Below are 55,653 nucleotides of genomic sequence, written 5' to 3' on the forward strand. Positions count from 1 at the left end.
ACCACGCGTTCCCATCCCGAACACGACCGTTAAGCCCTCCAGCGCCGATGGTACTTGGACCGCAGGGTCCTGGGAGAGTAGGACGTCGCCAAGCACGAGAAGCCTGTCGCAATCATTGCGGCAGGTTTTTTGTTGTCTTGTAAAAGAGTTAGACAATCATATAGTGAAAATGCTGTGCACAACTTATCTACAGCCGTGGATGAGGTGCATAGTATTTTTTTGTGGCGTGTATAAGTCCGTGTTAGCGCGGTTGTTCACATGTGGGTAAGTTTGATCGGCGTTATATGAACATAATGTAAACACGAGTTATGCACATTCGTTCACTTTTTATGCACAGCCTGTTTATAAATAGGACTGATCTAGGCTAGTCGGGTATAATTAGTGCTTTTTCGCATCATGCTAGGTAGTAGCCTTGTGCATAATAGCTTGTGGATGAATAGTCAGAAAATTAAGATTCCATCTCTTGACCTTTCTTAAATTTTGCGTATAATAAAGTTAAAGTCAAAGAAAGTCAAAGTCAGTTGGAGCTGCATATGAATAAGCGTAAGCTTGTGCTCCATGCAGTACCAGGGAGGTTGGTGATATGCGAAACATTTCCGATCTCATTGAACAGTATTTAAAAAATATGCTGCAGGAAAGTACGGAAAGCTCGGTGGAAATACAGCGCAATGAGCTGGCTGAGAAATTTTCGTGCGTCCCTTCCCAGATTAATTACGTGATTAGTACGCGTTTTACGCTGGAGAAGGGTTACATGGTCGAATCGAAGCGTGGAGGCGGAGGTTATGTCCGGATTCAACGGGTAGAGCTGCCAGCTTTGCAGACGATTCAGTTTCATATTCGGCAGACGATTGGAGATTGCGTGGAGCAGAGCGTCGCGGAAGGGCTGATTTATCAGCTTGAAGAAGCGCTGATGGTCACGAAACGCGAGGCGCAGCTGCTGCGTGCAGCAATTGATCGGGAAACCATTGCCGTCAAGCTGCCGCTGCGTGATGAGCTAAGGGCCCGTTTGCTGAGAGCGATGCTTATATCGCTTCTGGTTAAGTAACTTTACCGTGCTTATCGCGCATGGAAAGGGGTGATACGTCTTGATTTGTCAGGAATGCGGCAAGAAGCCGGCAACGCTTCATTTTACGAAGATTGTCGGTGGAGAGAAGACGGAGTTTCACATTTGTGAAGCTTGTGCGCGTGAACGGGGAGAAGGTATTCCGGGAACGGCGAATGGCTTCTCTATCCACAGCTTGCTGTCGGGTCTGCTTGATTTTGATCCATCTGGAACATCGGGTTCAGCAGGGACGAAGCCTTGCCCAGTCATACGCTGTGACGAATGCGGATTTACTTATGCGCAGTTCAGCAAGATCGGACGCTTTGGCTGCAGCGCCTGCTACAAACATTTTTCAGATAAGTTAGATCCGCTGCTTAAAAGGGTACATGGTAGTACGGTGCATACGGGGAAAATTCCGAAACGCTCCGGAGGGCAATTGCAAAATAAACGAGAACTTGATCAGCTCAGACGCGAGTTGTATGATCGTATTGAGCAAGAAGAATTTGAAAGTGCGGCTCAAATCAGGGATCGTATTCGTGAGCTTGAGCGTAAAATAGCAGAGCTGTAAGTCGTGAAGTAAGGAGGATACCTCTTGGAGAGTCGTCGTTTTTCAGAGCAAGCGTTAAGCGATTGGATGAAAGGGGATGGTCCAGAGTCAGATATCGTGATCAGCAGCCGTATACGCATTGCCAGAAATTTGAACCATCACCCGTTTCCGTTGCTCGCTACGAAGGAGCAGTCGCTTGAGGTTATGGAGCAGCTGGCTGCTATAGGGGCATCTGGAAAGCTCGAGCCTATCGGCCAGTTTGATACCATCGTGTTAGCCGATCTTACGGAGCTGGAGAAGCGTGTATTAGTCGAAAAGCATTTGATTAGCCCTAATCTGGCTAATGAATCTCGAGGCGGAGCCTTCATCCTCAGCGATAATGAATCGGTGAGCATTATGATTAATGAAGAAGACCATCTGCGAATTCAATGCCTATATCCGGGTTTTCAAATTCAGGAAGCTTGGACGCTGGCGAATCGGATCGATGATATTTTTGAAGCGGAGACCGAATATGCTTTTGATGAGAAACGCGGTTATTTAACGACTTGCCCGACCAACGTTGGAACAGGCATTCGCGTATCCATTATGGTACATTTGCCGGCTCTCGTGCTATCATCGCAAATCAATCGGATTTTGCAGGCAGTCACGCAGGTAGGACTCGCGGTTCGCGGATTGTATGGCGAGGGCAGTGAAGCGCTTGGCAATGTGTTTCAAATCTCGAACCAAATTACACTCGGTCAATCAGAGTCCGAAATTATTGACAACTTGTACAGCGTAGCCAGACAAATTATTGAGCATGAGAAAGCAGCTCGAATACGGCTTCTTGCTGAGTCTAAGCTGCGCATTGAAGATAGAGTAAAGCGGTCCTATGGGATTTTATCCTATGCGGCTATTATGGATACAAAGGAAGCGGCACAGCGGCTTTCAGATGTAAGGTTGGGCGTTGATCTGGGATTGCTGGATAATATAACGCCTCAAGTCATGAATGAATTAATGATTATGACGCAGCCTGGCTTCTTGCAGCAAGTATTTAAGGAAACGATGAATGCGGAGCAGCGGGATTATCGCCGGGCAGAACTTATTCGCAAGCAGTTGCGAAGTCAAATGGAACATGGGGGTGCGTAACGATGATGTTCGGAAGATTCACGGAACGGGCACAGAAGGTGCTTGCATTGGCGCAGGAGGAAGCGGTTCGTCTTGGACATAACAATATTGGTACAGAGCATATTTTACTTGGACTGATTCGTGAAGGAGAAGGCATCGCCGCGAAAGCGCTGATTGGACTTGGCCTGGGCCTAGAGAAAATCCAGGATGAGGTTGAGGCTTTGATCGGAAGAGGGCAGGAGCAGCCTACTAACATTGCCTATACGCCACGTGCGAAAAAGGTCATTGAGCTCTCTATGGATGAAGCGAGAAAGCTCGGCCATACGTATGTGGGCACGGAGCATATTTTGCTCGGACTCATTCGTGAAGGCGAAGGTGTTGCAGCCCGCGTGCTGAACAATCTCGGCATCAGCCTGAATAAAGCACGCCAGCAAGTGCTGCAATTGCTTGGCAGCAGCGAAGCAATCTCCAGCAACCATGGCGCTCCTTCTAATGTGAGCACGCCAACGCTGGACGGACTTGCCCGCGATTTGACCTCCTTTGCTAAAGAAGGCAATCTCGATCCGGTTATTGGCCGCAGTAAGGAAATCGAGCGCGTTATTCAAGTGCTTAGCCGCCGGACGAAAAACAATCCTGTTCTCATCGGGGAACCCGGCGTTGGTAAAACGGCGATTGCCGAAGGACTGGCACAAAAAATTATTGCAAACGAAATTCCGGAAACGCTGCGCGACAAACGCGTAATGACACTTGATATGGGCTCTGTCGTAGCTGGTACGAAGTATCGCGGCGAGTTTGAGGATCGTCTGAAAAAAATTATGGATGAAATCCGCCAAGCCGGCAATATCATCCTGTTCATCGATGAGCTTCATACGCTGATTGGTGCAGGAGGAGCTGAAGGCGCGATTGATGCTTCGAATATTTTGAAGCCGGCGCTAGCACGTGGCGAGCTGCAATGTATCGGCGCGACTACGCTGGATGAATACCGCAAATACATCGAGAAGGATGCTGCGCTGGAGCGCCGTTTCCAACCGATTACGGTTGATCAGCCTTCGCCAGAAGAAGCGGTACAAATTTTGTACGGCCTGCGCGATCGTTATGAAGCCCATCACCGGGTGAAAATTACCGATGAAGCAATTGTTCAAGCGGTTAAGCTGTCCGACCGCTACATTACGGATCGTTTCCTGCCGGATAAGGCGATCGACCTGATTGATGAAGCGGGCTCGAAAGTTCGCCTCAACTCGTATACGATTCCGCCAAACCTTAAGCAGTTGGAAAACCGTCTGGAGGATATCCGCAAGGAGAAAGACTCCGCTGTTCAAAGTCAGGAGTTTGAGAAAGCGGCTGCGCTTCGCGATACCGAGCAGAAGATGCGCGAAGAGCTGGATATTACGAAAAACCAATGGAAAGAAAAACAAGGACGTACGGATTCCGAAGTGACACCTGAGGATATTGCACAGGTAGTAGCGAGTTGGACCGGCATTCCGGTAAGCAAGCTGGCAGAGGAAGAAACCGAGCGTCTGCTGAAAATGGAATCCATTCTTCACGGTCGTGTCATCGGCCAGGAAGAAGCAGTCAAAGCTGTATCGCGCGCGATGCGCCGTGCTCGTGCTGGCCTGAAGGATCCAAAGCGTCCGATGGGTTCATTCATTTTCCTCGGTCCAACGGGTGTAGGTAAAACCGAGCTTGCTCGTGCGCTTGCAGAAGCGATGTTCGGCGATGAAAATGCGATTATCCGCATCGATATGTCGGAATATATGGAGAAGCATTCGACTTCCCGTCTCGTTGGGGCGCCTCCGGGATATGTTGGTTATGAGGAAGGCGGTCAATTGACCGAGAAAGTACGCCGTAAGCCTTATTCGGTTGTATTGCTCGATGAGATTGAGAAAGCTCACCCAGAAGTATTCAACATTTTGCTGCAGGTGCTGGAAGATGGTCGTCTGACTGATTCTAAAGGCCGTGTAGTCGATTTCCGCAATACGCTGATCATTATGACGTCGAACGTGGGCGCGGATCAAATTAAACGGAATTCTTCGCTGGGCTTCACTGCGGTTCACGACGCTGGTCGTGACTTCATCCAAATGAAGGATAAAGTAATGGCTGAGCTTAAAAAGAGCTTCCGCCCTGAGTTCCTGAATCGGATTGACGAAACAATCGTGTTCCATTCGCTGGAGCAGGAGCATATCGCCGAAATCGTGACTTTGATGTCCGACGATCTGCGCAAACGCCTGCGTGAGCAAGATGTTGACTTCTTGCTGACCGACGCAGCGAAAGCATTTTTGGCGAAGGAAGGCTTTGATCCGCAATATGGTGCGCGTCCACTGCGTCGTGCGATTCAGAAGCATATCGAGGACCGGTTGTCCGAGGAGCTGCTCATGGGCAGCATTCAAAAAGGTGACCGATTCACGATTGATGAGAAAGATGGCGCTTTGACGGTTACAAAAGCGGAGCCTCTTGATTTGGAGAAGGCATCCGAAGAGCCGGCAGCTAAATCATAAAAAAAGTGAGGATGCTGCACAACTGATCACAGCTTATCAGCACAACCGATGAGCTAGATTTATGCAGCTTGGCACAACAAAAGAAAGCTTCCAGAACCCGTGAACATGACGGATTCTGGAAGCTTTTTTATGTGCTCGGCAGATGGATTCTATTCTTTTTTATTTGACAATGAGAATCATTATCGTGTATCTTATAAAGAGTAGGCGATACTTTAACGATAAACTCTTTCATATAAAAAGACAAAGAACGGAATAGATGACGGAAGGCGGTAATAGGGTATGGGTTTGCATGCGGCCAGAATAACGGCTGAAGAGGCGTCATATTTATCAAATGAATATATTAAGCAGTTCGTTAGAGCAGCGCATATGGATTTTGACAAGGTAAAGCAAATGCTGAATGAAGAGCCGGAGCTGCTGCACGCTGCCTGTGACTGGGGCGATGGTGATTGGGAAAATGCGCTAGGCGCAGCCGCTCATGTCGGGCGCAGGGATATTGCACTGTATTTGCTGGAGCGTGGAGCAAGACTTGATTTGTTTGCTGCGGCGATGTTAGGAAAGCTGGAAGTGGTTCATGCGATTTTAAGTGACGACCCCTCGGCGAAAGATGCCATTGGCTCGCATGGTATTCCGCTCATCGTTCATGCCAAGATGGGTGGCGAGGAGTCGCGCAGCGTTTATGCTTATTTGGAAAGCCTTCAGGCTTGATAGGAGGAGTAACATCATGATCGTGGTCACGAACACCATTAAAGTTAAAAAAGGGCACGGGGAAGCCGTAGCCGAGCGATTCCAGCATACGAAGGGAATTGAGCTTTCTCCCGGCTTTATCCGGATGGAAGTGCTGCTTATGGAAAACTTGGTGGACTATGATGAGCTGAGAGTGGGCACTACATGGGAAAATAAAGCGTCGTTTGAAGGCTGGGTCAACAGCGACTCCTTCCGTCAGGCCCATGCACATCGTCAAAAGAAGGCAGGCGAAGGCTGCCACAGCCAGCAAAATGAAGTCATTATGCTCGGTTCTCAGCTTTCAACCCATCGCGTTATTGTGGCGCGGCAAGCGGCTATTCAAGCTTAAAGGATAGCGTATATAGGTTGTCTTTTTCAGAAAGTTCCCTTCTTCCTCATAAGGATGACAGGGAACTTTCTTGCGTATAAGGAAGTAGGGGTTTATACAATCCACATTAAATGGTAAACTTTTAATGATAGTGTTTTTTAGTAAAAGGAGCCGGACATGGCAAAAATAAAAACGAAATTCGTATGCAATGAATGTGGAACAGAGTCGCCAAAGTGGATGGGCAAATGCCCAGGGTGCCAGTCATGGAATTCCATGATTGAAGAGAAGGAAACCGTTGTCAAGACGCAGGGAGTCGGTTTGCGTGTTGCGCAAACGAAAGAAAAGCCACAATCGATCATACATATAGAGAGCGGGAAGGAACCGCGCATTGAAACGAGCTTGAAGGAGCTCAACCGCGTACTTGGCGGAGGCGTTGTGCCGGGCTCCCTTTTGCTGGTAGGGGGCGACCCCGGTATCGGAAAATCCACGCTGCTGCTGCAAACCTCGCATGCACTGGCAACGAAGGGATTGAAGGTTCTCTATATTTCGGGTGAGGAATCGGTGCGGCAAACGAGGCTAAGAGCGGATCGGCTTGGTGCGCTGACGGAATCCTTGTATGTGCTTTGCGAAACGAACATGGATCATATTAACGAGGCGATTGAATCGGTGGACCCCGATTTTCTTGTTATTGACTCTATCCAGACGGTTTATGATCCGGGTGTTCAATCAGCGCCGGGCAGCGTATCCCAGGTTCGGGAATGCACAGCGCATTTCATGCGAGTAGCCAAAATCAAAGGGATTGCAACGGTGCTGGTCGGGCATGTGACGAAGGAAGGCGCCATTGCCGGGCCGCGGATGCTGGAGCATATGGTCGATTGCGTGCTGTATTTTGAAGGTGAGCGTCATCACACCTACAGGCTGCTGCGCGCGGTGAAAAACCGGTTCGGGTCAACGAATGAGATTGGAATTTTCGAGATGGGCGAGGAAGGCTTGCGTGAGGTGCTGAATCCTTCTGAGTTGTTTTTATCTGAGCGTCCGCTTGGCGTAGCAGGTTCTATTGTTGTTGCGAGCATGGAGGGAACCCGTCCTGTATTGGTGGAATTGCAGGCGCTGGTGGCGACGACGAATTTCCCATCACCGAGGCGCATGACGGCTGGGCTTGACCATCATCGCATGGCGTTGATCATTGCTGTGCTTGAGAAGCGAAACGGCATGTTTCTTCAGACGCAGGATGCTTATTTGAATGTAGCAGGCGGCATTAAGCTGGATGAGCCAGCCGTTGATTTAGCAGCAGCGGTATGTCTCGCTTCCAGCTTTCGGGATGCGCCAACGAGACCTTACGACGTTGTGTTCGGAGAAGTTGGTCTGACAGGCGAGGTGCGTGCTGTTTCGCGTGCTGAGCAGCGGGTAAAGGAAGCCGAGAAGCTGGGCTTCAAACGCGTTATTATGCCGGAGAGAAGCTTGAAGGGCTGGAAGCCGCCGGCATCTATTGAGATCATTGGTGTAAACACCGTAGCGGAAGCGCTCTCGGCAGCACTAGGATAGGGGGAAGATGATGAAGGAACAGAGCCAGCTAGAAACGATGAACCAGCTTTTGCAGCTAGTCGCGCCCGGTACCCCGTTCCGTGACGGCTTAGAGAACGTGCTGCGGGCGAAGACGGGGGCATTAATCGTTGTCGGATATAGTCCTGAGGTGATGGAAGTTGTAGATGGAGGTTTTTCCATCAATTGCGACTTCTCGCCCAACTATTTGTATGAGCTTGCGAAGATGGATGGTGCGATTATTTTGAGCGAGGATATGCGGCGGATTTTGTATGCGAACACGCAGCTTATTCCGAATAGCTCCATTCCGTCGATTGAGACGGGAATCCGCCACCGTACTGCGGAGCGGGTAGGCAAGCAGACGGGTAAGCTTGTCGTATCCATTTCGCAGCGCCGAAATATTATTACGCTGTATCAAGGCAATTTGCGGTATGCGCTCAAGGAAATGGGCAACATTTTGACCAAAGCGAATCAGGCGATTCAGACGCTGGAGAAATATAAGGCGGTGCTGGGCCAATCGTTTAAAAATTTGTCCGTACTTGAGTTCGAAGAGTTGGTCACTCTGCAGGAGGTTGCTCATGTCGTGCAGCGTGTAGAAATGGTGCTGCGCGTTAAAATGGAAATTAAGCGTTATGTGACCGAGCTGGGAACGGAAGGACGCCTCATTGCCATGCAGCTGGAAGAACTGGTCGATGGTGTGGATGAGGATGCTTGGTACTTGCTGAAGGATTATGCGAAAGACAATTCAGATGAGAAAATTCGGGAAATCCGGGTGGCGATGAAAAAACTGAGCTCGGATGAGCTGCTCGATGCTTCGCCATTTATCCGCCTTCTAGGCTATCCGCATACCGCGTCTATGGCGGAAGAATCCATTTCACCGCGGGGCTATCGTCTGTTGAACAAAATCCCGCGCTTGCCGCTCATTATTATGAATAATCTGGTCGAGCGCTTCGCAAGACTGCCGCATATTATGATGGCGACAATCGGTGAACTGGATGATGTTGACGGAATTGGAGAAGTCCGGGCGAGGGCAATCAAGGAAGGTTTGAAACGGATCCAGGATCAAATGTTCATTGACAGGCAAATCTAAATCCCATACAATTGATGGAATGTGAACGGCCCGATCATCATACATTTGTGTTTGGTCTTAGGGCATAGTAGAGAAGAGGTGGAACAGATGATTATAAAGTCAATACCGAGCCTTTTCACGGTGGGGAATTTGTTTCTTGGCGTAATCGCCATTATTATGGTGTTTAATGAGAAACCTGAAATTGCAGCGATGATGGTTATTATCGCAATGCTGCTTGATGGCGTAGATGGCAGAGTGGCACGTGCGCTTAATGCACAGAGCGAATTTGGCAAGGAGCTCGATTCGTTATCCGATGTTATTTCCTTCGGAGTAGCTCCAGCGTTCATTATGTATGTAGTCGCTTTTCAGGATTTAAATACAGCAGTGGCTTGGATAATTACCGCGTTATTCCCGATTTGCGGGGCTTTGCGGCTGGCTAGATTTAATGTTGTAACGAAGACGCCAAGCGGTTATTTCATCGGGCTGCCGATTCCAGCAGCTGGTGGTGTTTTGGCAACGCTGGCTCTATTCAAAAATGATATTTCGGTTATTGTGCTGTTAATCAGCACGCTTGCTCTTTCCATTCTTATGGTGAGCACGGTTCGTTACCCGAATTTTAAGAAGTTTGGCATTCCGAAGAGCGCGATTTGGGTCGTGCCGATTATCGTCGTGTTTTCGCTCGTTATCGGTATTTGGTTCAATCAATATTTGTCGAAGCTGATTTTCATCCCTCTTCTGCTATACGCGCTGTGGGGCTTAAAAAAAAACGTTGATCGGCGCATAAAACCGCGCAGACGTAAAAACAAGCATGCGGAGCTAAGCGAGGAGCAGGTGCAATCGGAGACGATTGCCTAGCGTGCAGCTAGCGCAGAAGCATTTTTCATCAATACACAGGAAACAACAAACAAGCTGTAAACCATGTAAGCGTGGTTTACAGCTTGTTTTGTTGTTGAAATGGGCTGTGTCGCCAAAGGACGGCGACAGCCGTTTACGCTTGGCATCTTGCATCATTATGTGGAGGTAGCAATGGCTTTGCAGGCATTCGCTTTACGTTAAATTAAATAGGCCAAGCGTTGAGCATTTGTCATACTCATCAGCGATGACTTCATCCAACTGGATATCCAGCAGATTGCACATCGCGGTCATGTAGAACAGGTTGCGTCCGAGATCGGCCTTAAGCACATCGCGGCAGTGCTCGCATAGCTCACCAGAAAGGTGGCTTTGCAATGTTTCTTTCGCGCTCTTCAGGTTCGGTTCATCGGAATAGTGCTGCTTGCGGGCCGCAAGCTCAATGCAGCCGCAGTCGGTCACGGCTTTCGTTACCGCACGATTGACGGACGTTCCAGCCTGCCCAAACTTTGACATTACATCTAGCAGGCTCCGATGCCTTAGCAGTAACTCGGATACTTGCTGTTGAAATTGATCCAATGTTGGTGCGCTCATCGGTTACACCTCTTTCATCAACTTTAGCAACTTCTGATCTTGTTTCCATTATAAGCTTACTTGGTCCGCATTTCAAAATGAAAAATCATTCACCTTTGACGGTTAGAGTGTTCCCAATTGGAACATAATTGTAATGGAGGTGGATGAATATGGTAAGACGTATCATTCAATTAATTGGAATAATGTTAGGTGCAATGGCAGGACGCGAGCTTCACAGCATGACCAGTTTATCGGGATTATGGGCTGAGCCATCTATTGGGATGCTTGAGCATTCCGGCACTTATTACATGAATGTCGGAATCGGCGCATTGTGCGGGGTCATTCTCGCGACCTTGGCAGCAAATCCGCTCATTCGTTTAATGCAGCGTGGGGCGGAGCAGACTTCGGCCATGCCGGTCAAGGATTTGCTTGCTGGTGCAGCGGGATTGTTCGTAGGGCTGCTGCTATCGGTGCTGCTGTATCCGGCGGTGTCGGACATAGGAGGCATGGGTGTTATGCTGCCGGCCATTATGGCACTGTTCTTTGGCTATCTGGGCGTGCGAATTTCCTGGAACAAGCGGGATGAGCTGACAGAAAAGCTCATTGAGTTGTGGAACCAGCGCAAAGCGGCTCCCGCTATTGATGAGACGAGCGGCTTCGAGGAGCATAAGATTTTGGATACGAGCGTTATTATTGATGGGCGGATCGCCGATATTTGCAAAACCGGCTTTATCGAGGGAACGCTGGTCATTCCCGAATTTGTGCTGGAGGAGCTGCAGCATATTGCCGATTCTTCGGACTTGCTCAAGCGCAACCGCGGCCGCCGGGGGCTGGATATTTTGAACAAAATCCAGAAAGAGCTTGATGTGCGTGTGCTTATCTATGAAGGAGATTTTGAGGAAATCAGCGAGGTGGACAGCAAGCTGGTGAAGCTGGCTAAGGCACTGCATGGCAAAGTGGTGACGAATGATTTTAACCTGAACAAGGTGTGCGAGCTGCAAGGTGTGTCCGTCTTGAACATTAATGATTTGGCGAATGCCGTGAAGCCCGTAGTTTTGCCAGGTGAAGAAATTATTGTGCAGGTCATTAAAGACGGCAAGGAGCATGGACAAGGTGTCGCTTATCTCGATGATGGCACGATGATCGTTGTGGAGGGTGGACGCGAATACATCGGCACGACGATGGAAGTGCTTGTAACGAGCGTGCTGCAAACGTCTGCGGGACGGATGATTTTCGCCAAGCCGAAGCTGTTGGAAAAAGCACAGTAAAAAAGGTATGATAGAGGGGATACAATACCTTCACAGAGATTTGAGGGGAATACGACATGGGGGCAAAATGGGGAGTTGTCGTCGTCGCGGCCGGACGCGGTTCGCGAATGGGGACAAAAGAAAGCAAGCAGTACCTGGAAATGCAGGGCAAGCCGATTGTTGTACATACGCTTGAGCTGTTCGCTTCGCTCGATAACCTTGCAGAAATAATCGTCGTTGTCGGCGCTGATGATGTGGGGCGAGTAGAAGAGCTGGTCAGCCGCTATGGCATCGCCAAGGTGAAGGCGGTTGTCGCAGGAGGCAGCGAAAGGCAGCATTCGGTGTACAGCGGCATTCAGGCGCTTTCGCCTGGTATAGAGTGGGTCATGGTGCATGATGGCGTGCGGCCGCTTGTGACGGCAGCTGCGGTCGGCACCTGCTGCTCCGTGGCGGAGCGTGTGGGTGCAGCCGTGCTGGCCGTGCCTGTGAAGGATACGATTAAACAGGTGGGCGATAACGGCTTGATCGTTTCGACGCCTGACCGCCGAAGCTTGTGGGCGATTCAAACGCCGCAGGCTTTTCGTCGTGAACTGCTTGTGCATGCGCATGAGCAGGCCCAAGAAGAGGGGTTTCTGGGGACGGACGACGCGATGGTTGTCGAGCGAATGGGTGTACCGGTTGCCGTAGCGGAAGGCGATTATACAAATATAAAAATTACGACGCCTGAGGATTTGCCATGGGCGGAGTTTTTGCTCGCGAAGCGGGAGAGAGGGGAAGGCTGACTATGATTCGTGTAGGACAAGGCTTTGACGTTCATCAATTGGTAGAAGGCAGGCCGTGCATTATCGGCGGTGTAACTATTCCATATGAAAAAGGGCTGCTGGGGCATTCCGATGCTGACGTGCTGCTGCATGCGATTAGCGATGCGATTTTGGGCGCATTGGCGCTTGGCGATATTGGGAAGCATTTTCCCGATACGGACCCTGAGTTCAAGGATGCCGATAGCTTGAAGCTGCTTGTACATATATGGGGACTCGTCAAGGAGCGCGGCTATAAGCTTGGCAACATTGACTCGACGATTATTGCGCAGCGTCCCAAGATGCTGCCTTATATTCCGCAGATGGCGGAAATTATCGCAGAAGCCTTGGAGGCGGATGTGTCCCAGGTGAATGTGAAGGCAACGACGACGGAGCAGCTCGGCTTCACTGGGCGCGGCGAAGGAATCGCGGCGCAATCCGTTGTTTGCTTGATTAAAGATGTGATATAATCGCAATAATTTTTTGGCGCTGGGATGGGTGGAACGGAATGAAAGTGGGGCTTCGCTGTAGCCGCTGCGCGGGCAGAATGTTCTTACGATCGCCATTGCCCCTGAATTTAATTGAATTAGACTGCCTAGCCGTATAAATTCAGGGGCAAAAGCGAGCGCTTCGCTTCTCCAGAATCATTCTGCCCACTCCGCTCCTGCTGTCCGCTATTCATTCGAAGTTCTCTCTCCTCCAGCTTGGGGCTGGGAGAGGAAGACAATATTGCTTTCGCTGATGATTTATCTAAAGTATTTATCCAAAGTACGAAGCTAAAGATACAGTAAAAGTAATTTGTTTAAGGTGAGGCGAAGTTTATATTTAAGAAACGCAGCTGGTTTTTTTTGAAAGAAAGCTTAGCAATAGCTGATTTACTGCACTGATGTAAGAAGTATGGTGAAAAAGTCGTAGTGGAGAGAAAAGGGGTTGCTGGAGAAACGGCAGTGTTCGCTTTTACCCTTAAGTTTCAACGGCTGAGCCGCTTAAATTGGAAGAAACTTAAGGGTAATGGCGATCGGAAGCAGGCTCTTTTCGCGCAGCGCAGACTCTTTTTCACCTTACTTCTTTATGAATCAGGCTGTACAAAGGCGCAAGGCTGCAAGCGACTGCGACTAGGGAGGGGCAAGAAAACAATGACACAAGAAATTCGCGTGCGTTATGCACCGTCGCCGACGGGGCATCTGCATATTGGCAATGCAAGAACGGCCTTATTCAATTATTTGTATGCCCGCAATTTGGGTGGAAAGTTTATTATCCGCATCGAAGATACGGATGTGAAGCGCAATATTGCCGGCGGAGAAGAAAGCCAGCTCACTTATTTGAAATGGCTCGGCATTGACTGGGATGAAAGCATCGACGTTGGCGGCGACTACGGTCCATACCGTCAGACGGAGCGTCTTGATATTTATGAAAAGTATTGGCAGGACCTGCTGGATCGCGGCCTCGCTTACCGCTGCTACTGCACCGAGGAGGAGCTGGAGCGTGAGCGCGAGGAGCAGACGTCCCGGGGCGAAACACCGCGTTATTCCGGACTGCACCGCAATCTGACGGATGAGCAGCGCACAGCATTCGAGGCGGAAGGCCGCGTGCCAAGCATACGTTTCCGCGTGCCGGAAGGCCGCACCTATAAATTTGATGACGTCGTAAAAGGCGAAATCAGCTTTGATACGGCGGAGACGGGCGATTTTGTTATTGTGAAAAAAGATGGCATCCCGACCTACAACTTTGCGGTTGCGTTGGATGACCACCTAATGAAAATTAGCCACGTCCTGCGGGGCGAGGACCATATTTCCAATACGCCGCGTCAATTGATGATTTATGAAGCATTTGGCTGGGAACCGCCTCGCTTTGGCCATATGACGCTGATCGTTAACGAAAACCGCAAAAAGCTAAGCAAGCGCGATGAGTCGATCATCCAGTTTATTGAGCAATACGATTCGCTAGGCTATTTGCCAGAGGCGATGTTCAATTTTATTACGCTGCTCGGCTGGTCGCCGGAAGGCGAGCAAGAGATCTTTACGCGTGAGCAATTGGTTGAAGTATTCAATGCTGAGCGTCTCAGCAAAAGCCCTGCCGTATTCGATACGCAAAAGCTGAGCTGGATGAACAATGAATATTTGAAAAAAACAGATCTGGCGCGTGTCGTCGAGATGTGTCTGCCGCATTTGGTTAAGGCTGGCCGCGTGTCTGAGCAACTGGATGAAGCTGGCCGCGCATGGGTGAGCAATCTCGTTGCTTTGTATCAGGACAAGCTGCGTTATGCAGCGGAAATCGTGCCGCATACGGAGCTGTTCTTCCAAGAGGCTGCCCAGGATGAAGAAGAAGCGACGACGGTTCTTGCAGAAGAGCAGGTGCCGATCGTGCTTGCTGCCTTCCTCGCACAAGTTGAAGCAACGCCAGCAGAGGCATTTGATGAAGGCAGCGTGAAGGCTTCCATTAAAACGGTGCAAAAGGATACCGGCTTCAAAGGCAAACAGCTGTTTATGCCAATCCGCGCCGCTTTGACCGGCCAGACACATGGCCCGGACTTGAATCAATCCATCGTGCTGCTTGGCCAAGCCAAAGTCATCGCGAGGCTGAACGAGCGATTGGGCCGCTAGGCTGGCTGTACGGGGAGCATGCCTTGGCGCGAGTATTCGCGCTGGGCGTACTCTTTTTCACCATATGGTTACGCCCGTACACAATGCCTCTTGTCACATAAGGGTGGATTGGGTATACTAGGGCTACTATTAGGAAGTTTACAGTTAACAAGCTATGAACAGGAAAAGTACGTTTTGCTGGATTTGCAGAGAGGACAACCGTCATTGCATCCAGGCCGGGTTACCCGCGGCTATTGGACAATGTAGCTGCAAGTTGTCTAATTCGGCGGGCGGAAAATTGCACCTGGGAGCTTTGTTCCGAGCCATAAGGCCCAGCAGCTGTGTTTTTGAATCGAAGGAGGCTTCGTTCGAGGGCAGCAGGTGAGGCGCTTGTGGGGTAGGCGGCAACGTAGGCCTGCGTTAAAGGCTTTGAGATGGATAGCAACTGAGCTATCTGGCAGCCACAGGTTGAAGCGGGCGAAGGCAGACATGCCAAAGCTTGCTGCGAGCGGCGCAGATAGGTGTTCAGGCTGTTCAAGCAGAGTGGGACCGCGATTGAACACACGCCTCTGCAGCATGCAAATGCTGTGGGGGCTTTTTTATATGGACATTCGGCAGCCAGCAAGGCAGGACTAAGAGGGGCAGCGGCCTGCTGGCTTGAGAGGAGATAAGCTGATGTTTCGCCATATTCGTTCAGATATTGAAGCGGTATTTGAAAATGATCCGGCCGCCAGAAGCCGTTTTGAGGTCGTCTTCACTTATTCCGGCCTGCATGCGATTTGGGCGCATCGGGCGGCGCACTATTTTTTTCGTAACAAATGGTTTACGGTTGCGCGTATCATATCCCAATTCAGTCGTTTTATGACGGGCATCGAAATTCACCCAGGGGCCACTATCGGCGAGCGGCTGTTTATTGACCACGGCATGGGCATTGTCATCGGAGAAACATGCGAGATTGGCAATGATGTCGTCATTTATCAGGGGGTTACGCTTGGCGGTACAGGCAAGGAGAAGGGCAAGCGCCATCCGACCATCGGCAATAATGTTGTCATTGGCTCGGGCTCGAAGGTGCTGGGATCGTTCAAAATTGGCGATAATTCAAATGTAGGCTCGAATGCGGTTGTGCTGCGTGAGGTGCCGGATAATTGTACCGTCGTTGGCAACCCCGGCAGAGTGGTGAAACGGAACGGTGAGCGGGTGAAGGACAGACTGGAGCACAACCAGCTGCCTGACCCAGTCATTGAAATGCTGCGGGATATGCAAAATGAAATTGATCGTTTGAAAACAGAGTTGAAAGAGCTCAGGGAGCCTGTAACTGGAGGGGAATATCGAAAATGACGTTACATCTATATAATACGTTGACCCGTAAGAAGGAAGCTTTTGAATCGCAGGAGCCGGGTAAAGTTAAAATGTACGTATGCGGGCCGACGGTATACGATTATATTCACGTTGGAAATGCAAGGCCGGTTGTTTTCTTCGATGTCGTTCGTCGGTATTTGGAGAGCACAGGCTATGAGGTGAACTATGTCGTCAACTTTACGGACGTGGATGATAAGCTGATCCGTAAAGCGGAGGAGCTGGGATCTACAGTTCCAGAAGTGGCGGAGACATTTATCGCGGCATTCAATGCGGATCTCGAAGCGCTTGCCGTGCATAAGGCAACGCTGAGCCCGCGCGTAACCGAGCATATTACGGAAATCGTCGATTTTATTCAAGGCCTGCTTAACAAAGACATTGCCTATGAGAGTGAAGGCGATATTTACTTCCGTACCGCGAAGTTCGAGGAATACGGTAAGCTGTCGCACCAAAATCTGGAGGAGCTGCAATTCGGCATCCGGATTGAAGTAGGTGACCGCAAGGAGAATCCGCAGGATTTTGTGCTGTGGAAAGGTGCAAAGCCGGGTGAAATTTTCTGGGATACGCCGTGGGGACCGGGCCGTCCGGGCTGGCATATCGAATGCTCGGCAATGGCGCGCAAGTATCTCGGGGACACACTCGATATTCATGGCGGCGGACATGACCTGCAGTTCCCGCATCATGAGTGCGAGGTTGCACAGTCGGAAGCATTGACCGGCAAGCCGCTCGCGAATTATTGGATGCATAACGGCTATATTAACATTGATAATGTGAAAATTTCCAAATCCCTAGGCAATGGTATTTCGGTACACGAACTGGTGAAGCAGGTGAAGCCGCAAGCGATTCGTTATTTTATTTTGTCCGGACATTATCGCAGTCCGCTTAACTTCAACGAAGAAGCGCTGAAGCAAGCGGTAAACAGTGTGGAGCGTATCGCAAACAGCGTGTCCAACTTGCGTCATCGCCTGCAAGTGCTGGAGAGCGAGGAGCAGACGGGAGCTGCGGCGTTCGAGCTTGATGCCCGCTTGGCGGAAATTATGAGCGTGTTTGAGGCGAAAATGGATGATGACTTTAATACGCCGGATGCGATTACCGCGGTCTTTGATCTGGTTGGCGAAGCGAATCAATACTTGAATCGCGCAGATGTGAGCACCGAGGGCGTGCAGGCTTTTCTGGATGTGCTGGAGCAAATGGACGAGGTGCTTGGTCTAATCCCGCCACAGTCCGCCGAAGCGGATCTGCTAGATGAGGAAATTGAACAGCTGATTGTCGATAGAACAGAAGCGCGCCAGTCGAAAAATTGGGCTAGAGCGGACGAAATTCGCGATTTGCTGACAGAGAAAGGCATCGCTCTTGAGGATACGCCGCAAGGCATCCGTTGGCGCCGCCTATGAGTGAGCCGCATAACAGCGAGGCGTTAGCAAGCGACTTATTGTTTTACACGCCTTCGAAAAAAACAAACCTGCTGAATCCCGTTGTGCTCGCCTACGTTGGTGACAGTGTGTTCGAGCTGCTGGTACGCCAATATTTGGTGTCGCTGCCGAATCATAAGCCGCATCACCTGCACCGGGAAGCGACGGGCATCGTCTCTGCAAAAGCGCAGCGGCGGATTTTGCTGGAGCATTGGCAGCCGCTGCTGACGGAGGAAGAGGCAGATGTGGTGCGGCGCGGACGCAATACGAAATCTGGCGCGCCACCTAAAAATGCTGATCCCGCCGATTACCGTCAAGCTACCGCGCTTGAATGTCTCGTTGGGTATTTATATTATGAAGGTCGCATTCAGCGCTTGCATGAGTTATTCGCCTGTGCGATTGCAGCAAGAGAAGAGGGGGAGGAACGGCAGGCACAGCCAGCCGCTCCTTCCCTCGCAGCCAAGAAAACAAAGGAGGGCGAATAATGACTGAGACTACCCCGCAAGATGAAATTATTGCTGGCAAGCATCCCGTACTGGAGGCGCTTCGATCCGGGCGTGAAATTAATAAAATTTGGATCGCCGAAGGCGCCCAGAAGAGCATGACGCAGCCGATTACGGCTGAGGCGAAAAAAAGTGGAATTATCGTACAATTTGTCGATAAAAGGAAGCTCGATGGCATGGCCGAGGGCGTTCAGCATCAAGGCGTTATCGCGCAGGCGGCTGCTTTTCGCTACGCCGAGATTGAAGAGATATTAGAAGCAGCGCGCAGCCGCAACGAGACGCCTTTTATTTTGCTGCTGGATGAAATTGAGGACCCTCATAATTTGGGTTCCATTCTGCGGACAGCAGAATGCACCGGCGTTCATGGCGTTATTATTCCGAAGCGCCGTGCGGTTGGACTGACAGCAACCGTCTCCAAAACGTCGGCGGGAGCAGCGGAATATGTGCCTGTTGCACGCGTGACGAATTTGGCACAAACGATCGATCGGCTGAAGGAAGAAGGCATATGGATAGCGGGTACGGATGTCAGCGCCAAGCAGGAAATTTATTCGATGAAATTCGACATGCCGCTCGCTGTCGTCATCGGCAATGAAGGCAAAGGCATTGGCCGTCTCATCAAAGAAAAATGCGATTTTCTGGTGAAGCTTCCGATGCAGGGCCAGCTTAATTCGCTGAATGCCTCCGTTGCTGCGGGCGTGTTCATGTACGAAGTGGTCAGACAGCGCCGGAGCGTTTAGACATGAAACGGCGTGACGATATTTTGCTGGTGGATGGCTACAACATGATTGGGGCCTGGCCCGTGCTGGAAAAGCTGAAAGCCATCGATCTCGAGGAGGCAAGAGATAAACTGCTTGATATGCTCGCGGATTATCAGGGCTTTACCGGCATGGCGGTCTATATCATTTTCGATGCGCATCAGGTGCCTGGGCTGGGAGCGACCTTCAAGCATCACAAGCTGACAATTGTGTATACGAAGGAGAAGGAAACAGCAGATGAATGCATTGAGCGCATGGTTGTTGAGCTGTATAAAAAAAGACGGCATTTGTATGTCGCTACTTCTGATCTCGTCGAACAGCATGTCGCTTTCGCTCATGGAGCGCTTCGCCTCTCGGCCCGCGAGCTGTTAATTGAAATTGAGCAGAACCGCAAGCAAATTGAGCTTACGCTGATGGAAGAAACGAAGAGCCGCCGCAATACGGTGGACAATAGTCTCAGTCTTGAAATTCGCACGCAGCTGGAAAGGCTTAGGCGAGGCAAGAAATGACGGCTGCACGAAGGCGGCGCCAAATTATTATTTGGATGTATATGTAAATAATTCGACACCCAGAATCGGTTTTGTTATCGATTCGGGGTCTAAATCGGTTGACGTTGTCAGGTTACATAATGTATACTGGCTCTATATTTGCTGGCTATGAATCTAGCGGCGTACGCCTTGCAGGCCGGAGGGATAGTTTGTGAGCATCGACCTCAAAGAATGGAGTACGCTCGAATATGACTGCAGTACGGACGAGGAAATCGTAGAAGCGGTTCGCAATGGCGACAGTCTGGCGCTCGAATATTTGATTAACAAATATAAGAATTTCGTTCGAGCTAAAGCACGCTCTTATTTTCTTATCGGTGCGGACCGGGAAGATATTGTGCAGGAAGGCATGATCGGACTGTATAAGTCTATTCGCGACTTTAAAGGGGACAAGCTCGCAAGCTTTAAAGCATTTGCAGAGCTGTGCATTACGCGGCAGATTATAACGGCGATTAAGACGGCCACCAGGCAGAAGCATATCCCGCTCAATTCCTATGTCTCGCTCGATAAGCCGATTTACGATGAAGATTCCGATCGTACTTTGCTTGATGTCATATGCGGGACCCGGGTATCAGACCCGGAAGAGTTGATCATTAACCAGGAAGAGTTTAACGGTCTGGAAGACAAGATGTCCGAGATTTTGAGTGATCTAGAACGCAAGGTGCTCATGCTTTATTTGGATGGAAGGTCCTATCAGGAAATAGCAGTTGATCTGGATCGTCATGTGAAGTCTATTGATAATGCACTACAGCGCGTGAAGCGGAAGCTCGAACGTTATTTGGAAGTCCGGGACATAAGCGGGTAACAGTGTCATCATACTTATAGCTTAAGTGAGAATGCAGAAGCTGTCCTTTTCTCTGTAATTGTAGAAGAGGATGGCTCATTTCCGTTTTAAATCGGAAAATGCTGCCTATACTTGTAGAAACAGGGCGGACCCGATGCCGCCTTGCTTCCAGCTTTTATACAAGCTCGCATTCTATCTTTTACATTGACATCCAGTATGTCGTGTGATAAAGTGTTCGGGTAGGCCTAAATATGAGGTTTTTTTTCGTGTTGGCCTTCATTTCATCTTGAAGTACTGCATGTTTCAGGGTGAACAGGTATTTAGTAGCAGTTCGGGAGGTGTAATTCAATGCGGGTTATTATCACGTTGGCATGCACAAACTGCAAACAGAGAAACTATGCGAGCAGCAAGAACAAACGCAATCACCCCGACCGCATCGAGTTGAAGAAGTTTTGCAAGTTTTGTAACGAGCAGACTCCTCATCGCGAGACGAGATAGTCAAATGGAGGTGTGACCGTGGCATTTTTGGCTAAAGTGAAGCAAAGCTTCGGAACAACGTTTGGTTTCTTTGCTGACAGCTGGGCAGAACTGAAGAAGGTTCGTTGGCCAAACCGTAAAGAGTTGACAAGCTATTCAATCGTTGTCGTTTTGACGATTACGGCTGTGACGATTTACTTTTGGCTTCTTGACATCGGGATCTCGTCTCTAGTTGAACTGATTGTTTAAGAAGGGTCCAAAGGTGAATTGAAATGGAAAAAAGATGGTATGTCGTACACACTTACGCCGGTTATGAGAACAAAGTAAAAGCCAATTTGGAGCGCCGTTTGGAATCAATGGGCATGGAAGACAAAATCTTCCGCGTACTTGTTCCAATGGAAGAAGAAGTGGTCGAGAAGGACGGCAAGAAAAAAACCGTTCAGCGTAAAGTTTATCCAGGCTACGTTCTCGTAGAAATGGTTCAAACTGACGATTCTTGGTATGTTGTTCGCAATACGCCGGGTGTTACAGGATTCGTAGGATCGACAGGATCAGGCTCGAAACCGATCGCTCTTATGCCAGACGAAGTCGAACAGATTTTGAAGCATATGGGTATGGAGGAACCGAAGCCGAAGATCGAATTCGATCTGAAGGAAACTGTACGGGTCAAGGAAGGTCCGTTCGCGGATTTCGTTGGTACAGTAGAAGAGATTTTGCTGGACAAAGCGAAGCTCAAGGTTCATGTCAACATGTTTGGCAGAGAAACGCCAGTTGAGTTGGATTATACTCAAGTGGAGAAGATCTAGTTCCGGTATTTCTGTAGTACACCAGTTTTCTGGGGTCATGCAGAAACACCAAACTCGTTAGTTGTATGTTGTGGATTACCAGGGTAAGGAGGTGTATAGTCATGGCTAAGAAAGTCATCAAGATGGTCAAACTGCAAGTTCCTGCAGGTAAAGCGAATCCAGCTCCACCTATCGGTCCGGCGCTCGGTCAAGCAGGCGTTAACATTATGGCGTTCTGTAAAGAGTTTAACGCTCGTACAGCAGATCAAGCAGGTTTGATTATTCCGGTTGTTATTTCCGTATTTGAGGATCGTTCATTCACTTTCGAAACTAAAACTCCACCGGCAGCAGTATTGCTCCGCGTAGCAGCAGGTATCGAAAAAGGATCAGGCGAGCCGAACAAGAAGAAAGTAGCTACCGTTAATCGCGCTAAGGTCCGTGAAATCGCGGAACAAAAAATGCCCGACTTGAATGCAGCTTCCGTTGAAGCAGCAATGCTTATGATCGAAGGCACTGCACGCAGCATGGGCGTTACAATCGTTGACTAATTGCGTTTGATCCGTTAGGATAACAAACGAAGGGCTGACTGTTACAAGGATGCCCGACTGTGAAGCTTAGGCTTCACTGTGGGAGGATTTTCCCTAGGAGGATTTTCCGCTATAACCACTTGAGGAGGATATTTACAATGGCTAAACATGGCAAGAAGTATGTAGAAGCTTCCAAGCTGATCGATAGCGAAGCGACTTACGAGTCGTTAGAAGCGATTGAGCTTGTGAAAAAAGCAGCAACAGCTAAATTTGACGAATCCGTTGAAGTTGCTGTACGTCTGGGTGTAGACCCACGTAAACAAGACCAAGCAGTGCGCGGCGTCGTTGTACTTCCGCACGGTACTGGTAAAACTAAACGCGTCCTCGTATTCGCAAAAGGCGATAAAGCGAAGGAAGCGGAAGCTGCTGGCGCTGATTTTGTCGGCGATGCAGACATGATTAACAAAATCCAACAAGGCTGGTTCGATTTCGACGTTTGCGTAGCAACGCCGGATATGATGGCTGAAGTTGGTAAACTTGGTCGTATTCTCGGTGGTAAGGGCCTCATGCCTAACCCTAAAGCCGGCACAGTAACGTTTGACGTTTCTAAAGCCGTGCAAGAGATTAAAGCCGGTAAAATTGAATACCGTCTGGATAAAGCTGGTCAAATCCACGCTCCAATCGGTAAAGTATCCTTTGATGCTGAGAAGCTTGATGCTAACCTTCGCGCTCTTGTAGAAGCTTTGGTTCGTGCTAAACCAGCTGCAGCTAAAGGTGTATACTTGAAAAACATCGCCGTTTCCTCGACAATGGGCCCTGGCGCTCGCGTCTCCGCTGCTAGCTACCGCTAATAGCAAGGAACGGAACTAAATTCGAACACGCATACCGTAGACAGTAGGTGCCGAAAGGCTTAATTTCCTACCGAGGTGTTATGATAAAGCGTTTGTGTGCGGCCTTGGGCCGTACTAACGAACCATCATGGCCTTCGCTACTTATAGCGGAGGCTTTTCTCATGCATCGCGGCAAGAGATCTGACTCGTCAAATAACGGAATGTACAAATAATACAGGAGGTGTACAGTTTGGCAAACGCAAATATCATCCAAGAGAAACAACAAGCGGTTGAAGTTATTACAGCAAAGCTTCGTGATAGCTCCAGCGCAGTCGTTGCCGATTATCGCGGATTGAACGTTGCGCAAGTTACAGAACTTCGCAAACAACTGCGTGAGGCTGGCATCGAGTTTCAAGTTCTGAAAAACTCGCTAGTTCGCCGTGCTACTGAAGCAGCAGGTCTTGCTGAGTTGAATAGCATTCTTACTGGTCCGACAGCTATTGCTTTCGGTAATGAAGATGCAGTTGCTCCAGCAAAAATCCTTAATGATTTTGCTAAAAAGAACGAGGCTTTGAAACTTAAAGGCGGCGTTGTTGAAGGTAAAATTGTTGATATGGATCAAATCAAAGCGCTGGCGGAACTTCCGTCCCGCGATGGATTGCTCTCCATGCTCCTCAGCGTATTGCAAGCCCCAGTGCGCAACTTCGCACTTGCGGTTAAAGCAGTTGGCGAGCAAAAAGAAGCTCAAGCTTAATATTTTTCACACGTATCAAATCTGCTGCTCGTTTAAACTTGCAGCCTAAAAAAACTAAAACCACTTCTGGAGGTATAACCATGTCTAAAGATCAAATCTTGGAAGCCATTAAAGTTATGACCGTTCTTGAACTGAACGATCTTGTTAAAGCAATCGAAGAAGAATTCGGCGTTACTGCTGCTGCTCCTGTAGCTGCTGTAGGCGGCGGCGCAGCTGTTGAAGCTGAGCAAACTGAATTCACTGTTATCCTTAACAACGCTGGTGCTTCCAAAATCAACGTTATCAAAGTCGTTCGCGAAATCACAGGTCTTGGCCTGAAAGAAGCGAAAGATCTGGTTGATAGCGCTCCTAAAGCAATCAAAGAAAACGTTGCTAAAGAAGAAGCAGAAGCAGTTAAAGCTAAGCTTGAAGAAGCTGGCGCAGCTGTAGAAGTTAAGTAATATCTCTTCTTTAGAAGATAGCGGGCCCCTTGAAACGCTACGTTTCAAGGGGTTCGTTCTATGTTTAAATCGATGCATATATAAAGGTTCGACTTTATCAGGTCAGGGGGATTCGCATGTCAGACCATTACTATTCGCCAAGCCCCGGCGTGAAAAATGACCGTCGCATTCATGAAGAACAGCTGCGCGGTATAGCTTTGAAATTTATGACGGATGCTGGCGTTTTTTCGAAAACAGGCGTCGATTACGGCACGCGTGTGCTGCTGAATGCACTGGAGCTGAAGGGCGAACGCAGCGTATTGGATGTTGGGTGCGGATACGGACCGATCGGTCTTACCATTGCACGGCTTGCTCCGGAAAGTCATGTAACAATGATTGATGTGAATGAAAGAGCGGTAGCGCTATCCAAAGAAAATGCGCACAACAACGGCATAAAGAATATAACGGTTTATCAAAGCGACGTGTATGAAGCGGTTCGGCAGTCCGTATTTGATATGATCGTCACTAACCCGCCTATACGGGCCGGGAAAGAGATTGTACATCGTATTTTTGAAGAAGGCTATGAGCTGCTGGCTCCTGGCGGAACGATGTGGATCGTCATTCAGAAAAAGCAGGGCGCCGCATCAGCGGAAGCGAAGCTTGAGTCGTTGTTCAGTGAAGTAATCGAAGTGACGAAAGATAAGGGCTATCGAATTTACAAAGCTGTTAAATGAGTCATTTGATTTCTTGACTTGACTTTCTATATGTGGTAAGATTATAAAATGTCAGCATTAAATTGGGCTAAATCTCTTTAGTCAACTAAAATGTCAAGTGCGAATTTTTAGCGCAAAATGCATATAAAATGCGTAGTTGACGTATAATGTTTACATTTTGGGCAAAATTACTTGATATGGAATCTATACGCTTGCGCTGCGTATGGTTGGCTCGTGGAACATGCTCTTTTTTCGAACTATTCGATAAGGGCTTTTCTTTATTTGAATAAGTAAGCAGTTACGCAGTACGTTTCGTTGCTGTGAGACAGACATGAGGGGTGAGGTTAAGTTGGCAGGACAACTTGTTCAGTATGGTCGGCGCACGCGGAGAAGTTATGCCCGAATCAACGAGGTGCTGGAAGTCCCGAACCTGATTGAAATCCAACAAAAATCGTACGAAAAATTCTTGGAAACGGATTTGATTGAATTATTCCAAGATATTTCGCCGATTCAGGACTTTACGGGCAATCTATCGCTTGAGTTTATCGACTACAGCTTGGGCGAACCGAAATATTCGGTCGATGAATCAAAAGAACGCGATGTGACGTATGCTGCTCCACTACGCGTGAAAGTTCGGCTCTTTAATAAAGAGACTGGCGAAGTGAAGGAACAGGAAGTTTTCATGGGTGACTTCCCGCTGATGACCGAGACCGGCACGTTTATCATTAACGGAGCGGAACGGGTTATTGTCAGCCAATTGGTGCGCTCCCCAAGTGTGTACTTCAGCACGAAGGTTGATAAAAACGGGAAGAAAAACTACACAGCGACCGTTATCCCGAATCGTGGAGCTTGGTTAGAGCTGGAAACGGATGCTAAAGATATTGTCTACGTTCGTATCGACCGCACTCGGAAAATTCCGGTTACGGTACTTTTGCGTTCGTTAGGCTTCGGCACTGACGCGGAAATTTTGGAATTGCTCGGCCATGACGAGTATATTCGCAATACGCTTGATAAAGACAACACGGATTCCACCGAGAAAGCGCTGATTGAAATTTATGAGCGCCTTCGTCCAGGTGAGCCGCCTACGCTTGATAACGCGAAGAGCTTGCTCGTAGCACGCTTCTTTGATCCGAAACGCTATGATCTAGCGAATGTAGGACGTTACAAGATTAATAAAAAGCTTCATATCAAAAACCGTCTGTTCAATCAACGCTTAGCTGAAACGCTTGTCGATCCATCGACGGGTGAAATCATTGCTGAAGCAGGTCAGATGATTGACCGCCGTTTGTTGGATGACATTTTGGAGAAGCTTGAAACAAATGTCGGCTTCAAAACGTATCATGTTGCCAATGGCGTACTTGATGCAGATAGTATTCCACTGCAAGCAATCAGCGTATTCTCGCCACTTGATGAAACTAAAGTCATTAAGGTTATTGCAAACGGGATTATTGATAAAGCAGTGAAGCATGTCACGCCGGCAGATATTATTGCTTCCATTAACTATTTCCTTAACCTACTTCAAGGTGTAGGAAGCACGGATGACATTGACCACTTGGGTAACCGTCGTCTGCGTTCCGTAGGGGAGCTTCTGCAAAACCAATTCCGTATCGGTCTGTCCCGTATGGAAAGAGTAGTGCGTGAACGGATGTCGATCCAGGATGCGAACGCGATTACGCCGCAGGCTTTGATTAACATTCGTCCCGTTATTGCTTCGATTAAAGAGTTCTTCGGATCCTCACAGCTCTCGCAGTTTATGGACCAAACGAATCCGCTTGCTGAACTGACGCACAAACGTCGTCTGTCTGCACTCGGACCCGGCGGTTTGACGCGTGAGCGCGCGGGCTTTGAAGTCCGTGACGTCCATCACTCCCACTATGGGCGGATGTGTCCGATCGAGACGCCAGAGGGACCGAATATCGGTCTGATCAACTCCTTGTCATCTTTTGCCCGCATTAACGAATATGGCTTCATTGAAGCTCCTTATCGTTGGGTAGATGCGAAGACAGGAATTGTAACGGAACAAATTGCTTATTTGACTGCCGATGAGGAAGACAACTATGTAATCGCGCAAGCGAATGCGAAGCTGACTGCAGAAGGCAAGTTCGAAGATAGCAGTGTTATCGTTCGTTATAATAAACAAGCGGATAACATTCTTACGATGCCAAGCGAGCGCGTTGACTACATGGACGTATCTCCTAAGCAGGTTGTATCGGTTGCGACGGCGCTTATTCCGTTCCTGGAGAACGATGACTCCAACCGTGCGCTTATGGGTTCCAACATGCAGCGGCAAGCTGTACCTCTCTTGATCCCGAAAGCGCCGCTTGTCGGTACGGGTATGGAGCATAAGTCGGCTAAAGACTCCGGTGTATGTATTGTCTCCAAATTCGATGGAATTATTGAACGTGTATCTGCCAATGAAATTTGGCTGCGCCGTGTGGAGCAAATTGACGGCAAGTCGGTAACTGGCGATCTCGTTAAACATAAGCTTCACAAGTTTACGCGTTCCAACCAAGGAACATGTATTAACCAGCGTCCTCTTGTTCACAAAGGCGATGTTATCCAAAAAGGCGATATTCTCGCTGATGGCCCGTCGACTGAGCAAGGTGAATTGGCACTGGGCCGCAACGTGGTCGTTGCCTTTATGACATGGGAAGGCTACAACTATGAGGATGCAATTCTTCTTAGTGAAAAGCTTGTTAAAGAAGACGTTTATACCTCGATTCACATTGAGGAATATGAGTCGGAAGCCCGTGATACGAAGCTTGGACCAGAAGAAATTACACGCGACATTCCGAATGTCGGTGAAGAAGCACTGAAAAATCTCGACGAGCGCGGTATTATCCGTGTCGGCGCAGAAATTAGTGCAGGCGATATTCTTGTTGGTAAAGTAACACCTAAAGGTGTAACGGAACTGACAGCTGAAGAGCGTCTTCTTCATGCGATTTTCGGTGAAAAAGCTCGTGAAGTAAGGGATACTTCGCTTCGCGTACCGCATGGTACCGATGGAATCGTTGTGGACGTAAAAGTATTTACCCGCGAGAACGGCGATGAGCTGCCTCCTGGTGTAAATCAACTCGTTCGTGCTTATATCGCTCAAAAACGGAAAATTTCCGAGGGTGATAAAATGGCCGGACGTCACGGTAATAAAGGGGTTATTGCCCGCATTATGCCGGAAGAAGATATGCCTTTCCTGCCGGATGGCACACCAGTAGAAGTTGTTCTCAACCCACTGGGCGTACCTTCCCGTATGAACATCGGCCAAGCGCTTGAAGTTCACTTGGGTCTGGCTTGTAAACGTCTTGGCTTGCATGCTGCGACGCCGGTATTTGACGGCGCGCGGGAGAATGACGTTTTTGATGCAATGGAAGAAGCAGGCATGCAGCGTAATGGTAAGACTGTACTTTATGATGGCCGTACAGGTGAAAACTTTGAACGTGAAGTTACCGTTGGTGTCATGTACATGATCAAACTTGCGCACATGGTTGATGATAAAATCCATGCTCGTTCCACAGGTCCTTACTCGCTTGTTACGCAACAGCCATTGGGTGGTAAAGCTCAATTCGGCGGACAGCGTTTCGGTGAGATGGAAGTATGGGCGCTTGAAGCCTATGGTGCTGCTTACACCTTGCAAGAAATTCTTACCGTCAAATCCGATGATGTTGTTGGTCGTGTGAAGACGTATGAGTCGATTGTCAAGGGCGAGAACGTACCAGAGCCGGGCGTACCAGAGTCATTCAAAGTATTGATCAAAGAGCTTCAAAGTTTGGGTATGGATGTTAAAATCCTGACCGAAAATGAAGAAGAGATCGAGCTAAGAGAGTCGGATGACGATGATGACGCAGCAGGAGATAAGCTGAACCTTAATCTAGAAGGCGCTGAAGCAAGCGCTCTTGAATAAAAACCTAGCCGAGCTGCGTGTACGCTACTAGCGAATACGCAGCCGCTAGTATGCATGAAATAGCCATACATGACGAAGGAGGGTTGCTCCTTGTTGGACGTGAACAACTTCGAGTATATGAAAATTGGGCTTGCCTCGCCTGAGAAAATTCGTTCCTGGTCCCGCGGAGAAGTTAAAAAGCCGGAAACGATCAACTATAGGACGTTAAAACCGGAGAAGGAAGGCCTCTTCTGCGAGAAAATTTTTGGTCCTACCAAAGACTGGGAGTGTCACTGCGGCAAGTACAAGCGCGTTCGCTATAAAGGCGTCGTCTGTGATCGCTGTGGCGTTGAAGTAACACGTGCGAAAGTTCGCCGTGAGCGTATGGGACATATTGAGCTTGCAGCTCCTGTATCTCATATCTGGTATTTCAAAGGGATTCCTAGCCGCATGGGCTTGGCACTGGATATGTCGCCTCGTTCGCTTGAGGAAATCATATACTTTGCATCTTATGTTGTAACCGATCCTGGTGATACGCCGCTGGAGAAAAAACAGCTGCTGTCCGAAAAGGAATACCGCAGCTACCGTGAGAAATATGGCTACGGCTTCCACGCTGGAATGGGTGCTGAGGCAGTCAAAAAACTGCTGCAGGACATTGAAGTGGAGAAAGAGCTTGAACAGCTTAAAGAAGAGCTTCGTACGGCTCAGGGCCAACGCCGTAACCGTGCGATCAAGCGTCTTGAAGTCATTGAAGCATTCCGCAACTCCGGCAATGAGCCGGAATGGATGATTCTCGATGTGCTTCCAGTTATCCCTCCTGAGCTTCGCCCGATGGTTCAACTGGATGGCGGACGTTTTGCGACGTCTGACCTTAATGACCTGTACCGTCGTGTAATCAACCGTAACAACCGTCTGAAGCGTCTGCTTGATCTGGGTGCTCCTGACATTATCGTGCAAAATGAGAAACGTATGCTTCAAGAAGCAGTTGATGCGCTGATTGATAACGGCCGTCGTGGTCGTCCAGTGACTGGACCGGGTAACCGTCCGCTCAAATCGCTCAGCCATATGCTGAAAGGTAAGCAAGGACGTTTCCGTCAAAACTTGCTCGGTAAACGTGTCGATTACTCTGGCCGTTCCGTTATCGTAGTAGGACCTAACCTGAAGATGTTCCAATGCGGACTTCCGAAGGAAATGGCGCTTGAGCTGTTTAAGCCATTCGTTATGAAGGAACTCGTCAACAAAGGACTTGCGCACAATATTAAGAGCGCGAAGCGCAAAGTTGAGCGCGTAAGCCCTGAAGTATGGGATGTTCTTGAAGAAGTAATTAAGGAGCACCCGGTTCTGCTTAACCGTGCCCCGACCCTTCACAGACTCGGTATCCAAGCATTTGAGCCGATTTTGGTTGAAGGTCGCGCCATCAAGCTTCACCCGCTCGTATGTACCGCTTATAACGCGGATTTCGACGGTGACCAAATGGCCGTTCACGTTCCTTTGTCTGCAGAAGCACAAGCGGAAGCTCGCTTGCTTATGCTTGCATCGGGTAACATTTTGAACCCTAAAGACGGCAAGCCAGTCGTTACGCCTTCCCAGGATATGGTTCTCGGCAGTTACTATCTGACGATGGACAACAAGGAAGCGCTTGGTACGGGTTCGGTGTTTGCAACGGTGAATGAAGCGGTATCGGCGTACCAACGCGGTATTGTTTCGCTGCATGCACGTGTCTTTATTCCGGTGAAAGTTTTGAAAAAGACAGTGTTCACCGAAAAACAACAGCAGTCGTTGATGTCAACGACGGTTGGTAAAGTTATTTTCAACGAAATTTTCCCGGAGGATTTCCCTTATATCAACGAGGCTACGAAAACGAACCTGTTGAACGGAACGCCGGATAAATATTTTGTATACGAAAAAGGCAGTGATTTGAAAAAAATCATTGATGAATTGCCGATAGCAGGCGGTGTTGGTAAAGATTATCTCGGTAATATTATTGCTGAGTGCTTCAGAAACTACCATACGACGCTGACGGCTGTCATCCTTGACCGTATCAAGCAGCTTGGCTTCACTTACTCCACGCGTGCAGGTATTACGATCGCCGTATCGGACGTTATCGTGCCGCCGGAGAAAACAGAGCTTCTTAAGAAGTCAGATGATCAGGTTGCTATCGTTATGAATCAGTACCGTCGTGGTCTGATTACGAACGAGGAGCGTTATGACCGGATTATTAGCATTTGGAGCAAATGTAAAGACGAGCTGACGGAAATCTTGATGAAGTCCATGGATCGTTACAACAATATTATGCTCATGGTTGACTCGAAAGCACGGGGTAATAAATCGCAAATCACCCAACTGGGCGGTATGCGTGGACTGATGGCCAATCCATCGGGCCGGATTATCGAGTTGCCAATCAAATCGAACTTCCGCGAAGGTCTGACAGTACTCGAGTACTTCATCTCGACGCATGGAGCGCGGAAAGGTCTCGCGGATACAGCTCTTCGTACAGCTGACTCCGGTTACCTGACTCGTAGGCTCGTTGACGTTGCACAGGATGTTATCGTTCGTGAAGAAGATTGCGGAACCGACAAAGGCTTCTCAGTCAGCAAAATTCAAGACGGTAAAGAGGTTATTGAGGATCTTTACGACCGTATTGAAGGCCGCTACGCTTTCGAGACCGTTCGTCATCCGAAGACTGGCGAAGTTATCGTAAGCCGCAACGATCTGATTGATTCCAACAGAGCCGATGCGATTATTGATGCAGGTATTGAAAAACTGCAAATCCGTTCCGTACTCAGCTGCCGCGCTCGTCATGGCGTATGTAAAACTTGTTATGGCCGCAACCTGGCAACAGGCAAGCATGTTGAGATCGGTGAAGCAGTCGGTATCATTGCTGCTCAATCCATCGGTGAGCCAGGAACACAGCTCACGATGCGTACATTCCATACCGGCGGTGTTGCCGGAGACGATATTACGCAAGGTTTGCCGCGTATCCAGGAGCTTTTCGAGGCGCGTAATCCGAAAGGTCAAGCGATTATCACCGAGCTTGATGGTGTGGTCAAAGAAATTCGTGAAGCGAAGGATCGCCGTGAAATCGAAGTTCAAGGTGAAGCGGAATCCAAAACTTATGCGATCACTTACGGTTCGCGTATCCGTGTTGTAAAAGGTCAGCATCTTGAAGCCGGCGACGAGCTGACAGATGGTTCAATTGACCCTAAAGATATGCTTCGGATTAAAGGTATCCGTGGTGTTCAAAACTATATTTTGCAGGAAGTACAGCGCGTCTACCGGAACCAAGGGGTAGAAATCAATGACAAGCATATTGAAGTCATGGTTAAGCAAATGCTCCGCAAAATCCGTATCGTTGATGCGGGAGAAACGAAGCTTCTGCCAGGCGCATTCGTAGACATTCATGAATATGAGTCTGCCAACCGCGAAGCAATCTTTGCTGATAAAGAGCCAGCAGTAGCGAAACCTGTATTGCTCGGTATTACGAAAGCGTCTCTTGAGACGGATTCGTTCTTGTCGGCAGCTTCTTTCCAAGAAACGACTCGCGTCTTGACTGACGCTGCTATTAAAGGCAAGGTCGATCAGTTGCTTGGTCTGAAGGAAAATGTTATTATCGGTAAGTTGATTCCGGCTGGTACGGGTATGCCGCGTTATCGCAATATCCGTCTGGTAGGTCTTGAGGATGAGCAGGAAACTGTTGTAAACCAAGGCGAACTGGAGTCAGAAGCAGTTACCGTTGACTAAAACTTGAAGCATGCATGCTGCAGCGGCCTCCCCTTGCAAGTGAGGGGAAGCTGCCTGCGTATGCGTATATCGAGATTCTAGCAGCTTTTCAGAAGAGGTAATGACTAACATTTGCGGCTTTTCTGATAAAGCCACTTGACACTCTAGGTGTACAGGTGATACTATATCGAAGTGTGCCTAATTGTGTGATCTTCTACCGCTAAAGGATAGGTGATTCCATGCAGTTTAAAGTTGGCGCGAAACAGACGACGAAGATGCTTGAGCAAGATAAAGCAATCGAAGTCTACATTGCTCAAGATGCAGATCCACGAATGAAAGAGAAGGTACTTCATTTGTGTGAGCGGTCGAGTATCCCGGTCAAATGGGTAGAAACGATGCAAGACCTTGGGAAAACCTGCGGAATTGATGTCGGAGCTGCTATGGCAGCGCTCGTAACCGATGATGAATAAAGGAAAAAAGCATTTTTGCTGGTGCAACTTCAACCTGATGATGGACTGGTAAGAATTTTTATTTGTTCTTTTATGAACCACCTGGATCTGTGGGCTTTAAAATTAGGTGTAATGTCTACCATATTAAATGACATGAATAACGGAAGGGGGTGGCAACATGCCAACAATTAACCAGCTAGTCCGTAAAGGACGCCAAGCTAAAGTCGTAAAATCGAAATCGCCAGCTTTGCAAAAAGGTTTCAACGCCTTGAAACGTGAAGCTACAAACATCAGTGCTCCGCAAAAACGCGGTGTGTGCACTCGTGTAGGTACAATGACTCCGAAAAAACCGAACTCTGCACTTCGTAAATACGCGCGTGTACGTTTGACTAACCGCGTAGAGGTTACAGCTTACATTCCGGGTATCGGACATAACCTGCAAGAGCACAGTGTAGTATTGATCCGTGGCGGACGGGTAAAAGACCTTCCAGGTGTACGTTACCATATCGTTCGCGGCGCTTTGGATACAGCGGGAGTTAACAACCGTAACCAATCTCGTTCGAAATACGGTGCTAAACGTCCTAAAGTTAAGAAATAATAATGGCTTTACCACTAATGAAATTATCATTCAGGAAAGGGGGACTTTCTCATGCCACGCAAAGGTCCTGTAACAAAACGTGATGTGCTTCCGGATCCGGTTTACAATAGCAAACTGGTAACGAGACTCATCAACCGCATTATGATCGACGGTAAACGCGGAACAGCACAAACGCTGTTGTACGATGCCTTCAAACTGATCCAAGAACGCACGGGTAAAGATCCGATGGAAGTGTTCGAAGCAGCTTTGAAAAATATCATGCCAGTACTTGAGGTTAAAGCACGCCGTGTCGGCGGTGCCAACTATCAAGTGCCGATCGAAGTTAAACCTGAGCGCCGTACATCGCTTGGTCTCCGTTGGCTCGTGAACTACTCACGTAACCGCGGTGAGAAAACGATGGTAGAGCGTTTGGCTGCTGAAATTACTGATGCTTCCAATAACACTGGCGCATCCGTTAAGAAGCGCGAAGATACACACAAAATGGCAGAAGCAAATAGAGCGTTTGCTCACTACCGTTGGTAGGATTCGGCTAACGCTGAATCAACAAATAATCTCATTTAATGAGAGGAGACCAGTTCATGGCTAGAGAGTTCTCCTTGAAAAATACACGGAATATCGGGATTATGGCGCATATCGATGCGGGTAAAACTACTACAACTGAGCGTATCTTGTTCTACACAGGCCGGACTCACAAAATCGGAGAGGTGCATGAAGGCGCCGCTACGATGGACTGGATGGAACAAGAGCAAGAGCGCGGTATTACGATTACGTCTGCCGCGACGACTGCTCAATGGGATGGTCACCGCATCAATATCATCGATACCCCGGGACACGTTGACTTCACAGTAGAAGTTGAACGTTCCCTCCGCGTATTGGACGGGGCAGTTGGCGTTTTCAGTGCAAAAGAAGGCGTTGAGCCTCAGTCCGAAACCGTATGGCGTCAAGCTGACCGTTACGGTGTTCCACGGATTGCTTATATCAACAAAATGGACATTATCGGCGCGGATTTCTTGAATGTTATCAAGGATATGCGTTTACGTCTACAAGCAAATGCTGTTGCGATTCAAATTCCGATTGGCGCTGAGAGTGATTTTGTCGGCGTTATCGATATCGTTGAACGCGTAGCATACAAATACAAAGATGATCTCGGAAAAGACCCTGAGAAAATCGAAATTCCTGCTGAGTATGCCGACCAAGTCGAAGAACTCCGTACGGAATTGATCGAGAAAGTTGCCGAGCTGGACGAAGATTTGACGATGAAATATCTGGAAGGCGAAGAAATTACAATTCCAGAAATTAAAGCGGCGCTTCGTAAAGGCGTTTGTGAAGTTAAAATCTTCCCAGTTATCGTTGGCTCCTCGTACCGCAATAAAGGCGTTCAAATGATGTTGGATGCTGTTGTTGACTACCTTCCATCGCCACTTGATGTACCAGCTATCAAAGGTACTCTTGATGACGGTACTGAGGAAATACGTCAATCTTCAGATTCAGAACCGTTCTCGGCTCTGGCATTCAAAATCATGACGGACCCTTATGTTGGTAAATTGACGTTCTTCCGTGTGTACTCCGGCGTCCTAAAATCCGGTTCGTATGTTCTGAATGGTACAAAGAACAAACGTGAGCGTATTGGTCGGATTCTGCAAATGCATGCGAACAGCCGTCAAGAAATTTCCGAGGTTTACTCTGGAGATATCGCTGCTGCAGTTGGTTTGAAAGATACCATTACAGGCGATACGCTTTGCGATGAGAAAAACCCGATTATTCTTGAATCTATGAATTTCCCTGATCCAGTTATCTCGGTAGCTATCGAACCAAAAACGAAAGCTGACCAAGACAAACTAGGTATCGCGATTTCCAAGCTTGCGGAAGAAGATCCTACTTTCCGTGCGCATACGGATGAAGAAACAAACCAAACAATTATCTCTGGTATGGGTGAGCTTCACCTTGAGATTCTAGTTGACCGTATGCTTCGTGAATTTAAGGTTGAGACAAACGTTGGTAAGCCTCAAGTTGCTTATCGTGAGACGTTCCGTCAAGCTGCAAAAGTCGAAGGTAAATTCGTTCGTCAATCCGGTGGTAAAGGTCAATATGGCCATTGCTGGGTTGAATTCGTTCCACAAGAGCCGGGTGACGGTTTCGTGTTCGAGAACAAGGTTGTGGGTGGATCGATTCCTCGTGAATTTATCGCTCCAATCCAAGCTGGTATCGAAGAGTCGATGAAGAACGGCGTTATCGCTGGCTTCCCGCTCGTTGATGTTAAAGCGATTGTTTTCGACGGATCTTATCATGATGTTGACTCCTCGGAGATGGCGTTTAAAATTGCAGGTTCGATGGCGCTTAAAGCTGCCAAAGAAAAATGTAAGCCAGTTCTGCTTGAGCCAATCATGAAAGTTGAAGTTACTGTTCCTGAAGAGTACATGGGCGATGTTATGGGTATGTTGAACTCCCGTCGTGGTCGTATTGAAGGTATGGATACTCGCGCAGGTGCGCAAATTATCCGTGCTAAGGTGCCTCTCTCCGAGATGTTCGGTTATTCCACAACACTTCGTTCCGGTACACAAGGACGCGGCGTATTCTCGATGGAGCTTTCTCACTATGAAGAAGTTCCTAAATCGATTTCTGAAGAGATTATTGCTAAACACAAAGGCGAATAATTTTTGCCTTTGTCTAGGCTGGTCTTTTTTACTCCGGTTGGCATTACAGCTTGCTAAGCAAGCAAGTGCTCAGCCACCATATAAAACCTTTTAAATATTGAGGAGGATTAAGTTCAATGGGAAAAGCTAAATTTGAACGTAACAAACCGCACGTTAATATCGGTACTATTGGTCACGTCGATCACGGTAAAACGACTCTGACTGCAGCAATCACTACTGTACTTTCCAAAAAATACGGCGGTGCTGCTATTGCTTTTGACCAAATCGATAAAGCTCCAGAAGAGCGCGAGCGCGGTATCACGATCTCGACAGCTCACGTTGAGTATGAGACGCCAGCTCGTCACTACGCTCACGTTGACTGCCCAGGTCACGCCGACTATGTAAAAAACATGATCACTGGTGCTGCACAAATGGACGGAGCAATCCTGGTAGTTTCCGCAGCTGATGGTCCTATGCCACAAACTCGTGAGCACATCTTGCTGTCCAAGCAAGTTGGCGTTCCTTACATCGTTGTATTCCTGAACAAATGCGACATGGTTGAAGACGAAGAGCTTCTTGAACTGGTTGAGATGGAAGTTCGCGACCTTCTTTCCGAGTATGAGTTCCCAGGCGACGACACTCCAATCATCCGCGGTGCTGCTCGTGAAGCTCTGCAAAACCCAGAAGGTCCTTGGGCTGACAAAATCATCGAGCTCTTCGAGCAAGTTGATACTTACATCCCAACTCCTGAGCGCGATGTTGCGAAACCTTTCCTTATGCCTGTCGAGGACGTTTTCACAATCACTGGCCGTGGTACAGTAGCAACTGGCCGTGTTGAGCGTGGCGTTATCAAAGTAGGCGACGAGATCGAAATTATCGGTCTTGCTGAAGAGTCCCGCAAATCCGTTGTAACTGGCGTTGAAATGTTCCGTAAATTGCTTGATTCCGCTCAAGCAGGCGACAACGTTGGCGCATTGCTTCGTGGTGTAGACCGTAAAGATATTGAGCGTGGACAAGTATTGGCTAAACCGGGTTCGGTTAAACCACACACTAACTTCACTGCACAAATCTACGTTCTGACTAAAGAAGAGGGTGGCCGTCACAAGCCTTTCTTCACTGGATACCGTCCACAGTTCTACTTCCGTACAACTGACGTTACTGGTATCATCAACCTTCCAGAAGGTACTGAAATGGTTATGCCTGGCGACAACATCACAGTTACTGTTGAGCTTATCGCTCCAATCGCGGTTGAAGAGGGAACTCGTTTCTCCATCCGTGAAGGCGGCCGTACTGTAGGCGCTGGCGCTGTAGCAACTATTCAAAAATAATCGCGTGCGGCTTTAAGCCGCGCACGACTTGAACCTCTCACCTCGGTGAGAGGTTTTTTATTTTCCATGGACAAGTCATTGACGGCGCTGCTGTATCGCCTTTAATATGAAATAAGATGTATACAGCTGCAATAGAAGGAAACCTTATGGGAACTTAGACAAATGCAGCTTATTATGTAGGGGAGGATTTTAGAGATGATGAAGAAAAATATGTGGGTAGGATTAATGCTAGTACTCGTTTTGGTCATTTCGGCATGTGGGGGCAATAAAGGATCGGGTAACACAGGGGAGCAGGCTTCAACTGCACCAAGCAGTTCTGCTGAAGCAACAGACAGTGGAGCGAAAGAAAATTATAAAATTTCGATTTCACAATATGTAGAACATCCGTCGCTAGACGCTACGAGAGAAGGATTTATAGCGGCCTTGAAGGATGCGGGCTTGGTTGAAGGTCAGAATTTGACCATTGATTTTAATACGGCGCAAGCAGATCAAGCGAACAACCAAACGCTGGCTCAAAAGATCGCGGCCGATAAAAGTGATTTGGCGTTAGGTATTGCTACACCATCAGCACAAGCGCTAGTGAAAGAAGTGACTGATCGTCCTGTGCTTTTTGCAGCGGTTACCGATCCGATTGATTCCAAGCTTGTTACAAATCTTGATGCCCCAGGCGGTCTTGTGTCTGGAGCGTCCGATACAAATCCTTCAGCGATTACAGAGCTAATGGATTTTGTAGCTGCTAATTTCCCGAAAGTGAAAAATGTTGGCCTTGTTATTAATGAAGGTGAGCCTAATGCAGTTGTCATGGCAAAAATTGCAGAAGAAGCGCTTGCTAAGCATGACATTAAGCTTGTTCGTGCAGCTGTGAGCAACACATCAGAAGTACAGCAAGCAGTTGCTTCCCTTGTGGGTAAAGTAGACGCACTGTATATTACTTTGGATAATTCAGTAGTGAGCAGTCTGGATACACTAATTAAAACAGCTAATGATAATGATCTTCCGTTTTTTGCGAGTGATCGTGATACGGTTGAGCGCGGCGCTTTTGCAACAATTGGCTTCAAATATTATGACCACGGTTACCAAGTAGGCCAAATGGCTGTGGATATCTTGAAAAATGGCAAAAAGCCGGGCGAAATGAAAGTAACCGTGCCGGACAAGCTGGATCTTATTTTGAACATGAAGGCAGCTAAGGAACAAGGCATTAACGTAACCGATGAGATGAAAAATCAAGTCAAGGATGCCGCTTCCAACATTATTGAATAGTTTGTAACTTAACGGGCATTTTTTTACAATGTAACGGCTATTGTCGCCATTAGACGGCAGTAGCCGTTTACAATTCCCCCGTTTGCCATGAGGAGGTTCCCAATTGCTTAGTTTATTGAAATCGATGCCTGGTGCAATTGAGCTTGGTTTAATTTATGCTTTGATGGCGCTTGGCGTCTACATTACGTATCGTATATTAGATTTTCCGGATTTGACTGTAGAAGGCAGCTTCACTACAGGTGGCGGCATTGCTATGATTTTGATTACGAATGGTGCATCACCCTGGGTAGCTACTATTGCTGCTTTTGCTGGCGGTGCAGTGGCGGGAGCCATTACCGGGCTTTTGCATACAAAAGGTAAAATAAATGGCCTGCTATCCGGCATTATTATGATGATAGCCCTTTATTCCATTAATCTGCGGATCATGGGCAAGCCTAATGTGTCCGTATATGGCATGGATACGATTTTTACGACTAGCAACGTACTTGTTATTGTCGTTATCGTTGTTATTGTGACCAAGCTGCTCCTGGATTTATTTCTGCATACCGATTTAGGGCTAAGCCTGCGCGCAACGGGAGATAATGAGCGGATGATTCGAAGCTTTGGCTCCAACACGGAAACTACTAAAATCATCGGTATATCCCTCTCCAACGCACTCGTTGCTTTATCAGGCGGTTTATTCGCACAGCAGTCCACTGCTGCTGATATTTCCATGGGGATCGGCGTTATCGTCGTCGGTTTGGCTTCCGTTATTATTGGCGAGGCTATTTTTGGAGCTCGTAAAGTTTTTTGGGCCACGCTGGCTGTCGTTCTTGGTTCCATTGTGTATCGAATCATTATTACGATTGCCTACCGGGTCGAGTGGCTCAAAGCTTCTGACTTAAAGCTGATTACTGCGGTAATCGTTATTGTTGCCCTTGTTGTTCCAACCATTCAGAAATCGTTTAAGCAGAAAAAAATGGCCCGCAAACGCTCGGCGGAGCTGCTTACTGATCCTGTACAACGTGGAGGTGGGCAGTAATGCTGAACATTTCAAAGGTGTCCAAGCTTTTTAATCCAGGAACTGTTGATGAAAAGACAGCTTTAATTAACATTAATCTTCATCTGAAGCCGGGCGATTTTGTTACGGTCATTGGAAGTAATGGAGCAGGCAAGTCTACTTTGATGAATATTATATCGGGTGTCATGCGCCCAGATGCCGGCGATGTTGAAATTGCTGGGGATAAAATGACACTGCTTCCCGAGTATAAACGCAGCAAATGGATCGGCAGAGTATTTCAAGATCCAATGGCGGGCACAGCGCCGCGCATGACGATTGAGGAAAATCTGGCGATGGCTTATAAAAGAGGCAAGCCGCGTGGGCTCATGCTAGGAGTGACGCCGGCCAAGCGCGCTTTTTTCAAGGAGCAGCTTTCAAGGCTCGGCATTGGGCTTGAGAACCGCCTGGGCGCAAAGGTTGGCCTTCTATCAGGTGGAGAGCGGCAAGCGCTTAGCCTCCTGATGGCGACCTTTACAAAGCCTCAAATATTGCTGCTTGATGAGCACACGGCCGCGCTTGATCCTGCTCGCGCAGAGCTGATTACAGCGCTCACGGATTCGCTTGTACACGAAATGAAGCTGACGACGCTGATGGTGACGCATAATATGGAGCAGGCAATCCGTCTAGGCAACCGGCTTATTATGATGGACAAGGGCCGAATCATTCTTGATGTTAACGAGCAGCGCAAGAAGGAGCTGACTGTAGCGCAGCTGCTCAACGAATTCGAGCAAATTAGCGGCAAGAAACTGGCCGACGATCGGATTGTGCTAGGCTAGCAACAGGCATAGGGTGGATGTTTGATCGGAGCAATACATGATTAATAAAGCATAGAAGATCGCTTTTCTGTCGGGTCATGGGTGAAAGCTTGCCAATGTACTGACAGAAGTGCGATCTTCTGCTGTTTTAGCGGTTTGCTGCCATCAGATGAAGGTGTTCGGATGCGTTTCTTCTATTATATATAGAAGGTACTGCAATCTTTTTGTTTATGGGGCTGGCAAAATGTCTAAGCTAATAGCATCAGAGGCTCTATATTCCTTCATAAAAGGATGAATGGACGCTAATTTAATTGAAATTAGCATGAAAGCAAAGTTCTGCTTGCATTTGCCTATTCATTTCGTTATAATAATGTCTGTTGGTCTGTGACGTTGCGATGATGTGAGAGGTTGCCGACACACCCGGCCCCTTTGCCATGGGGCATGTGCCGGGTTTTCTCATGGAGTATGTCCGATAATAAATTGGGCGATAGAAGGAGGGACTTATATGGCAAAGCAAAAGATTCGTATTCGCTTGAAAGCGTACGATCATAGGATTCTTGATCAATCCGCAGAGAAAATTGTGGAAACTGCAAAACGTTCCGGAGCGAGTGTTTCCGGGCCGATTCCGCTTCCAACGGAAAAGCAAATCATCACCATTCTCCGTGCGGTGCACAAGTACAAGGATTCCAGGGAACAATTCGAAATGCGTACACATAAACGCTTGATCGACATTGTTAACCCTACGCCGCAAACGGTTGATGCGTTGATGCGCCTGGATTTACCATCCGGTGTAGATATCGAAATCAAACTGTAAAAGCAACACCAGTATATGTGATATAGAAGGGAAATGAGGTGTCAACATGAAAGGTATCTTAGGTAAAAAACTTGGAATGACTCAAGTGTTTACTGCTGAAGGTAACGTAATTCCGGTTACGGTTATCGAAGCTGGACCATGTGTCGTTTTGCAGAAGAAAGACCAGGAAACTGATGGTTACGAAGCTGTTCAACTCGGTTATGCCGACAAGAAAGAAAGCAGAACTATTAAGCCGGAAATTGGCCACGCTAAAAAAGCGGGAGCTACTCCTAAGCGCTACGTTCGTGAAATTCGCGGCATTCAATTGGGTGACTACGAAGTAGGTCAAGTGGTTAAAGCTGACCTTTTCGCAGAAGGCGAATTCGTTGACGTAACAGGTATTTCTAAAGGTAAAGGCTTTGCCGGCGTTATTAAACGTTGGGGACAAAGCACGGGTCCTATGTCTCACGGTTCCCGTTACCACCGTGGTCCAGGTTCCATGGGTTCGATTCAAGCGAACCGCGTACCGAAAGGCAAACGCCTTCCAGGTCACATGGGTACTGAAGCTATCACGATCCAAAAGCTTGAAGTTATCCGCGTAGACGCTGAGCGTAACGTGTTGCTAGTTAAAGGTTCTATACCAGGTCCTAAAAACGGTTTTGTGAAAGTTAAACTTACCGTTAAGAAATAAATTCTTAGAAGAAAGGAGGAACAATAAATGCCTAAAGTAACATTATACAATGTGAGCGGTTCGCAAGTAGGCGAAGTTGAATTGGCAGATAGCGTATTCGGTATCGAGCCTAACAAACACGTTCTACACAGCGCTGTTACGCTTCAGCAAGCTGCTGAGCGTGCAGGAACTCACAAAACTAAAGGACGCTCTGAAGTACGTGGTGGCGGTCGTAAGCCTTGGAAACAAAAAGGAACTGGCCGTGCTCGTCAAGGTAGCATTCGCTCCCCGCAATGGGTTGGCGGCGGTACAGTATTTGGACCGACTCCACGCTCTTACGGATTCAAGCTTCCTAAGAAAGTTCGTCGTTTGGCAATCAAATCGGCTCTATCTTCGAAGGTGATCGCTAACGAAATTATCGTTCTTGATCAATTGTCGTTCTCGGCTCCTAAGACGAAAGAATTCGTAGCGATTCTGAACAATCTGAAAGTGGCTCGTAAAGCGCTTGTTGTTTTGCCTAGCTATGATGACAATGTAGCATTGTCTGCTCGTAACATCCCAGGTGTGAAATTCGTTGCAGCTGACGGCATTAATGTTCTGGATGTACTTGTATATGACAAGCTCATCATCACTAAAGATGCTGTTGAGAAAGTACAGGAGGTGTTTGCGTAATGAAAAACCCTCGCGATATTATTAAACGTCCTGTTATTACAGAACGTACTAGCGAATACATGGTTTCCAAACGTTACGTGTTCGAAGTTGATCTTCGCTCTAACAAAACGGAAATCAAAAACGCTATTGAGCAAATTTTCAAAGTTAAGGTTACTAGCGTTAACACAATGCGTGTGGCTGGTAAACCTAAACGCTATGGTAAATATAGCGGTTATAGATCCGAATGGAAAAAAGCAATCGTTCAACTGAGCGATGATAGCAAAGAACTTGAGTTCTTTGAAACGTCTGTTTAGAAAAGGAGGAAATTCAAGTGCCAATTAAAAAGTATAAACCGACCTCTCCTGCACGTCGTGGTATGTCGGTCTCGACTTTCGAAGAGATCACAACAGACACACCGGAGAAATCGTTACTAGCACCACTTTTCAAAAAAGCTGGTCGTAACAACCAAGGTAAAATTACGGTTCGTCATCAAGGCGGCGGACACAAACGTAAATATCGGATTATCGACTTCAAGCGTCTTAAGGATGGAATTGCTGGTAAAGTGGCAACGATCGAATACGATCCGAACCGTACTTCCAACATTGCTCTGATCCACTACGCTGATGGTGAGAAAGCCTACATTATCGCTCCAAAAGGTCTTAAAGTTGGAGATCAAGTAATGTCCGGTCCTACTGCTGATATTAAAGTAGGTAACACTCTTCCACTTGGTAACATTCCTGTTGGTTCGGTTATCCACAACATTGAATTGCAACCAGGTAAAGGCGGACAATTGGTTCGTGCTGCTGGTACTGAAGCTCAGCTTCTTGGTAAAGAAGAAGTTTACGTTTCGATCCGTCTTTCTTCCGGTGAAGTTCGTCGCATTCTGAGAACTTGCCGTGCAACAATCGGTTCTGTTGGTAACGAAGATCACGAACTCGTGAAAATCGGTAAAGCCGGCCGTTCCCGTTGGATGAACAGACGTCCAGAAGTCCGCGGCGTAGTAATGAACCCTAACGATCACCCACACGGTGGTGGTGAAGGTCGCGCTCCTATCGGTCGTAAATCGCCAATGTCTCCTTGGGGCAAACCAACACTTGGTTTCAAAACCCGCAAGAAGAAAAAAGCTTCGAGCCAATATATTATTCGTCGTCGTACGAAGTAATAACTGCTTAAATGAAGCTGCGTGACATAGAGTCACGTTATGTTCCGCGAAGGGAGGACTCCACATGGGTCGCAGTTTGAAAAAAGGACCGTTTGTTGACGGCTACCTGCTCAAAAAAGTCGAGGATTTGAATGAATCAAACAAAAAAGTCGTGATCAAAACTTGGTCCCGCCGCTCGACAATTTTCCCGCAATTTATTGGCCACACTTTCGGCGTTTATGACGGCCGCAAGCACGTACCAGTATGGGTAACGGAAGATATGGTTGGACACAAGCTCGGTGAGTTTGCACCAACTCGTACGTACAAAGGTCATGATGACGATAAGAAAACGGGCAGAAGATAATTTTGCCTATAAGATCTTTATCGATTGAAAGGAGGTTCACACATGTCTGAAGCTAAAGCGCATTTGAGATTCGTACGTATTGCTCCTCGTAAAGCTCAACTCGTTGCGGATTTGATTCGCGGCAAGAAAGTTGGCGAGGCAATCGCGATTCTGCGTCACACGCCTAAATCTGCTTCCCCGATTTTGGAGAAGCTGCTGAACTCTGCTATTGCTAACGCTGAGCATAACTATCAATTGGACGTTAACAAGCTGGTTATTTCCCAGGCTTTCGTTAACCAAGGTCCAACTATGAAACGTTTCCGCCCACGTGCAATGGGACGTGCAAGCAAAATCAACAAAAGAACCAGCCACATCACTTTGGTGGTATCTGAGAAATAAGGAGGGATAACGTGTGGGTCAAAAGGTAAATCCGGTCGGTCTTCGTGTTGGGATTATCCGTGATTGGGAATCCAAATGGTACGCAGGCAAAGACTTCGGCGATCTTCTGATTGAAGACGTAAAAATTCGTGAATACCTAAAGAACAAACTTAAGGATGCGGCAGTATCCCATATCGAAATCGAGCGCGCGGCTAACCGTGTTAACGTGACGATTCAAACTGCTAAGCCGGGTATGGTTATCGGTAAAGGCGGTTCCGAAGTGGAGAACCTGCGCACGGAGCTTGGTAAAATCACTAAAGGCAAAAAAGTTCACATCAATATTTCTGAAATTAAACAAGCAGATATGGATGCTATTCTTGTAGCAGAAAGTATCGCACAACAGCTGGAGCGTCGTGTTTCTTTCCGTCGTGCTTTGAAACAAGCGATCCAACGTTCGATGCGTGCTGGCGCTAAAGGGATCAAAACCGCTGTTAGCGGACGTCTCGGTGGTGCTGAAATTGCTCGTTCAGAAGGCTATAGCGAAGGTACAGTTCCACTTCATACCCTTCGTGCTGATATCGATTATGGTACAGCTGAAGCGCATACGACTTATGGTCGTATCGGTGTAAAAGTTTGGATCTACCGTGGCGAAGTCCTTCCGGTTAAGAAGAAAGCTCCCCAGGAAGGAGGCAACTAATCATGTTGGTACCTAAACGTGTCAAACACCGCAAGCAACAACGCGGACATATGAAAGGTCGCGCTAAAGGCGGTACTGAAGTTTCTTTCGGAGAATACGGTCTTCAAGCGCTTGAGCCGTCATGGATTACGAACCGTCAAATCGAATCGGCTCGTATTGCTATGACTCGTTACATCAAACGTGGTGGTAAAGTATGGATCAAGATTTTCCCTGCTAAGCCAATCACTCAAAAGCCTCTCGAGGTTCGTATGGGTAGCGGTAAAGGTAACGTTGAGAAATGGGTTGCTGTCGTTAAGCCAGGCAAAATTATGTTTGAGCTTGCTGGAGTGCCTGAAGAGGTTGCTCGCGAAGCAATGCGTCTTGCGTCACACAAACTGCCTGTTAAAACGAAGTTCGTGAAACGCGAAGAAGTAGGTGGTGAAGCAAATGAAGGCTAGTGAATTTCGTAACCTAACCTCTGCTGAGATCGAACAAAAGGTAAATGGTTTTAAAGAGGAGCTATTTAACCTTCGTTTCCAATTGGCTACTGGCCAACTGGACAATCCGACACGGATTCGTGACGTACGGAGAGAAATTGCTCGTGCTAAAACCATCTTGCGTGAAAGAGAACTCGGAATCAGCAGCTAAATAGTAGTCCTTAACTAAGGAAAAATTGCCAAGGTTTAAGGAAGGAGGAAGAACATGAGCGAACGTAATGCCCGCAAAGTGTTAGTCGGTAAAGTGGTGAGTGACAAAATGGATAAAACAGTTGTTGTTGCTATTGAAACATATAAAAAACACAGCCTGTACCATAAACGTATCAAATCCACGAAAAAGTTCAAAGCCCATGATGAGAACAACACTGCTAAAATCGGTGATGTTGTAAAAATTATGGAAACTCGTCCGCTTTCGAAAGACAAACGCTTCAGACTCGTGGAGATTGTTGAAGTAGCGATTGTCCTTTAAGTTTGAAAATGTAATCTAGTTTTGTCCGAAAGGAGGACGTTGACATGATTCAACCATTTTCCCGTTTGCGTGTCGCTGACAACTCAGGAGCTAAAGAACTGATGTGTATCCGTGTACTTGGTGGAACTGGTCGTCGCGTAGCGGCTATCGGCGATTTAATCGTTTGTTCCGTTAAACAAGCAACACCAGGCGGCGTTGTCAAAAAAGGTGATGTTGTTAAAGCAGTTATCGTTCGTACAAAGCGTACGGTTCGTCGTAAAGACGGTTCCTATATCGCATTTGACGAAAATGCAGCTGTAATCGTTAAGGAAGACAAGAGCCCACGTGGTACTCGTATTTTTGGACCAGTTGCTCGTGAGCTGCGCGATAAAGATTTCATGAAAATCGTATCGCTTGCACCAGAAGTTATCTAATAAAAGTCCCCAAGGGATTGCAATAGCTTGATCATCAAGCATGCAGGAGGTGTAACTCATGCCAAGATTGAAAAAAATTCTTGAATCGCATAACAATAAATTGCACGTTAAAAAAGATGATACGGTCATCGTCATTTCCGGTAAGGATAAAGGCAAAAAAGGCCGTGTAATCGCTGCATATCCGCGTGAAAACCGCGTACTTGTAGAAGGCGTCAATATGGTTAAAAAGCATACTCGTCCATCGCAGGCTAACCCGCAGGGCGGTATCATCGAGCAAGAAGCGCCGATCCACGTATCGAACGTGATGCACATTGATCCGAAGAGCGGTAAAGTAACTCGCATTGGATATAAAGTGCTTGATAACGGCAAAAAAGTTCGGATCGCAAAACGTTCCGGCGAAGTAATCGACTAACGTTACTGTAGGAAGGAGGACCATGAATCATGGCTGCAAGAATGAAGGATCGTTTTCTTAACGAGATCACTCCTGCTCTGATGCAGAAGTTTAACTATACAACAGTTATGCAAGTGCCTAAAATCGAGAAAGTCGTCATCAATATGGGTGTCGGCGAAGCTGTTGCTAACTCGAAAGTACTTGATGTTGCTGTTGATGAGCTTCGTCAAATCGCCGGTCAAAAACCGGTTGTAACTCGCGCGAAGAAGTCCATTGCCGGCTTCAAACTTCGTGAGAACATGCCAATCGGGGTTAAAGTAACACTGCGCGGCGAGCGTATGTATTACTTCCTGGATAAGCTGTTCAACATCTCCCTCCCACGTGTTCGTGACTTCCGCGGCGTATCTTCAAAAGCATTTGACGGTCGCGGTAACTACACACTGGGTTTGAAAGAGCAATTGATCTTCCCGGAGATTGAATACGATAAAGTTGATAAAGTTCGTGGTATGGATATCGTCATCGTGACGACGGCAAAAACGGACGAAGAATCTCGCGAATTGCTCACCCAATTGGGTATGCCGTTTGCGAAGTAATCCACTTTTAGGAGGTGTAATACCCAGTGGCAAAAACTTCGATGAAAGTGAAGCAACAGCGTACACCGAAATTTAAAGTGCGTGCGTACACGCGCTGTGAACGTTGTGGCCGTCCGCACTCTGTTTTGCAAAAGTTTAAAGTTTGCCGGATTTGTTTCCGTGAGTTAGCATACAAAGGCCAGATCCCTGGCGTTAAGAAAGCAAGCTGGTAATAAGCCTAGTTCGGGAAGGAGGTTAACACAAATGGTTATGTCTGATCCGATTGCAGATATGCTGACACGCATTCGCAATGCGAACCTTGTTCGTCATGAAACCGTTGAAATGCCCGCTTCGAAAGTGAAGAAGGAAATCGCTGAAATTCTGAAGCGTGAGGGTTTCATCCGCGATGCTGAATATATCGAGGATAACAAGCAAGGGATTATCCGTATTTTCTTGAAATACGGCCCGAGCCAAGAGCGTGTAATCACTGGTCTGAAACGTATTTCTAAACCAGGACTTCGCGTTTATACAAAATCTAATGAGATCCCTCGTGTACTGGGCGGTCTGGGAATTGCTATTATTTCCACGTCCAAAGGGATTATGACTGATAAAGAAGCACGTCAAGGCAAAGCTGGCGGCGAAGTCGTCTGCTACGTTTGGTAATTAACAAGTCACAAAGATTGGAGGTGTAACGATGTCCCGTATTGGTCGCAAGCCAATCCAAGTGCCTAACGGCGTAACAATCAACTTGGAAAACACACTTATTACTGTTAAAGGACCTAAAGGAACGCTTTCCCGTGAATTTCACAAAGATATGAAAGTCAATGTGAGTGAAACTGAAATCGTCATTGAACGTCCTTCTGACAATAAATTGCATCGCTCTTTGCACGGTACTACTCGCAGCATCATCGCTAACATGGTGAGCGGAGTTACTGACGGATTCTCGAAAAATCTTGAACTCGTTGGCGTAGGTTATCGTGCAAGCAAAAATGGTGAGAAAATCGTTCTTAACGTTGGTTACTCTCACCCAGTGGAAATCGCTCCTGAAGGCGGAATCGAATTCGACGTTCCTGCGAACACGAAAATTACTGTTCGCGGAATCGATAAAGAACTCGTTGGCGCATTTGCTGCCAAAATCCGTTCTGTACGTGAGCCTGAGCCGTATAAAGGTAAAGGTATCAAGTACGAAGGCGAGCGCATTATTCGCAAAGAAGGTAAAGCTGGTAAGAAGAAATAAGCAGTCTGACATGGCTGCTTAACATAGCGGTATGAGGAATTGGAAAGGAGTGAACCTTGAATGATTACGAAAGGCGATAAAAACAAGGCACGTCTGAAAAGACACTTGCGTGTTCGTAAAAAAATCAATGGAACGGTTGCACGCCCACGTCTGTCTGTGTTTCGTTCCGCTAAGCATATGTATGCTCAATTGATCGATGATGTACAAGGAGTAACACTTGCTGCTGCTTCTACACAAGACAAAGAGCTGACTGAAGCTATCGGCAACGGCGGCAGCGTCGAAGCTGCTCGTAAAGTTGGCGAATTGCTTGCTAAACGCGCTCAAGCGAAAGGTGTAAACCAAGTAGTATTTGATCGTGGTGGTTACTTGTATCACGGAAGAATTCAGGCGCTTGCTGATGCAGCTCGCGAAGCTGGTCTGGAATTCTAATCGACTTTACTTATAAGGAGGTTAAACGACTTGCGTATAGATCCGAATACGTTAGAACTTACTGAAAAAGTTGTCAACATCAACCGTGTTGCCAAAGTTGTTAAAGGCGGACGCCGCTTCAGCTTTAGTGCATTGGTAGTAGTTGGCGACGGCAACGGCTATGTTGGCGCAGGAATCGGTAAAGCAGGCGAAGTACCTGATGCAATCCGCAAAGGTATCGAAGATGCTAAGAAAAACCTGATTCATGTTCCAATCGTTGGTACAACAATTCCTCACCTTGTGCTAGGACATTTCGGCGCTGGAGAAGTTCTCCTGAAGCCGGCATCCGAAGGTACAGGTGTTATCGCTGGTGGCCCAGTTCGTGCAGTTCTTGAACTTGCTGGCGTTGGCGATATTTTGACGAAATCCCTCGGTTCTTCGAACTCCATGAACATGGTTAACGCAACGCTCGAAGGTCTTTCACGTTTGAAACGTGCTGAAGATGTTGCGAAGCTTCGTGGTAAAACTGTCGAAGAGCTGTTAGGTTAAGGAGGGGTATACGATGGCAAAATTGCAAATCACCCTCGTTCGCAGTTTGATCGGCCGTAACGAGAAACAGCGTGCTACTGTAGCATCGCTGGGACTTCGTAAAATCCGTCAAACCGTTGAGTTGAACGATACTGTAGCTATTCGCGGCATGGTTAAACATGTTAGCCACTTGGTTAAAGTCGAAGAAGTATAAGATAGTCATTCATACCAAGAAATAAACAAGGAGGTGCAAGAACGATGAAATTGCATGAACTCGCACCAGCACCAGGTTCCAAGCAAACGCCAAAACGTAAAGGTCGCGGTATTGGTACCGGTAACGGTAAAACAGCTGGACGTGGTCACAAAGGTCAAAATGCTCGCTCCGGCGGCGGTGTTCGTCCTGGTTTCGAGGGTGGTCAAAACCCATTGTACCGTCGTGTACCGAAACGCGGATTTAACAACCGTTTCCGTAAAGAGTATGCCATAATCAACATTGAAGAGCTTAACAGCTTTGCAGCAGGCACCGAAGTCACTCCAGAAGTTCTTCTTGAGCAAGGGATTGTAAAAAATCCACTAGCGGGCATTAAGATTTTGGGTAACGGTGAAATCAACGTCCAACTGACTGTAAAAGCAAGCAAGTTCTCTCAATCTGCGGTAGAGAAAATCCAGGCTGCCGGCGGTAAAACCGAGGTGATCTAATTGTTCAAAACCGTGTCCAACATTTGGAAAGTTGCGGATTTGCGCTCGCGCATTCTATTTACGCTTTTCATCCTGCTCATCTACCGGATTGGTTCTTTCATTCCGGTGCCGGGCATCAATAAAGAAGTGTTTAAACAAGTTGATCGCGCAGGTGCAGATTTGTTCGGCTTGCTTAACACGTTTTCTGGTGGAGCGCTTTTCAAATTCTCTATCTTTGCAATTGGGATTATGCCATATATTACAGCTTCGATTATCGTGCAGCTGTTGTCGATGGATGTTATACCTAAATTCGCAGAGTGGGCGAAGGAAGGCGAGAACGGCAAACGTAAGCTCGCGCAAATTACACGTTACGGCACGGTTATTCTTGGTTTGGTCCAGGGTTTCGCAACAGCAATCGGCTTCAACCGCCAATATGGCAATGAGATGATTCCTGGTGCGACCTTCGTTGATTATTTGGTTGTTGCTATCATCTTGACTGCAGGTACTGCGTTCTTGATGTGGCTAGGCGAGCAAATTACTGAGCGTGGTATTGGTAACGGTATTTCGATCCTGATTTTTGCAGGTATCGCTGCTGGTATACCAGGCCACATCCGTACAATTTGGCAAGATCAATTTATTGGTCAAGAAGCTGCATTGTTCTGGAATATTGGTAAAATGGTTCTGATCCTAATTGTGATCATTGCCATCATCGTCGGAGTAATCTTTGTTCAGCAAGGGATTCGTAAAATTCCGGTTCAATACGCTAAGCGTGTAGTGGGCAGAAAAATGTACGGCGGACAATCGACGCATATCCCAATGAAAGTAAACGGAGCAGGTGTTATTCCGGTTATTTTCGCGGTGTCGCTTCTGATGTTCCCGGTTACGATTGCTCAGTTCTGGAATGGATCGGTATGGGCTAACTGGATTATCAATAATATGTATTATGACAAACCGCTTGGTATGGTCTTGTATGTACTGTTGATTATCGGATTCACTTTCTTCTATACCTTCGTTCAAATTAATCCGGTACAAATGGCGGATCAAATGAAAAAGAATGGTGGTTATATCCCAGGTATTCGCCCGGGTAAGCCAACTTCTTCTTATCTGACTCGCGTTATGTCGCGTATTACATTGACGGGCGCGCTTTTCCTAGCGGTTATCTCGATAATGCCAGTGCTCTTTGGATCACTTGCAGGATTGCCGCGTACGGTGCAACTTGGCGGAACTTCGCTTCTGATCGTTATTGGCGTTGCGCTTGATACGATGAAGCAAATCGAAACTCAGTTGATCAAACGCCATTACAAAGGGTTTATCAATAAATAACAATAGGTTCTGTTCGGGCTTCCGTGACGTCGCTTTCGATGGTACGGACCCGCATGAGCCTATTGTGTTTAAAGTGAGGAACACGAATGAACATTTTATTCATGGGCCCTCCGGGAGCCGGTAAAGGAACGCAAGCTGAACGAATCGTTTCCGAGTTTGGTATACCACACATCTCGACAGGCGATGCATTCCGCCTTGCTATGAAAGAAGGCACTGCGCTCGGTCTCAAAGCGAAAGAGTATGTCGATAAAGGACTGCTTGTACCCGATGAGATTACGAACGGTATCGTAAAAGAACGTCTTGCATTAGACGATTGTAATAAAGGGTTTTTGCTGGACGGTTTTCCTCGGACATTGCAACAAGCCGAAGCGCTTGATGGCATGCTCAAGGAACTTGACCGAGGCATTAGCCATGTCGTTAATTTAAAGGTTGATCGTGGATTTCTCATGGCACGCCTAACTGGAAGACGCATTTGCAAAACATGCGGAACGACGTATCACATTCTGTTCAATCCGCCGAAGCAAGAAGGCGTCTGTGATAAAGACGGTGGCGAGTTGTATCAGCGTTCGGATGATACGGAGGAGAAGGTTGGAACGCGTCTTGATGAGTACATTTCCAAAACTGCTCCACTTCTTGATTATTACAGTGATAAAGGTCTTCTTCGCGAAGTCGATGGCGAGAAGGAAATTAATGCGGTAACAGCCGACATTACTTCCATCTTGCGAGGTTCGTTGTAATGATTATACGCAAATCCGAATCGGAGCTGCGCTATATGAGAGAAGCTGGCAGAATTGTTGCGGATGCACATCGGTTGATGGCGAGGTCGGTGAAGCCGGGTATTACTACCATTGAGCTTGATCAACTAGCTGAAGACTACATTCGCAGTCAAGGAGCCGTGCCTTCTTTTAAAGGTTACAATGGTTTTCCCGCCAGCATTTGCGCTTCTGTAAATGACGAGCTGGTACATGGTTTTCCAGGACCTCGGAAGTTGAACGAAGGCGATATTATTAGTATTGATATCGGGGCGCAGTACAATGGCTATCATGGCGACTCTGCATGGACCTACGCGGTCGGCGCAGTAACGCCTGAAGTACAGAGGCTGCTGGATGTAGCGGAACAGTCGCTTTATGCGGCCGTGAATCTCATCCGTCCGAATGAGAAGCTATTTACGATATCCCATGCTGTTCAGCAAGTTGTCGAAGCGGCTGGCTTCTCGGTTGTACGTGAGTTTGTTGGTCATGGAATTGGAGCTAAGCTTCATGAGGAACCACAAATTCCGAACTATGGCCTGCCAGGTCGCGGACCGAAGCTTGAGCCAGGAATGGTGCTTTGCATCGAACCTATGGTGAACATCGGTGAACGATATGTCCGCACGCTTGAAGACAATTGGACGGTCGTAACGGAAGACGGCTCGATGTGTGCTCATTTTGAGCATACGGTTGCCGTAACGGAGAATGGTTTTGAAATTTTGACGCTTTCGAAGCCACAGGCGGAATGAGCCAGAGATGGATAAATTCCCGCAGGTAGGCCAAATTGTCAAAGTGCTTCGGGGCAAGGATGAAGACAGCTATGCGGTCGTCATATCCATCATTGACGAACGTTTCGTTATGATTGTAGATGGCGATAAGCGGCGCTTTGACTCGCCGAAGAAGAAGAACGTTCTGCATCTCGAGTTACAGCCTGTTATAAGCAGCGAAGTTGTAAACAGCTTGCTTGAATCAGGCAGGGTGACCAATACCAAGTTACGTTATGTTATACAGAAGTTTGCACATGCGAAAGGAGAATGACGGTTGGCTAAGGAAGACATCATTGAGGTCGAAGGTACGGTGATCGAACCGTTGCCGAATGCCACATTCAAGGTGGAGCTGGAGAACGGTCATCAAATTCTCGCACATGTTTCCGGTAAGCTCAGAATGCACTTTATTCGTATTCTGACGGGAGACAAGGTGGTTATACAGTTATCGCCTTATGATTTAACAAAAGGGCGCATCACCTATCGTAAGTAGGCCGCATTGCGGTTTGCGAGCGAAAGATTCGGGAGGTAATCACAATGAAGGTTAGACCTTCGGTTAAGCCGATTTGCGAAAAATGCAAAGTCATTCGTCGCAAAGGCAACGTTATGGTGATTTGTGAAAATCCGAAACACAAACAAAAACAAGGATAGAAGGAGGGATAACGGCCTATGGCACGTATAGCTGGTGTAGACTTGCCGCGTGATAAGCGCGTCGAAATCGCTCTGACATACATTTTCGGTGTTGGCAAAGTGACTTCACAAAAAATCTTGAGCACAACTGGCGTTAACGCGGACACTCGTGTTCGTGATTTGACAGAAGATGAGCTTGCGAAAATTCGTGAAGCAATTGACAAATCCGTTAAAGTGGAAGGCGACCTGCGTCGTGAAATTTCGCTTAACATCAAACGTCTGATTGAAATCGGATGTTACCGTGGTGTTCGTCACCGTCGTGGTTTGCCTGTTCGCGGTCAACGCACGAAAACAAATGCGCGTACGCGTAAAGGTCCTCGTCGGACTGTAGCTAACAAAAAGAAATAAGAAGAGGTGAAATAGGATAATGGCAAAACCGAAAAAAGTCGTTCGTACAAAACGTCGTGATCGGAAAAATATTGAGTCTGGCGTCGCTCACATTCGCTCGACTTTCAATAACACGATTGTTACAATTACGGACCCTCACGGCAATGCAATCTCTTGGGCAAGCTCCGGTAACATGGGTTTCAGAGGTTCGCGTAAAAGCACACCTTTCGCAGCTCAAATGGCAGCTGAAACTGCAGCTAAAGCAGCAATGGAACATGGCATGAAAACCGTTGAGGTTATGGTTAAAGGTCCAGGCGCTGGTCGTGAAGCAGCTATTCGTTCGCTTCAAGCAGCAGGTCTAGAAGTTAACCTGATTAAAGACGTTACTCCAGTGCCTCATAACGGATGCCGTCCACCAAAACGTCGTCGCGTATAGTTAGATCCACTGTGGTATCAAATGACAGCAACTTGTGAATAATGGTTGTGAAGGTTTGGCATACTACGAGATTTGACTTAAGATACGGTATGGTAACGGAGCGACGTTTGAAGGAGGGTACTATTAGTGATTGAGATCGAAAAGCCGAAAATCGAGACCGTGGATTTGAACGAGGATGGGACTTACGGACGGTTCATTGTTGAGCCGCTCGAGCGTGGCTACGGCACGACGCTTGGAAATTCGCTTCGCCGAATTTTGTTGTCGTCTTTGCCGGGTGCAGCTGTTACTTCCGTTCAGATCGACGGAGTGCTTCACGAGTTCTCTACAGTTCCAGGAGTGATGGAAGACGTAACTGAAATCATTCTGAACCTGAAGGGCCTCTCGTTGAAAATCCACTCCGATGAAGAGAAGGTTTTGGAAATCGACGCTGAAGGCGAAGGAATCGTTACGGCGGGCGATATTCGTGCTGACAGCGATGTCGAGATTTTGAACCCTGATCTTCACATCGCCACCTTGGCCTCCGGCGCGCGGCTCCATATGCGTGTTTTTGCTAATCGGGGACGCGGATATGTGCAAGCGGACCGTAACAAAAGGGAAGATCAACCGATTGGAGTCATCCCGGTTGATTCGATTTACACGCCAATTACACGTGTGAATTACAGTGTGGAGAATACTCGTGTTGGTCAAGTGACTAACTATGATAAGCTTACGCTGGAAGTTTGGACTGACGGAAGTATTCGTCCGGAAGAGGCTGTAAGCCTCGGCGCTAAAATCTTGACTGAGCATTTGGATCTATTCGTTGGCTTGACTGACGAAGCGAAAGATGCCGAGATTATGGTGGAGAAGGAAGAAGACAAAAAAGAGAAAGTTCTGGAGATGACTATCGAAGAACTCGATCTTTCCGTACGTTCATACAACTGCTTGAAGCGTGCAGGAATCAATACCGTTCAAGAGCTGATTACGAAATCCGAAGAGGACATGATGAAGGTTCGCAACCTGGGCCGCAAGTCGCTTGAGGAAGTTCAAGAGAAGCTGGAAGAACTGGGTCTTGGCCTGCGCATGGAAGAGTAGCATCAATTAGTCTAGACTACAGGCAAGGGAG

68 protein-coding genes, 1 rRNA gene and 1 other annotated feature are annotated in these 55,653 nt (G+C 47.7%); of the genes, 68 read left to right on the forward strand and 1 reads right to left on the reverse strand.

Translation table 11 applies throughout. The features are described from left to right. The 10 genes from rrf to pssA form a co-directional block, all read left to right on the forward strand. Window positions 1-94, forward strand: a 5S ribosomal RNA gene (rrf, locus tag AC50YG_RS30115); the annotation flags it as partial. A gap of 489 nt (window positions 95-583) precedes the next feature. Further along, window positions 584-1,045, forward strand: coding sequence for a CtsR family transcriptional regulator (locus AC50YG_RS30120; RefSeq protein WP_341279810.1), 462 nt, complete (start codon window positions 584-586; stop codon window positions 1,043-1,045). Between the two features lie 40 nt (window positions 1,046-1,085). Further along, the gene (mcsA, locus tag AC50YG_RS30125; protein WP_046234191.1) at window positions 1,086-1,610 is read left to right on the forward strand and encodes a protein-arginine kinase activator protein McsA; all 525 of its coding nucleotides are present in this window, start codon (window positions 1,086-1,088) and stop codon (window positions 1,608-1,610) included. A 24-nt stretch (window positions 1,611-1,634) separates the two neighbouring features. Continuing rightward, window positions 1,635-2,714, forward strand: a complete 1,080-nt coding sequence (mcsB, locus tag AC50YG_RS30130; RefSeq protein ID WP_473755026.1) for a protein-arginine kinase McsB — start codon at window positions 1,635-1,637, stop codon at window positions 2,712-2,714. A gap of 2 nt (window positions 2,715-2,716) precedes the next feature. Then, a complete protein-coding gene (gene clpC / locus AC50YG_RS30135; RefSeq protein WP_473755027.1) occupies window positions 2,717-5,188 on the forward strand; it encodes an ATP-dependent protease ATP-binding subunit ClpC in 2,472 nt (823 codons plus the stop codon). 279 nt (window positions 5,189-5,467) lie between these two features. Further along, on the forward strand, window positions 5,468-5,893 hold the full coding sequence (locus tag AC50YG_RS30140; RefSeq protein WP_494832408.1) for an ankyrin repeat domain-containing protein: 426 nt from the start codon (window positions 5,468-5,470) through the stop codon (window positions 5,891-5,893). 16 nt (window positions 5,894-5,909) lie between these two features. Beyond that, entirely contained in the window at window positions 5,910-6,260 is a 351-nt protein-coding gene (locus tag AC50YG_RS30145) for an antibiotic biosynthesis monooxygenase (protein WP_341279806.1), read from the forward strand. Between the two features lie 156 nt (window positions 6,261-6,416). After that, window positions 6,417-7,784: a DNA repair protein RadA gene (gene radA / locus AC50YG_RS30150; RefSeq protein ID WP_341279805.1), complete on the forward strand. Its 1,368-nt coding sequence runs from the start codon at window positions 6,417-6,419 to the stop codon at window positions 7,782-7,784. 10 nt (window positions 7,785-7,794) lie between these two features. Continuing rightward, window positions 7,795-8,871 carry a DNA integrity scanning diadenylate cyclase DisA gene (gene disA, locus AC50YG_RS30155; protein WP_473755050.1) on the forward strand — a complete coding sequence of 359 codons (1,077 nt, stop codon included), beginning with the start codon at window positions 7,795-7,797 and terminating at the stop codon, window positions 8,869-8,871. Between the two features lie 87 nt (window positions 8,872-8,958). Continuing rightward, the gene (pssA, locus tag AC50YG_RS30160) at window positions 8,959-9,705 is read left to right on the forward strand and encodes a CDP-diacylglycerol--serine O-phosphatidyltransferase (RefSeq protein ID WP_341279804.1); all 747 of its coding nucleotides are present in this window, start codon (window positions 8,959-8,961) and stop codon (window positions 9,703-9,705) included. A gap of 192 nt (window positions 9,706-9,897) precedes the next feature. Here pssA and AC50YG_RS30165 read toward each other — a convergent pair whose 3' ends face one another. Then, entirely contained in the window at window positions 9,898-10,293 is a 396-nt protein-coding gene (locus tag AC50YG_RS30165) for a DUF1573 domain-containing protein (RefSeq protein ID WP_338553311.1), read from the reverse strand. A 149-nt stretch (window positions 10,294-10,442) separates the two neighbouring features. On the opposite strand from AC50YG_RS30165, the gene AC50YG_RS30170 reads away from it, so the two are divergent. The 58 genes from AC50YG_RS30170 to AC50YG_RS30455 all read left to right on the forward strand — a co-directional run bounded on the left by AC50YG_RS30170 (window position 10,443) and on the right by AC50YG_RS30455 (window position 55,622). Continuing rightward, window positions 10,443-11,540 carry a PIN/TRAM domain-containing protein gene (locus AC50YG_RS30170; protein WP_494832411.1) on the forward strand — a complete coding sequence of 366 codons (1,098 nt, stop codon included), beginning with the start codon at window positions 10,443-10,445 and terminating at the stop codon, window positions 11,538-11,540. A 56-nt stretch (window positions 11,541-11,596) separates the two neighbouring features. Next, window positions 11,597-12,301: a 2-C-methyl-D-erythritol 4-phosphate cytidylyltransferase gene (gene ispD, locus AC50YG_RS30175; protein WP_494832413.1), complete on the forward strand. Its 705-nt coding sequence runs from the start codon at window positions 11,597-11,599 to the stop codon at window positions 12,299-12,301. Between the two features lie 2 nt (window positions 12,302-12,303). Further along, window positions 12,304-12,786, forward strand: coding sequence for a 2-C-methyl-D-erythritol 2,4-cyclodiphosphate synthase (gene ispF, locus AC50YG_RS30180; protein ID WP_341279800.1), 483 nt, complete (start codon window positions 12,304-12,306; stop codon window positions 12,784-12,786). Between the two features lie 666 nt (window positions 12,787-13,452). After that, complete coding sequence (gene gltX, locus AC50YG_RS30185) at window positions 13,453-14,919, forward strand: glutamate--tRNA ligase (protein ID WP_494832416.1); 1,467 nt, start codon at window positions 13,453-13,455, stop codon at window positions 14,917-14,919. Between the two features lie 654 nt (window positions 14,920-15,573). Continuing rightward, window positions 15,574-16,236, forward strand: a complete 663-nt coding sequence (gene cysE / locus AC50YG_RS30190) for a serine O-acetyltransferase (RefSeq protein WP_341279798.1) — start codon at window positions 15,574-15,576, stop codon at window positions 16,234-16,236. Further along, on the forward strand, window positions 16,233-17,648 hold the full coding sequence (gene cysS, locus AC50YG_RS30195) for a cysteine--tRNA ligase (RefSeq protein WP_473755032.1): 1,416 nt from the start codon (window positions 16,233-16,235) through the stop codon (window positions 17,646-17,648). Before cysE ends, cysS begins: the two co-directional genes overlap by 4 nt. Beyond that, window positions 17,645-18,151: a Mini-ribonuclease 3 gene (locus AC50YG_RS30200; protein ID WP_341279796.1), complete on the forward strand. Its 507-nt coding sequence runs from the start codon at window positions 17,645-17,647 to the stop codon at window positions 18,149-18,151. The genes cysS and AC50YG_RS30200 overlap by 4 nt, the downstream gene beginning before the upstream one ends. After that, on the forward strand, window positions 18,151-18,906 hold the full coding sequence (gene rlmB, locus AC50YG_RS30205) for a 23S rRNA (guanosine(2251)-2'-O)-methyltransferase RlmB (RefSeq protein ID WP_056035755.1): 756 nt from the start codon (window positions 18,151-18,153) through the stop codon (window positions 18,904-18,906). The genes AC50YG_RS30200 and rlmB overlap by 1 nt, the downstream gene beginning before the upstream one ends. Before the next feature lie 2 nt (window positions 18,907-18,908). Beyond that, window positions 18,909-19,433: an NYN domain-containing protein gene (locus AC50YG_RS30210; RefSeq protein ID WP_473755034.1), complete on the forward strand. Its 525-nt coding sequence runs from the start codon at window positions 18,909-18,911 to the stop codon at window positions 19,431-19,433. 190 nt (window positions 19,434-19,623) lie between these two features. Continuing rightward, window positions 19,624-20,274 carry an RNA polymerase sporulation sigma factor SigH gene (gene sigH, locus AC50YG_RS30215; RefSeq protein WP_338553300.1) on the forward strand — a complete coding sequence of 217 codons (651 nt, stop codon included), beginning with the start codon at window positions 19,624-19,626 and terminating at the stop codon, window positions 20,272-20,274. 327 nt (window positions 20,275-20,601) lie between these two features. Then, window positions 20,602-20,751, forward strand: coding sequence for a 50S ribosomal protein L33 (gene rpmG, locus AC50YG_RS30220; RefSeq protein WP_015847242.1), 150 nt, complete (start codon window positions 20,602-20,604; stop codon window positions 20,749-20,751). 18 nt (window positions 20,752-20,769) lie between these two features. Continuing rightward, on the forward strand, window positions 20,770-20,979 hold the full coding sequence (gene secE / locus AC50YG_RS30225; RefSeq protein WP_046234208.1) for a preprotein translocase subunit SecE: 210 nt from the start codon (window positions 20,770-20,772) through the stop codon (window positions 20,977-20,979). Window positions 20,980-21,002: 23 nt separating this feature from the next. Beyond that, on the forward strand, window positions 21,003-21,536 hold the full coding sequence (gene nusG / locus AC50YG_RS30230) for a transcription termination/antitermination protein NusG (RefSeq protein WP_046234209.1): 534 nt from the start codon (window positions 21,003-21,005) through the stop codon (window positions 21,534-21,536). 101 nt (window positions 21,537-21,637) lie between these two features. Beyond that, on the forward strand, window positions 21,638-22,063 hold the full coding sequence (gene rplK / locus AC50YG_RS30235) for a 50S ribosomal protein L11 (protein WP_046234210.1): 426 nt from the start codon (window positions 21,638-21,640) through the stop codon (window positions 22,061-22,063). Between the two features lie 137 nt (window positions 22,064-22,200). Continuing rightward, window positions 22,201-22,893 (forward strand): 50S ribosomal protein L1, encoded by a 693-nt coding sequence (gene rplA, locus AC50YG_RS30240; RefSeq protein WP_341279792.1) that lies wholly within the window; start codon window positions 22,201-22,203, stop codon window positions 22,891-22,893. Window positions 22,894-22,909: 16 nt separating this feature from the next. Then, window positions 22,910-23,062, forward strand: a sequence feature (ribosomal protein L10 leader region). A 60-nt stretch (window positions 23,063-23,122) separates the two neighbouring features. Further along, window positions 23,123-23,626, forward strand: a complete 504-nt coding sequence (gene rplJ, locus AC50YG_RS30245; protein WP_341279791.1) for a 50S ribosomal protein L10 — start codon at window positions 23,123-23,125, stop codon at window positions 23,624-23,626. 80 nt (window positions 23,627-23,706) lie between these two features. Then, on the forward strand, window positions 23,707-24,066 hold the full coding sequence (rplL, locus tag AC50YG_RS30250; RefSeq protein ID WP_046234213.1) for a 50S ribosomal protein L7/L12: 360 nt from the start codon (window positions 23,707-23,709) through the stop codon (window positions 24,064-24,066). A 116-nt stretch (window positions 24,067-24,182) separates the two neighbouring features. Next, window positions 24,183-24,779, forward strand: coding sequence for a class I SAM-dependent methyltransferase (locus tag AC50YG_RS30255; RefSeq protein ID WP_338553296.1), 597 nt, complete (start codon window positions 24,183-24,185; stop codon window positions 24,777-24,779). Window positions 24,780-25,089: 310 nt separating this feature from the next. Continuing rightward, on the forward strand, window positions 25,090-28,656 hold the full coding sequence (gene rpoB, locus AC50YG_RS30260) for a DNA-directed RNA polymerase subunit beta (RefSeq protein WP_473755035.1): 3,567 nt from the start codon (window positions 25,090-25,092) through the stop codon (window positions 28,654-28,656). 90 nt (window positions 28,657-28,746) lie between these two features. Continuing rightward, complete coding sequence (gene rpoC / locus AC50YG_RS30265; RefSeq protein ID WP_341279789.1) at window positions 28,747-32,376, forward strand: DNA-directed RNA polymerase subunit beta'; 3,630 nt, start codon at window positions 28,747-28,749, stop codon at window positions 32,374-32,376. A gap of 218 nt (window positions 32,377-32,594) precedes the next feature. Next, entirely contained in the window at window positions 32,595-32,825 is a 231-nt protein-coding gene (locus AC50YG_RS30270) for a ribosomal L7Ae/L30e/S12e/Gadd45 family protein (RefSeq protein ID WP_341279788.1), read from the forward strand. A 157-nt stretch (window positions 32,826-32,982) separates the two neighbouring features. After that, window positions 32,983-33,402, forward strand: coding sequence for a 30S ribosomal protein S12 (rpsL, locus tag AC50YG_RS30275; RefSeq protein ID WP_473755036.1), 420 nt, complete (start codon window positions 32,983-32,985; stop codon window positions 33,400-33,402). Between the two features lie 51 nt (window positions 33,403-33,453). Then, complete coding sequence (gene rpsG, locus AC50YG_RS30280; RefSeq protein ID WP_046234219.1) at window positions 33,454-33,924, forward strand: 30S ribosomal protein S7; 471 nt, start codon at window positions 33,454-33,456, stop codon at window positions 33,922-33,924. Window positions 33,925-33,980: 56 nt separating this feature from the next. Next, window positions 33,981-36,056, forward strand: a complete 2,076-nt coding sequence (gene fusA / locus AC50YG_RS30285) for an elongation factor G (protein ID WP_473755037.1) — start codon at window positions 33,981-33,983, stop codon at window positions 36,054-36,056. Window positions 36,057-36,172: 116 nt separating this feature from the next. Next, the gene (gene tuf, locus AC50YG_RS30290; protein WP_046234221.1) at window positions 36,173-37,363 is read left to right on the forward strand and encodes an elongation factor Tu; all 1,191 of its coding nucleotides are present in this window, start codon (window positions 36,173-36,175) and stop codon (window positions 37,361-37,363) included. A gap of 198 nt (window positions 37,364-37,561) precedes the next feature. Next, the gene (locus tag AC50YG_RS30295; protein WP_473755051.1) at window positions 37,562-38,623 is read left to right on the forward strand and encodes an ABC transporter substrate-binding protein; all 1,062 of its coding nucleotides are present in this window, start codon (window positions 37,562-37,564) and stop codon (window positions 38,621-38,623) included. A 103-nt stretch (window positions 38,624-38,726) separates the two neighbouring features. Continuing rightward, the gene (locus AC50YG_RS30300) at window positions 38,727-39,644 is read left to right on the forward strand and encodes an ABC transporter permease (RefSeq protein ID WP_445933765.1); all 918 of its coding nucleotides are present in this window, start codon (window positions 38,727-38,729) and stop codon (window positions 39,642-39,644) included. After that, entirely contained in the window at window positions 39,644-40,438 is a 795-nt protein-coding gene (locus AC50YG_RS30305; protein WP_494832426.1) for an ABC transporter ATP-binding protein, read from the forward strand. Before AC50YG_RS30300 ends, AC50YG_RS30305 begins: the two co-directional genes overlap by 1 nt. Window positions 40,439-40,922: 484 nt before the next feature. Then, window positions 40,923-41,231 carry a 30S ribosomal protein S10 gene (rpsJ, locus tag AC50YG_RS30310; protein WP_046234225.1) on the forward strand — a complete coding sequence of 103 codons (309 nt, stop codon included), beginning with the start codon at window positions 40,923-40,925 and terminating at the stop codon, window positions 41,229-41,231. Between the two features lie 46 nt (window positions 41,232-41,277). Next, window positions 41,278-41,901 carry a 50S ribosomal protein L3 gene (rplC, locus tag AC50YG_RS30315; RefSeq protein ID WP_341279784.1) on the forward strand — a complete coding sequence of 208 codons (624 nt, stop codon included), beginning with the start codon at window positions 41,278-41,280 and terminating at the stop codon, window positions 41,899-41,901. Between the two features lie 27 nt (window positions 41,902-41,928). Continuing rightward, a complete protein-coding gene (rplD, locus tag AC50YG_RS30320) occupies window positions 41,929-42,552 on the forward strand; it encodes a 50S ribosomal protein L4 (RefSeq protein ID WP_341279783.1) in 624 nt (207 codons plus the stop codon). Beyond that, a complete protein-coding gene (gene rplW, locus AC50YG_RS30325; protein ID WP_046234228.1) occupies window positions 42,552-42,845 on the forward strand; it encodes a 50S ribosomal protein L23 in 294 nt (97 codons plus the stop codon). The genes rplD and rplW overlap by 1 nt, the downstream gene beginning before the upstream one ends. A 17-nt stretch (window positions 42,846-42,862) precedes the next feature. Next, window positions 42,863-43,693 carry a 50S ribosomal protein L2 gene (rplB, locus tag AC50YG_RS30330; protein WP_341279782.1) on the forward strand — a complete coding sequence of 277 codons (831 nt, stop codon included), beginning with the start codon at window positions 42,863-42,865 and terminating at the stop codon, window positions 43,691-43,693. Between the two features lie 64 nt (window positions 43,694-43,757). Then, complete coding sequence (gene rpsS, locus AC50YG_RS30335) at window positions 43,758-44,036, forward strand: 30S ribosomal protein S19 (protein ID WP_338553285.1); 279 nt, start codon at window positions 43,758-43,760, stop codon at window positions 44,034-44,036. 42 nt (window positions 44,037-44,078) lie between these two features. After that, entirely contained in the window at window positions 44,079-44,414 is a 336-nt protein-coding gene (gene rplV / locus AC50YG_RS30340) for a 50S ribosomal protein L22 (protein WP_046234231.1), read from the forward strand. A gap of 13 nt (window positions 44,415-44,427) precedes the next feature. Beyond that, window positions 44,428-45,090: a 30S ribosomal protein S3 gene (gene rpsC / locus AC50YG_RS30345; protein WP_046234232.1), complete on the forward strand. Its 663-nt coding sequence runs from the start codon at window positions 44,428-44,430 to the stop codon at window positions 45,088-45,090. Window positions 45,091-45,092: 2 nt separating this feature from the next. Next, entirely contained in the window at window positions 45,093-45,527 is a 435-nt protein-coding gene (rplP, locus tag AC50YG_RS30350) for a 50S ribosomal protein L16 (RefSeq protein ID WP_046234233.1), read from the forward strand. Next, the gene (gene rpmC, locus AC50YG_RS30355; RefSeq protein WP_046234234.1) at window positions 45,517-45,717 is read left to right on the forward strand and encodes a 50S ribosomal protein L29; all 201 of its coding nucleotides are present in this window, start codon (window positions 45,517-45,519) and stop codon (window positions 45,715-45,717) included. The genes rplP and rpmC overlap by 11 nt, the downstream gene beginning before the upstream one ends. A 54-nt stretch (window positions 45,718-45,771) precedes the next feature. Next, window positions 45,772-46,035, forward strand: a complete 264-nt coding sequence (gene rpsQ / locus AC50YG_RS30360) for a 30S ribosomal protein S17 (protein ID WP_341279781.1) — start codon at window positions 45,772-45,774, stop codon at window positions 46,033-46,035. Window positions 46,036-46,079: 44 nt separating this feature from the next. Beyond that, on the forward strand, window positions 46,080-46,448 hold the full coding sequence (gene rplN / locus AC50YG_RS30365) for a 50S ribosomal protein L14 (RefSeq protein WP_046234236.1): 369 nt from the start codon (window positions 46,080-46,082) through the stop codon (window positions 46,446-46,448). A 58-nt stretch (window positions 46,449-46,506) separates the two neighbouring features. Further along, window positions 46,507-46,860 (forward strand): 50S ribosomal protein L24, encoded by a 354-nt coding sequence (rplX, locus tag AC50YG_RS30370; RefSeq protein ID WP_074905002.1) that lies wholly within the window; start codon window positions 46,507-46,509, stop codon window positions 46,858-46,860. A gap of 29 nt (window positions 46,861-46,889) precedes the next feature. Beyond that, on the forward strand, window positions 46,890-47,432 hold the full coding sequence (gene rplE / locus AC50YG_RS30375; protein ID WP_046234237.1) for a 50S ribosomal protein L5: 543 nt from the start codon (window positions 46,890-46,892) through the stop codon (window positions 47,430-47,432). 26 nt (window positions 47,433-47,458) lie between these two features. Beyond that, window positions 47,459-47,644 (forward strand): type Z 30S ribosomal protein S14, encoded by a 186-nt coding sequence (locus AC50YG_RS30380; protein ID WP_006037933.1) that lies wholly within the window; start codon window positions 47,459-47,461, stop codon window positions 47,642-47,644. Between the two features lie 31 nt (window positions 47,645-47,675). Then, window positions 47,676-48,074 carry a 30S ribosomal protein S8 gene (gene rpsH / locus AC50YG_RS30385; RefSeq protein WP_338553282.1) on the forward strand — a complete coding sequence of 133 codons (399 nt, stop codon included), beginning with the start codon at window positions 47,676-47,678 and terminating at the stop codon, window positions 48,072-48,074. A gap of 31 nt (window positions 48,075-48,105) precedes the next feature. Beyond that, complete coding sequence (rplF, locus tag AC50YG_RS30390) at window positions 48,106-48,648, forward strand: 50S ribosomal protein L6 (RefSeq protein ID WP_341279778.1); 543 nt, start codon at window positions 48,106-48,108, stop codon at window positions 48,646-48,648. Between the two features lie 60 nt (window positions 48,649-48,708). Then, window positions 48,709-49,077: a 50S ribosomal protein L18 gene (gene rplR, locus AC50YG_RS30395; RefSeq protein ID WP_046234240.1), complete on the forward strand. Its 369-nt coding sequence runs from the start codon at window positions 48,709-48,711 to the stop codon at window positions 49,075-49,077. A gap of 30 nt (window positions 49,078-49,107) precedes the next feature. Continuing rightward, the gene (gene rpsE / locus AC50YG_RS30400; RefSeq protein ID WP_046234241.1) at window positions 49,108-49,605 is read left to right on the forward strand and encodes a 30S ribosomal protein S5; all 498 of its coding nucleotides are present in this window, start codon (window positions 49,108-49,110) and stop codon (window positions 49,603-49,605) included. 13 nt (window positions 49,606-49,618) lie between these two features. Beyond that, entirely contained in the window at window positions 49,619-49,798 is a 180-nt protein-coding gene (gene rpmD, locus AC50YG_RS30405; protein WP_046234242.1) for a 50S ribosomal protein L30, read from the forward strand. A gap of 44 nt (window positions 49,799-49,842) precedes the next feature. Continuing rightward, entirely contained in the window at window positions 49,843-50,283 is a 441-nt protein-coding gene (gene rplO, locus AC50YG_RS30410) for a 50S ribosomal protein L15 (protein WP_046234243.1), read from the forward strand. Continuing rightward, window positions 50,284-51,585, forward strand: a complete 1,302-nt coding sequence (secY, locus tag AC50YG_RS30415; RefSeq protein ID WP_341279777.1) for a preprotein translocase subunit SecY — start codon at window positions 50,284-50,286, stop codon at window positions 51,583-51,585. An 86-nt stretch (window positions 51,586-51,671) separates the two neighbouring features. After that, the gene (locus AC50YG_RS30420; RefSeq protein ID WP_494832436.1) at window positions 51,672-52,322 is read left to right on the forward strand and encodes an adenylate kinase; all 651 of its coding nucleotides are present in this window, start codon (window positions 51,672-51,674) and stop codon (window positions 52,320-52,322) included. Continuing rightward, window positions 52,322-53,083, forward strand: coding sequence for a type I methionyl aminopeptidase (gene map / locus AC50YG_RS30425; RefSeq protein WP_494832438.1), 762 nt, complete (start codon window positions 52,322-52,324; stop codon window positions 53,081-53,083). Before AC50YG_RS30420 ends, map begins: the two co-directional genes overlap by 1 nt. Before the next feature lie 7 nt (window positions 53,084-53,090). After that, the gene (locus tag AC50YG_RS30430) at window positions 53,091-53,372 is read left to right on the forward strand and encodes a KOW domain-containing RNA-binding protein (protein ID WP_046234247.1); all 282 of its coding nucleotides are present in this window, start codon (window positions 53,091-53,093) and stop codon (window positions 53,370-53,372) included. Between the two features lie 3 nt (window positions 53,373-53,375). Then, the gene (gene infA / locus AC50YG_RS30435; RefSeq protein ID WP_046234248.1) at window positions 53,376-53,591 is read left to right on the forward strand and encodes a translation initiation factor IF-1; all 216 of its coding nucleotides are present in this window, start codon (window positions 53,376-53,378) and stop codon (window positions 53,589-53,591) included. 44 nt (window positions 53,592-53,635) lie between these two features. Beyond that, entirely contained in the window at window positions 53,636-53,749 is a 114-nt protein-coding gene (rpmJ, locus tag AC50YG_RS30440; RefSeq protein ID WP_003333770.1) for a 50S ribosomal protein L36, read from the forward strand. An 18-nt stretch (window positions 53,750-53,767) separates the two neighbouring features. After that, entirely contained in the window at window positions 53,768-54,136 is a 369-nt protein-coding gene (gene rpsM, locus AC50YG_RS30445; protein ID WP_341279774.1) for a 30S ribosomal protein S13, read from the forward strand. A gap of 19 nt (window positions 54,137-54,155) precedes the next feature. Further along, window positions 54,156-54,551: a 30S ribosomal protein S11 gene (rpsK, locus tag AC50YG_RS30450; protein WP_046234250.1), complete on the forward strand. Its 396-nt coding sequence runs from the start codon at window positions 54,156-54,158 to the stop codon at window positions 54,549-54,551. 126 nt (window positions 54,552-54,677) lie between these two features. Continuing rightward, on the forward strand, window positions 54,678-55,622 hold the full coding sequence (locus AC50YG_RS30455; RefSeq protein WP_046234251.1) for a DNA-directed RNA polymerase subunit alpha: 945 nt from the start codon (window positions 54,678-54,680) through the stop codon (window positions 55,620-55,622). Window positions 55,623-55,653 lie beyond the last annotated feature (31 nt).

The organism is Paenibacillus sp. J31R34 (assembly GCF_059383715.1).

Coding starts and splice junctions, on each gene's coding strand:
- rpsH (WP_338553282.1), top strand. CDS start 47,676: ATGGTTATGTCTGATCCGATTGCAGATATGCTGACACGCATTCGCAAT.
- rplN (WP_046234236.1), top strand. CDS start 46,080: ATGATTCAACCATTTTCCCGTTTGCGTGTCGCTGACAACTCAGGAGCT.
- rpmD (WP_046234242.1), top strand. CDS start 49,619: ATGGCAAAATTGCAAATCACCCTCGTTCGCAGTTTGATCGGCCGTAAC.
- rpmC (WP_046234234.1), top strand. CDS start 45,517: ATGAAGGCTAGTGAATTTCGTAACCTAACCTCTGCTGAGATCGAACAA.
- rpmJ (WP_003333770.1), top strand. CDS start 53,636: ATGAAGGTTAGACCTTCGGTTAAGCCGATTTGCGAAAAATGCAAAGTC.
- map (WP_494832438.1), top strand. CDS start 52,322: ATGATTATACGCAAATCCGAATCGGAGCTGCGCTATATGAGAGAAGCT.
- rlmB (WP_056035755.1), top strand. CDS start 18,151: ATGACTGAGACTACCCCGCAAGATGAAATTATTGCTGGCAAGCATCCC.
- pssA (WP_341279804.1), top strand. CDS start 8,959: ATGATTATAAAGTCAATACCGAGCCTTTTCACGGTGGGGAATTTGTTT.
- ispF (WP_341279800.1), top strand. CDS start 12,304: ATGATTCGTGTAGGACAAGGCTTTGACGTTCATCAATTGGTAGAAGGC.
- AC50YG_RS30145 (WP_341279806.1), top strand. CDS start 5,910: ATGATCGTGGTCACGAACACCATTAAAGTTAAAAAAGGGCACGGGGAA.
- disA (WP_473755050.1), top strand. CDS start 7,795: ATGAAGGAACAGAGCCAGCTAGAAACGATGAACCAGCTTTTGCAGCTA.
- rplF (WP_341279778.1), top strand. CDS start 48,106: ATGTCCCGTATTGGTCGCAAGCCAATCCAAGTGCCTAACGGCGTAACA.
- gltX (WP_494832416.1), top strand. CDS start 13,453: ATGACACAAGAAATTCGCGTGCGTTATGCACCGTCGCCGACGGGGCAT.
- rpmG (WP_015847242.1), top strand. CDS start 20,602: ATGCGGGTTATTATCACGTTGGCATGCACAAACTGCAAACAGAGAAAC.
- rplW (WP_046234228.1), top strand. CDS start 42,552: ATGAAAAACCCTCGCGATATTATTAAACGTCCTGTTATTACAGAACGT.
- AC50YG_RS30420 (WP_494832436.1), top strand. CDS start 51,672: ATGAACATTTTATTCATGGGCCCTCCGGGAGCCGGTAAAGGAACGCAA.
- rpsQ (WP_341279781.1), top strand. CDS start 45,772: ATGAGCGAACGTAATGCCCGCAAAGTGTTAGTCGGTAAAGTGGTGAGT.
- cysE (WP_341279798.1), top strand. CDS start 15,574: ATGTTTCGCCATATTCGTTCAGATATTGAAGCGGTATTTGAAAATGAT.
- rplE (WP_046234237.1), top strand. CDS start 46,890: ATGGCTGCAAGAATGAAGGATCGTTTTCTTAACGAGATCACTCCTGCT.
- cysS (WP_473755032.1), top strand. CDS start 16,233: ATGACGTTACATCTATATAATACGTTGACCCGTAAGAAGGAAGCTTTT.
- rplA (WP_341279792.1), top strand. CDS start 22,201: ATGGCTAAACATGGCAAGAAGTATGTAGAAGCTTCCAAGCTGATCGAT.
- rpoB (WP_473755035.1), top strand. CDS start 25,090: ATGAGGGGTGAGGTTAAGTTGGCAGGACAACTTGTTCAGTATGGTCGG.
- AC50YG_RS30270 (WP_341279788.1), top strand. CDS start 32,595: ATGCAGTTTAAAGTTGGCGCGAAACAGACGACGAAGATGCTTGAGCAA.
- rpsL (WP_473755036.1), top strand. CDS start 32,983: ATGCCAACAATTAACCAGCTAGTCCGTAAAGGACGCCAAGCTAAAGTC.
- rplV (WP_046234231.1), top strand. CDS start 44,079: ATGTCTGAAGCTAAAGCGCATTTGAGATTCGTACGTATTGCTCCTCGT.
- rplD (WP_341279783.1), top strand. CDS start 41,929: ATGCCTAAAGTAACATTATACAATGTGAGCGGTTCGCAAGTAGGCGAA.
- rplL (WP_046234213.1), top strand. CDS start 23,707: ATGTCTAAAGATCAAATCTTGGAAGCCATTAAAGTTATGACCGTTCTT.
- AC50YG_RS30255 (WP_338553296.1), top strand. CDS start 24,183: ATGTCAGACCATTACTATTCGCCAAGCCCCGGCGTGAAAAATGACCGT.
- AC50YG_RS30170 (WP_494832411.1), top strand. CDS start 10,443: ATGGTAAGACGTATCATTCAATTAATTGGAATAATGTTAGGTGCAATG.
- radA (WP_341279805.1), top strand. CDS start 6,417: ATGGCAAAAATAAAAACGAAATTCGTATGCAATGAATGTGGAACAGAG.
- rpsM (WP_341279774.1), top strand. CDS start 53,768: ATGGCACGTATAGCTGGTGTAGACTTGCCGCGTGATAAGCGCGTCGAA.
- fusA (WP_473755037.1), top strand. CDS start 33,981: ATGGCTAGAGAGTTCTCCTTGAAAAATACACGGAATATCGGGATTATG.
- AC50YG_RS30120 (WP_341279810.1), top strand. CDS start 584: ATGCGAAACATTTCCGATCTCATTGAACAGTATTTAAAAAATATGCTG.
- rpsG (WP_046234219.1), top strand. CDS start 33,454: ATGCCACGCAAAGGTCCTGTAACAAAACGTGATGTGCTTCCGGATCCG.
- AC50YG_RS30165 (WP_338553311.1), bottom strand. CDS start 10,293: ATGAGCGCACCAACATTGGATCAATTTCAACAGCAAGTATCCGAGTTA.
- nusG (WP_046234209.1), top strand. CDS start 21,003: ATGGAAAAAAGATGGTATGTCGTACACACTTACGCCGGTTATGAGAAC.
- AC50YG_RS30295 (WP_473755051.1), top strand. CDS start 37,562: ATGAAGAAAAATATGTGGGTAGGATTAATGCTAGTACTCGTTTTGGTC.
- AC50YG_RS30200 (WP_341279796.1), top strand. CDS start 17,645: ATGAGTGAGCCGCATAACAGCGAGGCGTTAGCAAGCGACTTATTGTTT.
- tuf (WP_046234221.1), top strand. CDS start 36,173: ATGGGAAAAGCTAAATTTGAACGTAACAAACCGCACGTTAATATCGGT.
- rplR (WP_046234240.1), top strand. CDS start 48,709: ATGATTACGAAAGGCGATAAAAACAAGGCACGTCTGAAAAGACACTTG.
- AC50YG_RS30140 (WP_494832408.1), top strand. CDS start 5,468: ATGGGTTTGCATGCGGCCAGAATAACGGCTGAAGAGGCGTCATATTTA.
- rplP (WP_046234233.1), top strand. CDS start 45,093: ATGTTGGTACCTAAACGTGTCAAACACCGCAAGCAACAACGCGGACAT.
- clpC (WP_473755027.1), top strand. CDS start 2,717: ATGATGTTCGGAAGATTCACGGAACGGGCACAGAAGGTGCTTGCATTG.
- rplK (WP_046234210.1), top strand. CDS start 21,638: ATGGCTAAGAAAGTCATCAAGATGGTCAAACTGCAAGTTCCTGCAGGT.
- rplO (WP_046234243.1), top strand. CDS start 49,843: ATGAAATTGCATGAACTCGCACCAGCACCAGGTTCCAAGCAAACGCCA.
- rplX (WP_074905002.1), top strand. CDS start 46,507: ATGCCAAGATTGAAAAAAATTCTTGAATCGCATAACAATAAATTGCAC.
- rpsS (WP_338553285.1), top strand. CDS start 43,758: ATGGGTCGCAGTTTGAAAAAAGGACCGTTTGTTGACGGCTACCTGCTC.
- rpsJ (WP_046234225.1), top strand. CDS start 40,923: ATGGCAAAGCAAAAGATTCGTATTCGCTTGAAAGCGTACGATCATAGG.
- AC50YG_RS30305 (WP_494832426.1), top strand. CDS start 39,644: ATGCTGAACATTTCAAAGGTGTCCAAGCTTTTTAATCCAGGAACTGTT.
- ispD (WP_494832413.1), top strand. CDS start 11,597: ATGGGGGCAAAATGGGGAGTTGTCGTCGTCGCGGCCGGACGCGGTTCG.
- rpsK (WP_046234250.1), top strand. CDS start 54,156: ATGGCAAAACCGAAAAAAGTCGTTCGTACAAAACGTCGTGATCGGAAA.
- AC50YG_RS30430 (WP_046234247.1), top strand. CDS start 53,091: ATGGATAAATTCCCGCAGGTAGGCCAAATTGTCAAAGTGCTTCGGGGC.
- AC50YG_RS30210 (WP_473755034.1), top strand. CDS start 18,909: ATGAAACGGCGTGACGATATTTTGCTGGTGGATGGCTACAACATGATT.
- rplC (WP_341279784.1), top strand. CDS start 41,278: ATGAAAGGTATCTTAGGTAAAAAACTTGGAATGACTCAAGTGTTTACT.